The 55,880-nt window shown below is 65.9% G+C and carries 52 protein-coding genes, 1 tRNA gene and 1 pseudogene (1 of these 54 running past the window's edge); 15 read left to right on the forward strand and 39 right to left on the reverse strand.

Features of this window, described 5'->3' with window-relative positions:
- The first annotated feature begins 118 nt into the window (after positions 1 to 118).
- From J2X38_RS00005 to J2X38_RS00025, 5 genes are all read left to right on the forward strand, one after another.
- Positions 119 to 1,447, forward strand: a complete 1,329-nt coding sequence (locus J2X38_RS00005) for a recombinase family protein (RefSeq protein WP_310249786.1) — start codon at positions 119 to 121, stop codon at positions 1,445 to 1,447.
- Positions 1,448 to 1,639: 192 nt separating this feature from the next.
- On the forward strand, positions 1,640 to 3,004 hold the full coding sequence (locus J2X38_RS00010; RefSeq protein WP_017502059.1) for a site-specific integrase: 1,365 nt from the start codon (positions 1,640 to 1,642) through the stop codon (positions 3,002 to 3,004).
- Positions 3,005 to 3,184: 180 nt separating this feature from the next.
- Positions 3,185 to 4,210, forward strand: coding sequence for a cation diffusion facilitator family transporter (locus J2X38_RS00015; protein WP_017502060.1), 1,026 nt, complete (start codon positions 3,185 to 3,187; stop codon positions 4,208 to 4,210).
- Between the two features lie 62 nt (positions 4,211 to 4,272).
- A complete protein-coding gene (locus J2X38_RS00020) occupies positions 4,273 to 4,635 on the forward strand; it encodes a hypothetical protein (protein WP_228220262.1) in 363 nt (120 codons plus the stop codon).
- A 74-nt stretch (positions 4,636 to 4,709) separates the two neighbouring features.
- The gene (locus J2X38_RS00025; protein ID WP_017502062.1) at positions 4,710 to 5,060 is read left to right on the forward strand and encodes a metalloregulator ArsR/SmtB family transcription factor; all 351 of its coding nucleotides are present in this window, start codon (positions 4,710 to 4,712) and stop codon (positions 5,058 to 5,060) included.
- A gap of 83 nt (positions 5,061 to 5,143) precedes the next feature.
- On the opposite strand, the gene J2X38_RS00030 is transcribed toward J2X38_RS00025, so the two are convergent.
- The 3 genes from J2X38_RS00030 to J2X38_RS00040 form a co-directional block, all read right to left on the reverse strand.
- Positions 5,144 to 6,046, reverse strand: coding sequence for a copper resistance protein B (locus tag J2X38_RS00030; protein WP_017502063.1), 903 nt, complete (start codon positions 6,044 to 6,046; stop codon positions 5,144 to 5,146).
- 119 nt (positions 6,047 to 6,165) lie between these two features.
- Positions 6,166 to 7,995 carry a copper resistance system multicopper oxidase gene (locus J2X38_RS00035; RefSeq protein WP_026109362.1) on the reverse strand — a complete coding sequence of 610 codons (1,830 nt, stop codon included), beginning with the start codon at positions 7,993 to 7,995 and terminating at the stop codon, positions 6,166 to 6,168.
- Positions 7,996 to 8,109: 114 nt separating this feature from the next.
- Positions 8,110 to 8,313: a heavy-metal-associated domain-containing protein gene (locus tag J2X38_RS00040; protein WP_017502065.1), complete on the reverse strand. Its 204-nt coding sequence runs from the start codon at positions 8,311 to 8,313 to the stop codon at positions 8,110 to 8,112.
- Between the two features lie 238 nt (positions 8,314 to 8,551).
- Here J2X38_RS00040 and J2X38_RS00045 point away from each other — a divergent pair, with 238 nt between their 5' ends.
- The gene (locus tag J2X38_RS00045; protein WP_017502066.1) at positions 8,552 to 11,071 is read left to right on the forward strand and encodes a heavy metal translocating P-type ATPase; all 2,520 of its coding nucleotides are present in this window, start codon (positions 8,552 to 8,554) and stop codon (positions 11,069 to 11,071) included.
- Positions 11,068 to 11,511, forward strand: coding sequence for a Cu(I)-responsive transcriptional regulator (gene cueR / locus J2X38_RS00050; protein ID WP_017502067.1), 444 nt, complete (start codon positions 11,068 to 11,070; stop codon positions 11,509 to 11,511). Before J2X38_RS00045 ends, cueR begins: the two co-directional genes overlap by 4 nt.
- Before the next feature lie 194 nt (positions 11,512 to 11,705).
- On the opposite strand, the gene J2X38_RS00055 is transcribed toward cueR, so the two are convergent.
- The 3 genes from J2X38_RS00055 to J2X38_RS00065 are packed head-to-tail and all read right to left on the reverse strand — an operon-like array spanning position 11,706 to position 17,434.
- Positions 11,706 to 13,109 carry an efflux transporter outer membrane subunit gene (locus J2X38_RS00055; protein WP_017502068.1) on the reverse strand — a complete coding sequence of 468 codons (1,404 nt, stop codon included), beginning with the start codon at positions 13,107 to 13,109 and terminating at the stop codon, positions 11,706 to 11,708.
- The gene (locus tag J2X38_RS00060) at positions 13,096 to 14,259 is read right to left on the reverse strand and encodes an efflux RND transporter periplasmic adaptor subunit (protein WP_017502069.1); all 1,164 of its coding nucleotides are present in this window, start codon (positions 14,257 to 14,259) and stop codon (positions 13,096 to 13,098) included. Before J2X38_RS00060 ends, J2X38_RS00055 begins: the two co-directional genes overlap by 14 nt.
- Positions 14,252 to 17,434, reverse strand: a complete 3,183-nt coding sequence (locus J2X38_RS00065) for an efflux RND transporter permease subunit (protein ID WP_017502070.1) — start codon at positions 17,432 to 17,434, stop codon at positions 14,252 to 14,254. Before J2X38_RS00065 ends, J2X38_RS00060 begins: the two co-directional genes overlap by 8 nt.
- Positions 17,435 to 17,836: 402 nt before the next feature.
- On the opposite strand from J2X38_RS00065, the pseudogene J2X38_RS00070 reads away from it, so the two are divergent.
- The 4 genes and pseudogenes from J2X38_RS00070 to J2X38_RS00085 all read left to right on the forward strand — a co-directional run.
- Positions 17,837 to 18,031: pseudogene (locus J2X38_RS00070) on the forward strand (P-type conjugative transfer ATPase TrbB); the annotation flags it as partial.
- Positions 18,032 to 18,216: 185 nt separating this feature from the next.
- A complete protein-coding gene (locus J2X38_RS00075; RefSeq protein WP_079390201.1) occupies positions 18,217 to 19,383 on the forward strand; it encodes an efflux RND transporter periplasmic adaptor subunit in 1,167 nt (388 codons plus the stop codon).
- Positions 19,380 to 20,321 (forward strand): LysR family transcriptional regulator, encoded by a 942-nt coding sequence (locus J2X38_RS00080; RefSeq protein ID WP_017502073.1) that lies wholly within the window; start codon positions 19,380 to 19,382, stop codon positions 20,319 to 20,321. The genes J2X38_RS00075 and J2X38_RS00080 overlap by 4 nt, the downstream gene beginning before the upstream one ends.
- Positions 20,322 to 20,323: 2 nt before the next feature.
- The gene (locus J2X38_RS00085; protein WP_017502074.1) at positions 20,324 to 20,632 is read left to right on the forward strand and encodes a hypothetical protein; all 309 of its coding nucleotides are present in this window, start codon (positions 20,324 to 20,326) and stop codon (positions 20,630 to 20,632) included.
- A gap of 17 nt (positions 20,633 to 20,649) precedes the next feature.
- Here J2X38_RS00085 and J2X38_RS00090 read toward each other — a convergent pair whose 3' ends face one another.
- The 29 genes from J2X38_RS00090 to J2X38_RS00230 all read right to left on the reverse strand — a co-directional run bounded on the left by J2X38_RS00090 (position 20,650) and on the right by J2X38_RS00230 (position 46,610).
- Positions 20,650 to 20,871, reverse strand: coding sequence for a DUF2274 domain-containing protein (locus J2X38_RS00090; protein WP_017502075.1), 222 nt, complete (start codon positions 20,869 to 20,871; stop codon positions 20,650 to 20,652).
- Positions 20,868 to 22,088: a TrbI/VirB10 family protein gene (locus tag J2X38_RS00095; protein ID WP_017502076.1), complete on the reverse strand. Its 1,221-nt coding sequence runs from the start codon at positions 22,086 to 22,088 to the stop codon at positions 20,868 to 20,870. The genes J2X38_RS00090 and J2X38_RS00095 overlap by 4 nt, the downstream gene beginning before the upstream one ends.
- The gene (trbG, locus tag J2X38_RS00100) at positions 22,085 to 23,092 is read right to left on the reverse strand and encodes a P-type conjugative transfer protein TrbG (RefSeq protein WP_017502077.1); all 1,008 of its coding nucleotides are present in this window, start codon (positions 23,090 to 23,092) and stop codon (positions 22,085 to 22,087) included. The genes J2X38_RS00095 and trbG overlap by 4 nt, the downstream gene beginning before the upstream one ends.
- Positions 23,089 to 23,772, reverse strand: a complete 684-nt coding sequence (gene trbF / locus J2X38_RS00105) for a conjugal transfer protein TrbF (protein ID WP_012049883.1) — start codon at positions 23,770 to 23,772, stop codon at positions 23,089 to 23,091. The genes trbG and trbF overlap by 4 nt, the downstream gene beginning before the upstream one ends.
- A gap of 6 nt (positions 23,773 to 23,778) precedes the next feature.
- Entirely contained in the window at positions 23,779 to 25,164 is a 1,386-nt protein-coding gene (gene trbL, locus J2X38_RS00110) for a P-type conjugative transfer protein TrbL (protein WP_048938181.1), read from the reverse strand.
- Complete coding sequence (gene trbK-alt / locus J2X38_RS00115) at positions 25,161 to 25,463, reverse strand: putative entry exclusion protein TrbK-alt (protein WP_017503599.1); 303 nt, start codon at positions 25,461 to 25,463, stop codon at positions 25,161 to 25,163. The genes trbL and trbK-alt overlap by 4 nt, the downstream gene beginning before the upstream one ends.
- Before the next feature lie 8 nt (positions 25,464 to 25,471).
- On the reverse strand, positions 25,472 to 26,188 hold the full coding sequence (gene trbJ, locus J2X38_RS00120; RefSeq protein ID WP_017503598.1) for a P-type conjugative transfer protein TrbJ: 717 nt from the start codon (positions 26,186 to 26,188) through the stop codon (positions 25,472 to 25,474).
- Positions 26,185 to 28,674 carry a conjugal transfer protein TrbE gene (trbE, locus tag J2X38_RS00125; protein ID WP_026109713.1) on the reverse strand — a complete coding sequence of 830 codons (2,490 nt, stop codon included), beginning with the start codon at positions 28,672 to 28,674 and terminating at the stop codon, positions 26,185 to 26,187. The genes trbJ and trbE overlap by 4 nt, the downstream gene beginning before the upstream one ends.
- A complete protein-coding gene (locus J2X38_RS00130) occupies positions 28,671 to 28,952 on the reverse strand; it encodes a VirB3 family type IV secretion system protein (RefSeq protein ID WP_007405996.1) in 282 nt (93 codons plus the stop codon). The genes trbE and J2X38_RS00130 overlap by 4 nt, the downstream gene beginning before the upstream one ends.
- Positions 28,949 to 29,284 (reverse strand): TrbC/VirB2 family protein, encoded by a 336-nt coding sequence (locus J2X38_RS00135; protein ID WP_007406001.1) that lies wholly within the window; start codon positions 29,282 to 29,284, stop codon positions 28,949 to 28,951. Before J2X38_RS00135 ends, J2X38_RS00130 begins: the two co-directional genes overlap by 4 nt.
- On the reverse strand, positions 29,281 to 30,267 hold the full coding sequence (gene trbB / locus J2X38_RS00140; RefSeq protein ID WP_043090870.1) for a P-type conjugative transfer ATPase TrbB: 987 nt from the start codon (positions 30,265 to 30,267) through the stop codon (positions 29,281 to 29,283). Before trbB ends, J2X38_RS00135 begins: the two co-directional genes overlap by 4 nt.
- 140 nt (positions 30,268 to 30,407) lie before the next feature.
- On the reverse strand, positions 30,408 to 30,827 hold the full coding sequence (locus J2X38_RS00145; RefSeq protein WP_017502704.1) for a CopG family ribbon-helix-helix protein: 420 nt from the start codon (positions 30,825 to 30,827) through the stop codon (positions 30,408 to 30,410).
- Positions 30,824 to 32,854: a conjugal transfer protein TraG gene (locus J2X38_RS00150; RefSeq protein ID WP_310249834.1), complete on the reverse strand. Its 2,031-nt coding sequence runs from the start codon at positions 32,852 to 32,854 to the stop codon at positions 30,824 to 30,826. Before J2X38_RS00150 ends, J2X38_RS00145 begins: the two co-directional genes overlap by 4 nt.
- A 161-nt stretch (positions 32,855 to 33,015) precedes the next feature.
- Entirely contained in the window at positions 33,016 to 34,020 is a 1,005-nt protein-coding gene (locus J2X38_RS00155) for a hypothetical protein (protein WP_043090873.1), read from the reverse strand.
- A 54-nt stretch (positions 34,021 to 34,074) separates the two neighbouring features.
- Positions 34,075 to 35,805, reverse strand: coding sequence for a VirD2 family relaxase/mobilization nuclease (locus J2X38_RS00160; protein WP_043090879.1), 1,731 nt, complete (start codon positions 35,803 to 35,805; stop codon positions 34,075 to 34,077).
- 259 nt (positions 35,806 to 36,064) lie between these two features.
- Positions 36,065 to 36,967: a lytic transglycosylase domain-containing protein gene (locus J2X38_RS00165; protein WP_026109513.1), complete on the reverse strand. Its 903-nt coding sequence runs from the start codon at positions 36,965 to 36,967 to the stop codon at positions 36,065 to 36,067.
- A gap of 3 nt (positions 36,968 to 36,970) precedes the next feature.
- Positions 36,971 to 37,303, reverse strand: a complete 333-nt coding sequence (locus J2X38_RS00170; protein ID WP_017502711.1) for a DUF736 domain-containing protein — start codon at positions 37,301 to 37,303, stop codon at positions 36,971 to 36,973.
- Complete coding sequence (locus J2X38_RS00175; protein ID WP_017502712.1) at positions 37,284 to 37,862, reverse strand: S26 family signal peptidase; 579 nt, start codon at positions 37,860 to 37,862, stop codon at positions 37,284 to 37,286. The genes J2X38_RS00170 and J2X38_RS00175 overlap by 20 nt, the downstream gene beginning before the upstream one ends.
- On the reverse strand, positions 37,859 to 38,380 hold the full coding sequence (locus J2X38_RS00180) for a DUF2840 domain-containing protein (protein WP_017502713.1): 522 nt from the start codon (positions 38,378 to 38,380) through the stop codon (positions 37,859 to 37,861). The genes J2X38_RS00175 and J2X38_RS00180 overlap by 4 nt, the downstream gene beginning before the upstream one ends.
- 271 nt (positions 38,381 to 38,651) lie before the next feature.
- Positions 38,652 to 39,545 carry a replication initiator protein A gene (locus J2X38_RS00185; RefSeq protein ID WP_017502714.1) on the reverse strand — a complete coding sequence of 298 codons (894 nt, stop codon included), beginning with the start codon at positions 39,543 to 39,545 and terminating at the stop codon, positions 38,652 to 38,654.
- A gap of 6 nt (positions 39,546 to 39,551) precedes the next feature.
- Positions 39,552 to 39,818, reverse strand: a complete 267-nt coding sequence (locus tag J2X38_RS00190; RefSeq protein ID WP_017502715.1) for an AlpA family transcriptional regulator — start codon at positions 39,816 to 39,818, stop codon at positions 39,552 to 39,554.
- Positions 39,819 to 39,938: 120 nt separating this feature from the next.
- Positions 39,939 to 40,715, reverse strand: a complete 777-nt coding sequence (locus J2X38_RS00195) for a DUF2285 domain-containing protein (RefSeq protein WP_017502716.1) — start codon at positions 40,713 to 40,715, stop codon at positions 39,939 to 39,941.
- A gap of 158 nt (positions 40,716 to 40,873) precedes the next feature.
- Positions 40,874 to 41,137, reverse strand: coding sequence for a hypothetical protein (locus J2X38_RS00200; RefSeq protein ID WP_017502717.1), 264 nt, complete (start codon positions 41,135 to 41,137; stop codon positions 40,874 to 40,876).
- A 139-nt stretch (positions 41,138 to 41,276) separates the two neighbouring features.
- Positions 41,277 to 41,528: a hypothetical protein gene (locus tag J2X38_RS00205; protein ID WP_017502718.1), complete on the reverse strand. Its 252-nt coding sequence runs from the start codon at positions 41,526 to 41,528 to the stop codon at positions 41,277 to 41,279.
- Positions 41,529 to 41,773: 245 nt separating this feature from the next.
- Complete coding sequence (locus J2X38_RS00210; protein ID WP_017502719.1) at positions 41,774 to 42,619, reverse strand: DUF932 domain-containing protein; 846 nt, start codon at positions 42,617 to 42,619, stop codon at positions 41,774 to 41,776.
- A 411-nt stretch (positions 42,620 to 43,030) separates the two neighbouring features.
- On the reverse strand, positions 43,031 to 43,330 hold the full coding sequence (locus J2X38_RS00215; protein WP_017502721.1) for a DUF736 domain-containing protein: 300 nt from the start codon (positions 43,328 to 43,330) through the stop codon (positions 43,031 to 43,033).
- Positions 43,331 to 43,651: 321 nt separating this feature from the next.
- Entirely contained in the window at positions 43,652 to 43,795 is a 144-nt protein-coding gene (locus tag J2X38_RS00220; protein ID WP_156440760.1) for a magnesium transporter, read from the reverse strand.
- Between the two features lie 26 nt (positions 43,796 to 43,821).
- A complete protein-coding gene (locus tag J2X38_RS00225) occupies positions 43,822 to 44,301 on the reverse strand; it encodes an SRPBCC family protein (RefSeq protein ID WP_017502723.1) in 480 nt (159 codons plus the stop codon).
- A gap of 179 nt (positions 44,302 to 44,480) precedes the next feature.
- A complete protein-coding gene (locus J2X38_RS00230) occupies positions 44,481 to 46,610 on the reverse strand; it encodes a ParB/RepB/Spo0J family partition protein (protein ID WP_043090875.1) in 2,130 nt (709 codons plus the stop codon).
- A gap of 751 nt (positions 46,611 to 47,361) precedes the next feature.
- Between J2X38_RS00230 and J2X38_RS00235 the strand changes: the two genes are divergently transcribed.
- Both J2X38_RS00235 and J2X38_RS00240 read left to right on the forward strand, forming a co-directional pair.
- A complete protein-coding gene (locus J2X38_RS00235; protein ID WP_026109030.1) occupies positions 47,362 to 48,117 on the forward strand; it encodes a nucleotidyltransferase domain-containing protein in 756 nt (251 codons plus the stop codon).
- Positions 48,114 to 48,833: a DUF6602 domain-containing protein gene (locus J2X38_RS00240; RefSeq protein WP_017500488.1), complete on the forward strand. Its 720-nt coding sequence runs from the start codon at positions 48,114 to 48,116 to the stop codon at positions 48,831 to 48,833. The genes J2X38_RS00235 and J2X38_RS00240 overlap by 4 nt, the downstream gene beginning before the upstream one ends.
- A gap of 3 nt (positions 48,834 to 48,836) precedes the next feature.
- On the opposite strand, the gene J2X38_RS00245 is transcribed toward J2X38_RS00240, so the two are convergent.
- From J2X38_RS00245 to J2X38_RS00255, 3 genes are all read right to left on the reverse strand, one after another.
- Positions 48,837 to 51,299, reverse strand: coding sequence for a S8 family peptidase (locus J2X38_RS00245; protein ID WP_026109029.1), 2,463 nt, complete (start codon positions 51,297 to 51,299; stop codon positions 48,837 to 48,839).
- Between the two features lie 13 nt (positions 51,300 to 51,312).
- Positions 51,313 to 52,296 carry an AAA family ATPase gene (locus J2X38_RS00250; RefSeq protein ID WP_017500486.1) on the reverse strand — a complete coding sequence of 328 codons (984 nt, stop codon included), beginning with the start codon at positions 52,294 to 52,296 and terminating at the stop codon, positions 51,313 to 51,315.
- 398 nt (positions 52,297 to 52,694) lie between these two features.
- Positions 52,695 to 52,771, reverse strand: a tRNA-Arg gene (locus J2X38_RS00255).
- A gap of 629 nt (positions 52,772 to 53,400) precedes the next feature.
- Between J2X38_RS00255 and J2X38_RS00260 the strand changes: the two genes are divergently transcribed.
- On the forward strand, positions 53,401 to 54,435 hold the full coding sequence (locus J2X38_RS00260; protein WP_405053438.1) for a YeiH family protein: 1,035 nt from the start codon (positions 53,401 to 53,403) through the stop codon (positions 54,433 to 54,435).
- Between the two features lie 30 nt (positions 54,436 to 54,465).
- On the opposite strand, the gene J2X38_RS00265 is transcribed toward J2X38_RS00260, so the two are convergent.
- Positions 54,466 to 55,233 (reverse strand): zinc-ribbon domain-containing protein, encoded by a 768-nt coding sequence (locus J2X38_RS00265; RefSeq protein ID WP_310249865.1) that lies wholly within the window; start codon positions 55,231 to 55,233, stop codon positions 54,466 to 54,468.
- A 159-nt stretch (positions 55,234 to 55,392) separates the two neighbouring features.
- On the opposite strand from J2X38_RS00265, the gene ftsE reads away from it, so the two are divergent.
- On the forward strand, positions 55,393 to 55,880 hold the 5' portion of the coding sequence (gene ftsE / locus J2X38_RS00270; protein WP_058539318.1) for a cell division ATP-binding protein FtsE. It continues 244 nt past the right edge of the window; only the first 488 of its 732 coding nucleotides appear in the window; it begins with the start codon at positions 55,393 to 55,395; its stop codon lies beyond the right edge, outside the window.

Here is a 55,880-nt window from a genome sequence, read left to right on the forward strand (position 1 = left end):
CGCAAGGCCATCTTCAACAAACCAGCATCATATTATCCGAAAAGGGGGTCCCTCTTCGACGCCGATCGGGGGTCCCTTTTGAACGCCGTTTGACATCCGCAAGCTGGCGAAGAACGGGGTGAAGCTCGTCTCGATCACGCAAGACTTGGGCGACGATCCGATGAGCGTGATGATGCGCCAGATCATGACGCTGTTCGACGAGTATCAGTCGAAAGAGAACGGCAAGCACACGCTTCGCGCGATGAAGGAGAATGCGCGGCAAGGCTTCTGGAACGGCGCTCGTGCGCCGATCGGCTATCGCGTGGTCGCGGCGGGCGAGCGCGGCGCAAAGATCAAGAAGAAGCTGGAGATCGACCCGAACCAGGCGGAGACGGTGCGGCGCATCTACCGCATGGCGCTGAATGGCGTCGATAACAGAGGACCGATGGGCCTCAAGTCGATCGCCACTTGGCTGAACGAGAACAACATCCGCACCCGCGACGGCGGGCGCTGGGGCTTGGGCGCGGTGCATCAGGTGTTGACCCGCACGACCTATATCGGCCAGCACCGTTTCAACACGCGCGATCACAAGACCAGGACGCCGAAGCCGGAGAGCGAGCACGCCATCATGGAAGTGCCCGCCATCGTCTCGGAAACGGAGTTCGAGGCGGTCCAGCGGTCGCTCAAGGCGCGGAGTCCGAAGATGATGCCGCCAATGGCGGTGGGCGGCCCGACGCTGCTCACCGGCATCTGCTTTTGCGCCTGCTGCGGCGGCGCGATGACGCTGCGCACGGGCACCAGCAGCGTCGGGCGGGAATATCGCTATTACACTTGCTCGACGAAGGCGCGACAGGGCGCGACCGGCTGTCCCGGCATCACCGTGCGGATGGATCGGCTTAATGAGGCCGTGGTCGATCATCTCGAAGCGCGGCTACTCGACCCGGCGCGGCTCGAAGCTCTGATGAATCAGATCCTCGAACGCCGCGACGAGTGGGTGAATCAGCGCCGCGAGCATGTCGCCGATCTTGAGCGACGCGCGACCGAGGCGGAAGCCAAGCTCAAGCGGCTTTACGACGCGATCGAGAATGGCGTCATCGACGTAAGCGATCCGTCGCTCAAGGATCGCATCGCCGAGCTGACCGCGACGCGCGACCAGGCCAAGGGAGATTCTGAGCGCGCACTTGCCCATATCGTGAAGATCGGCCCGGCGATCACGCCGGAGAGCCTGCGCGCCTTTGCAGCCGCCCTGAAAAAGAAGCTGCGGAACGGCGACGGCACTTTCGCCCGCGATCAGGTGCGGGCGGTCGCCCAGCGGGTCGAGGTGGTCAGCCGGAAAGAGGTCCGTATTCGCGGCCTGCGCAGCGAGCTGCTCCGAACGCTAACCGCCGCCTCTGGCGTAGAGGCGGCGGTGCTAGGCGTTCGTGCCTTTGAACCGAAATGGCGCACCCGACAGGATTCGAACCTGTGACCTTCGCCTTCGGAGCTAGAACCACAACGCTACGACAGGCTTACCAATCCAACGCTAGAGTACGATAACACGCTGTTTATACAGCATTTTATTGATCGTAAGGGTTCTCTGTGCTACGCCAACGACACCCACAGTTTTCGATACGGTGGTGAGATTTTGGTGAGTTTTTGAGCCCGCACTAGCGAGGTACTTATGTCGAAACTTACGAAAACCGTCGTGGACAAGTCCGAACCACGCGACCGTCAATACACCGTTTGGTGCGGCGAGCTGAAGGGCTTTGGCGTCTTCGTCCTGCCCTCCGGCACCCGGACCTACTTCGTCGATTATCGAAACGCCAACAATGTGCGGCGGCGGATGAAGCTGGGCCGGCACGGACAGATCACCGCCGAGCAAGCGCGCACGCTGGCCATTCAAGCCCTGGCCGAAGTCTCCAAGGGGAACGATCCCCTCGAAAACCGGAACAGCGCGCGCAAGGCGATCTCGGTAAAGGAGCTTTGCGAGCTGTATATCGCGGAACTCGAAGCCGGCCGCATCCTCGGCAAGGGCGGGCGGCCGAAGAAGGCCAGCACCAAGATCACCGACCTCGGCCGGATCAACCGCCACATCATCCCACTCCTGGGCAAGAAGCGCGTCACCCACGTCACCAAGGCCGACGTGACGACCATGATGAAGGACATCATGGCGGGCAAGACGCGCGGGATCGAGAAGACGGAGAAACTGCGCGGTAAGTCGATCGTACGGGGCGGCATCGGCGTCGCTAGCCGCACCGTCGGTCTCCTGGGTGGCATCTTCACCTATGCACGGGATGACCTGGGCATCATCGAGGTCAATCCGGCGCATGGCATCCGCAAGCCCAAGGACGCCGTGCGCCAGCGCCGTCTGAACGAGGACGAGTATCGCGCCCTCGGGCGCATCCTTGCCAATGCCGCCGAGGATGAACGCTACACGCGCACCGTGGAGATGATCCGTCAGATCGCCATGTCGGGTTGCCGGCGCAGTGAGGTCATCAAGCTGCGCAAAACGGAACTCGACACCGTGGGGAGTTGCTTCCGGTTCGAGGATACGAAGGAAGGTCAGTCCGTGCGGCCGATGGGCTTGCCGGTGCTGGAGTATTTCGACGAGCGGGACATGAGCGGCGACAGCCCCTATGTGTTTCCCGGCGAGCGGAACCTGGCCAAGCCGTTCGGCAGCTTCCCTCGGCATTGGGAAAAGATCTTCGCCGGGACGGAGCTGGCGGACATCACCGCTCATGTACTGCGCCACAGCTTCGCCAGCCTGGCGAACGACCTTGGTTTCACCGAGATCACCATCGCGGCGCTTCTCGGCCATGCCACCGGCTCTATCACCAGCCGTTATGTGCATACGCTCGATGCAGCCCTCGTCATGGCGGCCGATACGGTGTCCGGCTACATCCATGCGCTGCTCAATGGTGCTGAGCTGACACATACACATTATGCGCTTGATCGGGGCTCGCGTAAGGCTGCGTTGGTTCGGTTTCTGACGCCCCATCAAGACTCAACAGCACAAGCTGAAACGTCACAACGGCTGGCCGCCTGACAATTGCACACGATGGTATGGGATGCAGGCCGCTCCTAGACCGATGCGGCTTTCATCCCCAAAACTGTCTAAAGAACAAGAGGTCGGCCGGGTCATTATCCATCGGCACATAGGCATATTGACATACATTATATGAACACATATTGATGTGTTTAATGTATATGTCATGAAAGCTCGATAATGGCCCACTCGCACGCCGACCATGGTCATGGCCACGATCACGACCACGATCATTCGCACACGCCGACCATCACCAGCGACAATGAGCGCAAGGTGCTGCTGTCGTTCGGCCTGATCTTCACCTTCATGGCGGTCGAGGTCGTGGGCGGTCTGCTTTCAGGGTCGCTGGCGCTGCTGGCGGACGCCGGCCATATGATGACCGACGCGGCGGCGCTGGCGCTCGCCTATGCCGCCTTCCGTTTCGGCCAGCGCGCGGCTGATTCCAAACGCACCTTCGGCTATCTGCGTTTCGAGGTGATCGCCGGCTTCGTCAACGCCGTCACCCTGTTCGCGATCGTCGGCTGGATCGTCTATGAAGCCTGGCAGCGCTTTCAGGAGCCGCAGCCGATCCTTGCCGGCCCGATGTTCGGGGTCGCGATCGCGGGGCTGCTGGTCAATATCCTCGTCTTCTGGATTCTGACGCGCGGCGACAGCGAGCATGTCAACATCAAGGGCGCGGCGCTCCACGTCATGGGCGACCTGCTCGGCTCGGTCGGCGCCGTGGGCGCGGCGATCGTGATCTACCTGACGGGCTGGACGCCGATCGACCCCATCCTGTCGGTGGTCGTCTCCCTGCTGGTACTGCGTAGCGCATGGAAACTGGCGGGCAAGTCGCTGCACATCCTGCTCGAAGGCGCGCCCGACGGCGCGGCGCCGGAGAAGATCGAGCGCCATATTCTGGAGCATGTGCCGGGCGTGGCTGCGGTCGGCCATATCCATGTCTGGTCGATCACGTCGGGCCGCACGCTGGCGACGATGCACGTCCGACCGGCGAACGACACCGAGGCCCGCGTAGTGGTGCGTGCAGTGGAACGCGAGTTGGAGAGCCATTTCGAGATCGAGCACGCCACTGTAGCGGTGGATTGGAACGAGGAAGGCGAGACGTGCAGCCTCGCTCCCGGCAGCAAGCGGGATGAGGGACGCGGACCTGGGCACGACCATCCCAGCCACAGCCACGGCGGCGTGAAACACGCTTGCTCCCACTGATAGGCGGACGTTGGTGCAGCCTATCTGAAATGCTCTGTCAGACTGCCTCCCGGTGCCTGAAGGTGGCTCTTGGCAATGAACGGGAACCAAACGCCCGCAGGAACATCGCTGTTCTCACTGCCGCGCAAGCCTTGGGCGGCGCCAGCCCGCCGATCGTGATGTCGCTCGGCGGGCTGGTCGGTCAGCAACTCTCGCCCGATCCCGCCTGGGTTACCTTCCCCGTCAGCCTGTTCGGACTCGGCCTTCGCGACCACAGCGGCTGTTTCCTTTCTTGCCGGCACGATCTTGCACAGCTCGGGTTGGATGGCGATCAATTGGCTGATTTTCCCGGTAATCGCGACGAGCCTCATTCCGCTGCTGCTCCGGCAAGCCGGTTCCACAAGTGCAAGGGGATGATCGAGGAAAACCGGCAATTGGTTGGCTAGCGGGTGGTCAAGGCTGGCCCTAGAAGGATCATAAATCTACACATCGTCATATATTCACGTATAAGAGGCTCCTGATGTCCGACACCACCAACTCTGACGATCATGGCAATCCTAAGCATTCTCAGGGACTGTCGAGCCACGACGTAACGATCCTGGCCGAAACTTTCCGCTTGCTGGGCGATCCCTCCCGCCTGCGTATTCTGCTCTATTGCCTGCAAACGCCGCGATCGGTGGGCGACATCGCCGAAAGCCTCGATCTGTCGCAAACGCTGGTCAGCCACCATCTGCGCCTCCTGCGCGGCGCGCGCCTCGTCCGTAGCGAGCGACACGGCAAGCAGATATTCTATGAAGTGGCGGATGCCCATGTGAGCACCATGCTCATCGACATGGCCAGCCATATGGATGAGGATCACGACGACGAATGATCGCGCCCAGTAATATTTGTTCACAGAAAGACAGGAGGACCGGCGCACCTCGATCAGGCCCGCCGGTCCGATAACCATATCCCTCAGAACCAGGACCGGATTCCGATCAGGAAATTCCACCCACCTCTGCTTTCAGCGCGGGCGCGGCGAAAATCCGCCGTGTCGCCAAAGGCGCGTTCATATTTCACGCCGATATAGGGCGCGAACTCCGGCACGAACTGGTAGCGCAGACGCAACCCCAACTCGGCGGTGGACAGCCCGGAACCGATGCCCAGCTCGGGAACGTCCTGCGCGGAGAAGTTCAGTTCGGCGGTTGGCTGGAGGATCAGCTTCTGGGTCAGGCGCTGGTCATATTCCGCTTCGATTCGCGCGGTGACGTCACCCTTGTCGGACAGGAACAGCGCACTGTCGATCTCGAACCAGTAAGGGGCAAGGCCCTGAACGCCGATGACAGCGTAGGTGCGGTCCGGTCCGGACCGAAAATCGTGGCGTATGCCGGCCTGGAGGTTCCACCACGGATCGAGCGCGTGGCTCCAGAGCGCCTGCGCCTCGACACTTTCCGGGCTGTCGTCGAAGTGGCTTTCGCCTTCGGTCTTGAGCCAGAGCTTGTCGATATCGCCGCCATACCAGCCCTGCACGTCCCAGGCATAGCCGTCCTTGCCCTTGCCGATCACGGCTTCGAGCTGATCGATCAGGATATTGTGGCTTTTGATATCGCCATGTTCGCGGCGCACGATTTCGCGCGCCGGAGCCATGGCCGCCGCGCCGAATATGGCATCGGCGGCGTGATCGGGGCCGCCCATGGCCGCCGCCGATGGCCCGCGCACCGGCGGGTCGGGAATGCCCGGTTCATGGCCTGCATGGGCCTGGTGCGCTTCCATCGGCGCGGCTGAAGGCATGGCGTGGCCGGCATGAGGATCGGGCGCTGCGGAGGGTTCCGGCGGCATGTCGTGCCCCGCATGGGGATTGCCTTCGGCACCGTCCATACGATGCCCCGCATGGGAATCGGCCGGGTCCTGCTGTGAGGCGCCAGCATGACTCCGGTGATCGTGTTGCGCTCAAGCGGGAGTCGCGACGGCGAGGAGAGCGATGCCCACGAGCCGCATCATGCCGCGTCTCCGTCGAGCGGACGGACGGTGACGACGCGAAACATCCCGGCGTGCATGTGGAGCAGCAGATGGCAGTGAAACGCCCAGTCGCCGGGCGCATCGGCGGTCAGGTCGAAGCTGACCTTGCCGCCCGGCAGCACATTGACGGTGTGCTTGCGCGGATAGCTGCCGGTATGACCGTTCACCAGTTCGAAGAAATGGCCGTGCAGGTGGATGGGATGGGTCATCATCGTGTCGTTGATGAGGGTAACGCGGGCGCGTTCATTGCGCTCGAAGCGGATCGGTTCCACGCCCTCGCTGAACTTCTCGCCATCGAACGACCACATGAACCGTTCCATGTTGCCGGTGAGGTGGACCTCGACCGTGCGCTGCGGCGGGCGCGTGTCGGGATTGGGCGTCAAGGACATCAGATCGCGATAGGTCAGCACCTTATGGCCGACATCTTCGAGGCCCAGCCCCGGATCGCCGGTGCGATCGACCGGCGCCATGGCGATGGCGTCCACGCCCACACCGACCTTGACGCTGTCGGGAACCAAAGACTTGTCACGCATGTTCATGCCGCCCATCGAATGGGAACCGCCATGATCCATGCCGCTGTGATCCATCCCGCCATGGTCTGCTGTCACCGCGTCTGCCCCGGCCGCCATCGCGCCATGGCCCATGGCACTATGGTCCATTCCCGCCATTGATCCGTGGTCCATGCCGCCCATGCCCATGTCCTTCATGGTGAGCGTGGGACGCGGGCGCAGCGGCGGAATCGGCGCCGTCATCCCCATACGGGATGCGAGCGTGGCGCTCGCCATGCCGGAACGATCGATCGATTCCGCCACCAGCGTGAACGCCTTGTCCTCGGCGGGTTCGATGATGGCGTCATAAGTTTCGGCATTGCCGATCTGGAACTCGTCGACCGTTACGGGTCGGACATTCTGGCCATCGGCGCTGACCACCGTCATCGGCAGGCCGGGGATACGGATATTGAAGATCGTCATGGTGGCGGCATTGATGAAGCGCAGCCGCACCCGCTCGCCGGGACGGAACAGGCCGGTCCAGTTCTCCTGCGGGCCATGACCGTTGATGAGATAGGTGTAGGTGACGGCCGTCACGTCGGAAATGTCGGTGGGGTCCATCCGCATCTGCGCCCACATGGCGCGGTCCGATGCCGACATTTCCTCCTCGGGGCCGCCCTTCATCATGCCGAACAATGTCTGTTTCTGGCGATTGAAGTAGCCGCCTTCCGCCTTGAGCTTGGTGATGAGAGCGTGCGGATGCAGGAACGTCCAGTCGCTCAGCACGATCACATGCTCGCGATCATAAGCGATCGGATCGGGCTCGGCGGGATCGATCACGATCGGACCATAATGGCCCTGTTGTTCCTGAAGGCCGCTATGGCTGTGATACCAATAGGTGCCGCTTTGCAGCAACGGAAAGTCATAGACGAAGGTCGAACGCGGCTTGATCCCCGGAAAGCTGAGGCCGGGCACGCCGTCCATCTGGAATGGCACGAGCAGCCCGTGCCAGTGGATCGAGCTGTCCTCGTCGAGCGTGTTCTCGACGTGCAACCGCACATTCTGCCCCTCGCGCAGCCGGATCAGCGGCGCGGGCAATACACCATTCATAGTCACGGCGTGACCGGTCCGCCCGCCTACGGTGAAAGGCGTATTGGCAATCCTGAGGTGAATATCCTCGCCCGAGAGTGTGGGCAGGGTCGGTACAAGCCCGGTCGAGCCGGTTCTGGCCCAGGCGGGAACAAGCCCCGTGATGCCGAGTCCGGCTATGCCGATGGCTCCCGCTCGTAAAAACGACCTGCGCTCAATGAATGGTGTCATGTCTCTATGTCCTGCAGGTGCCCGATTTTCGGAAACGGGAACAAGGGCCGGAAATGCCGGACGGACGACAGCCGTCATCCGCCCGGTCGGACCTGGTGGTATGGCTACGCCTCCCTATGCCACTTCAATAGCGCGCGCGGGATAGCCGTCCTCGGCGAGCGCGACTTCGATAGCTTGCGCGCTAGCCACGGTATCGACCGTGACCTTCTTGTCCGCGATACTCACCTCGACCTTCGCATTGGCGTCGATCGCGGTGATCGCTTGCGCGATGTGCTTGATGCATGAACCGCAGCTCATGTTTTCGACGTGGAATTGCATGGGAAATCTCCATTGTTCCTGACAACGGATCACAAGCTAATCTTTCCCATCGTTGGAGGGTCAAGGCCGTTTTTCGCGGTCGCTATCGGAAAGGAGATCACGGCCCTACCGTTGAGCCATGTGCTTGCGAGGGCGGCTTGCTCTCATCAGGTCAGGATATATTTTGCCCTTGACCTTCCCATCATTGGAACCTGCATCTTGCGACAAATTCCAATCGTGAAGTGTGGAGTATCGAGCCATGATAGCCGCAGAAACCCTGAGAGATTCGGACGAATCCATCGATTCGGCGATCAGCTTGCCGATTGAGGGCATGACCTGCGCGTCCTGTGTGGCCCGCATCGAACGGTCGCTGAGCAAGGTCGAGGGCGTACAGTCCGTCAGCGTCAATCTGGCGACCGAACGCGCCGACATTCGAGCAAACGCCGACATTCGAGCAAACGCCGCCGTCGACCGAAAGGCGCTGGTGCGGGCCGTCGAGGCCGCCGGCTACAGCGTGCCATCTGTCGCCGGCATCGAACTGGCGGTGGAGGGAATGACCTGCGCATCCTGCGTCGGTCGCGTGGAGCGGGCGCTCAAAGCTGTCCCCGGCGTCACCGAGGCGATAGTCAACCTAGCGACCGAACGCGCGAGCGTGCGCGGCGCGGCCGATGTTGAGGCGCTCATCGCAGCGATCGCGGGCGCGGGCTATACAGCGCGCCCAATTGAGGCCAGCGTTTCTGGCGACGAGGAAGCGGCCGAGCGGAAGGACGCCGAGCGCCGGGCGCTGAAGCGCGATCTCACCCTTGCGACCGTACTGGCGCTGCCGGTGTTCCTGCTCGAAATGGGCAGCCACGTCATTCCCGGCGTCCATGGCTTGATCGACCGCACGATCGGCATGCAGGCAAGCTGGTATCTCCAGTTCGTCCTGACGACGCTGGTGCTCGCCTTCCCCGGCATCCGTTTCTACAAGGCGGGCCTGCCCGCGCTGGCGCGGCTGGCGCCGGACATGAACTCGCTGGTTGCCGTCGGCACGCTGGCCGCCTACGGCTATTCGCTGGTCGCGACTTTCGCGCCCGGTCTGCTGCCCGCCGGGACGGTCAACGTCTATTATGAAGCGGCGGCGGTCATCGTTGCGCTGATCCTGTTGGGCCGTTACCTCGAAGCCCGTGCAAAGGGCCGCACCTCCGAAGCGATCAAGCGGCTGGTGGGATTGCAGGCCAAGACCGCCCGCGTGCGCCGCGACAGCGCGGTGTTCGAGGTTTCCATTAGCGAGGTCATCACCGGCGACATTATCGAAGTGCGTCCCGGCGAGCGCATCCCCGTCGATGGCGAAGTGACCGAGGGCGAGAGCTATGTCGACGAGTCGATGATCACCGGCGAACCCATCCCGGTCGCCAAGGCTGAGGGCGCCACGCTGGTCGGCGGCACCGTCAATCAGCAGGGCGCGCTGGCGTTCCGCGCCACCGCCGTTGGCGGCGCGACGATGCTGGCGCAGATCATCCGCATGGTCGAGCAGGCGCAGGGATCGAAGCTGCCGATTCAGGCGCTGGTCGACAAGGTGACGATGTGGTTCGTCCCCGCCGTGTTCGGTGTGGCGGCGCTGACTTTCGCAGCCTGGCTGTGGTTCGGCCCGTCGCCCGCACTGACCTTTGCACTGGTGAATGCGGTCGCCGTGCTCATCATCGCCTGCCCCTGCGCTATGGGGCTGGCGACGCCGACCGCCATCATGGTCGGCACCGGGCGCGGAGCGGAACTGGGTATCTTGTTCCGCAAGGGCGAGGCGCTGCAACTGCTGAAGGACGCCAGGGTTGTCGCGGTCGACAAGACCGGCACGCTGACCGAAGGTCGTCCCGCGCTCACCGACCTGCAAGTGACGGACGGCTTCGACCGGGCGGCGGTGCTGGGTCTGGTCGCCGCTGTCGAGGACAAGTCGGAGCATCCGATCGCCCGCGCAATCGTCGACGCGGCCAAGGCGGAAGGTATTGCGCTGCCCGCGATTACCGACTTCGACTCTATCACCGGCTTCGGTGTCAAGGCGGTGGCGGGTGGCGAGCTGGTCCAGATCGGTGCCGATCGCTACATGCGCGAGCTTGGGCTGGACGTGGCCGCCTTTGCGGAGACAGCACAGCGGTTGGGGCAGGAAGGCAAGTCGCCGCTCTATGCCGCCATTGGCGGGCGGCTTGCCGCGATCATCGCGGTGGCCGATCCGATCAAGGCGACCACGCCGGCAGCCATCGCGGCGCTGCACGCGCTCGGCCTCAAGGTTGCGATGCTGACCGGCGACAACCGCATGACGGCCGAGGCTATCGCCCGCCAGCTCGGTATCGACGAAGTGGTCGCCGAAGTCCTGCCCGAAGGGAAGGTGGAGGCGATAGCCCGGCTCAAGGCCGAGCATGGCCGCGTCGCCTTCGTCGGGGATGGCATCAACGATGCGCCCGCGCTGGCGGCTGCCGATATCGGCCTAGCGGTCGGCACCGGCACGGATATCGCGATCGAGGCGGCCGATGTCGTGCTGATGTCGGGCCATCTGAACGGTGTGGCGACGGCCATCGCCCTGTCGCGCGCGACGATTGGCAATATCCGCCAGAACCTGTTCTGGGCGTTCGCCTACAACACGGCGCTGATCCCGGTCGCGGCAGGCGTGCTCTATCCGAGCCTGGGCATCCTGTTCTCGCCGGTGTTCGCGGCGGGTGCTATGGCGATGTCGAGCATCTTCGTCTTGGGTAATTCGTTGCGCCTGCGCGGTTTTCAGCCACGCGAGACAGGAGGAACGGCATGAACATCGGACAAGCCTCCAAGGCGTCGGGCGTCTCCGCCAAGATGATCCGCTATTACGAGCAGACCGGCCTCATTCCGAAAGCCGATCGCAAGGACTCCGGCTATCGCGATTACTCGCCATCGGATGTTCATATGCTGCGGTTCATCCGGCGGGCGCGTGATCTCGGTTTCTCGGTCGCGGAGATCAACGATCTTCTGAGCCTCTGGCGGGACAAGGCCCGCCAGAGCGCCGATGTGAAGCGGATCGCGCAGGCCCATATCGCCCAGCTTCAGGAGCGGATCGAAAATCTGAACCAGATGGCCGCGACGCTCGGAACGCTGGTGGATTGCTGCGCGGGCGATGATCGGCCTGACTGCCCGATCCTTGCCGATCTGGAGGAACCCGGCGCCGCGCCAGCATCCGTGCCGGCGGCAACGGGCCGCCTTCGGCACCGACCGTAAACGAATCAGATATTCGACACCGCTCCACGATGCGGCGCCGCTCCCGCTAAGCCGTGGTCAACAAGTCCGACAACAAGCGGACGCGTTGATCCCGAGTGGTGCGGTCGCCTTCAGAAAAACGCTGACGCCATAACCTATGGCGACCACCCCGCCGATTTGCAGTAGGTCTCGTCGTGAAGGGCGGCGCTTCTCCGTCATGTGTCGTCCGGGGTCGCGCCTCCCAGCGCCCGGATCAAGGCGATTGCCGTTCGGGCGCGATCATATTCGACCGTGATGCTGGCGCGTTGCGCGGCGAGCGCGGCGGTTTGGGCCGTCGTCACCTCCAGATAGTCGGCCGCGCCGTCGCGATAGCGATCAAGCGCCAGGCTCTCAGCCCGCGCCGCCGCTTGGGCGGCTATGCGCTGCTCGCGATCCTGACCCGTCAAGGCATCCATGCGAGACAGGGCATCCTCCACCTCCCGGAACGCATCCAGCACGGTCTGGCGGTAGCCCGCGGCGAGTTCTTCATAGTCCGTCCGGCTGATGGCCAGCCGCGCTCGCCGTCCGCCACCGTCGAACAGATTGAAGATCGTGGTGATCGGCCCGAGCGCCCAGAAACCAGTATCCGCGCTGACGATCGGCGCCTCGACCGCCTGATACCCCGCGCCGAGCCCGAGGCTGATGCGCGGATAGAAGGCGGCCCGCGCGACGCCGATCCGCGCATTGGCGGCGACCAGGCGGCGCTGCGCCTCGGCGATGTCGGGACGGCGCTGAAGAAGTTCGGAGGGCAGGGACGGCGGCAGGTCAGGCAGCGCAAGGCTTCGTTGCGCGGGATCGATGGCGAAAACAGAGGCGCTCTCGCCAACCAGCGCCGCGATCCGGTTCTCGATCCCCGCGCGCTGCGCCCGTAGCGCCTCCAGACGGGCGCGGGCATCGGCGAGCTGGGCCGTCGATCGGCTACGGTCCACGCCAGAGGCAATGCCGCCTTCGTGGCGGGTGCGGATCAAATCATCGGCGCGCGCATAGGCGGCCACGGTCCTGGTCAGCAGGACCTGCTCGGCATCGACGGCGCGAAGTTGGACATAGAGATCGGCGACCGAAGCCTGAAGGCTGAGCCGCGCCGAGCGCAAGGCGGCCTCCTGCGCTTCGGCATCCGCCGTAGCGGCGCGCACGCTGTTGCGGACCCGGCCCCAAAGGTCCAACTCATAATCGAGACCAACACCGAAGAGGATCTGGTTCGCGATTACGGGCTCGCCAGCTCCGATCGATCGTCCGGCTGAAAGCCGCTCGCGCGAAGCCCCGCCGGTCAGATCGACATTCGGCAACTGGTTGGAGCGGTCGAGCCGTGCCGCCGCCAACGCCCGGTCGTAACGGGCAAGCGCGGCCGCGAGCGTCGGGGTCCGCTCGTCCAGCCGCGCCATCAGCTCGTCGAGCACCGGGTCCGCGAATCCGCGCCACCACTCGCCACGGTCTAGATGATCGCCGGGCGCGGCCGTCGTCCATCCTTCCACATGGCGGAAGCTTGCCGGGGTCTCGATTGCCGGCGTTTGCATCGGCGGCAGGGTGGCGCAGCCGCCGAGGCCGATCGCGGCGACGAATGCTATCCTAGCGCTGCGCATTCGGAGCCGCCGGTTGCCGTGCGGGAACTACCCGGACCTTGTCGCCGGTGGCCAGCGCGTCGGGAGGGGTCTGAACGATGCGGTCGGTTGGACGTAGCCCCGAGATAATCTCGATGGTCGCGCCCTGGTCGCGACCCACCGCAACCTCCCGAAGCGCGACCTGACCCTGGCCATCGACCACGGCGACCCGCGCGCCGTCGGAACCGAGGATCAGGGCGCTCGCCGGCACCTGGACCGTTTCGGCGCCGCCAGGCACGGACACCCGCACCTCCGCGTAGCTGCCGGGTCTCAGGCGTCGAGCGCCGTTATCGACCAGAAATTCCACCAGCATTGCGCCGGATTGGCGGTCCACCGCCTCGGAGAGACGGGACAGTGTGGCCTCGAACACCTCGCCCGGTCTGTCAGGCACGGTGAACATCGCTTGCGTGCCGCGCACCAGCCTTCCCGAAAAAGCTTGCGGTACGCGCACATAGAGGCGCAGGCGGCTGACGTCGGCAACGGTGAACAAGGGTTCCACCCCCGGCGCGCCCGTCTGGACCAAGGCGCCGAGCTGGGCCGAGCGGCTGGTGACGACGCCATCGAACGGCGCCGTCAGCCGCGTAAATCCGGTCAGCGCCCTCAGCCGGCCGACGTCCGCCTGAGCGGCCCGTGCGCGCGCATCGGCAGCGGCAAACTGCCCCTGCCGCTCATCGGCTTCCTGCCGGGACACGGCGTCCTTTTCGAGCAGATTGTTCCAGCGCGCCGCCGTGGTTTCGGCCAGCCCGCGATCAGCGGCCGCGGTCTGATAGGCCGCCTGGGCCTGCGCGAGCTGCTGGTCGATCTCGGGCGCATCGAGGATGGCGAGCGTTTGCCCGCGCCGCACCCGGTCCCCGATGTCCGCGCGCCATTCGCGCACATAGCCGCTCACCCGCGCGTTGATCGCGGCGCGATTATAGGGATCGAGACTGCCCGGCAGCACGATCTCGCCTCCCTCGGACACGCGGGGCTGAACCAGGCTGACGGTGGGCAGCGCGTTCTCGGCCGCGATGGCTGCCTGTTCGCTTTCGGCCATGCCGCGCGAAACGAGGCCGCCTCCGACCAGTGCGGCAATCACGAGACCGGCCGCGCCGAGATAAAGGCCGGCGCGCTTCTTTGGGGTTGGATCAGACATGCTGGAGTTCAAGCTCCCTTGCGGGTGAGGAAGGCGCGCCCTTGCGATGGGCGATGCTGAACAGCGCCGGCACGAGCAGCAGTGTCGCCACGGTTGCGAAGATCAAGCCGCCGATCACCGCGCGGCCGAGCGGAGCGTTCTGCTCGGCGCCCTCGCCGATACCGAGCGCGATGGGGGTCATGCCGATGATGATCGCGAGCGCGGTCATCAGCACGGGGCGGAAACGGACCACCGCCGCCTCGATCGCGGCGCGGGTGGCGTCGCCGGTCTCGGCTAGGCGTTCGCGTGCGAAGCTGACCACCAGGATGGAGTTGGCGGTGGCGACGCCCATGCACATGATCGCGCCGGTGAGCGCGGGCACGGAGATGGTCGTGCCGGTCACGAACAGCATCCAGACGATGCCGGCGAAGGCGGCCGGCAGCGCGCCGATGATGACCAGCGGGTCGATCCAGCTCTGGAAGGTCACGACGATCACGAGGTAGATGAGGATAATCGCGCCGATCAGCCCGAAAGCGAGACCGGAGAAGGCGTGGTTCATCGTCTCATATTGTCCCGCCAGCGTGACGGTTACGCCGGCCGGGCGCTCGGCATCCATCTCGGCAATGATGCGATGAATGTCGCCGGCCACGGCGCCCAGGTCGCGAGCCTGCGGCGTGGCATAGATGTTGATGACCGGCTGGATGTCTGCTCGGCTCGCTACGTTGATGGTCGTATTGCGAGTCACGGCGCCAAGACCGCCCAGCGTCTGGGCCTCCCCGGCGCCCGTCGCCGAAACCGGCAGCGCTTCCAGCGCAGCGATCGTGTCGACCTCCAGTTCGGGGACTTGCGCCACGACAGGATAGGACACCCCGTTTTCGGGATTGAGCCAGTAAACCGGCGCAGACTGCTGCGTGCCGGCTAGGGCGGTCGCGACGCTGGTGGTTACGTCACGCTGGTTGAGCCCGTATTGCGCGATCCGCGAGCGATCGATGTCGATGTTGAGCTGCGGCGCGCGCGAGGATTGCTGGAGTCGGGCGTCGGCGAGGCCGGGCACGGTCCGAACGCGTTTGAGGATCGCTTGCGCATAAGCTTCGTTCGCCGCGAGATTCCGGCCGCGCACCTGGATATCGATCGGCGCTGGCGAGCCGAAGTTCAGGATTTGGCTGGTGATGTCGGCAGGCAGGAAGGAGAAATCAACGCCCGGAAAGCTCACGGGCAGCTCGCGCCGCAAAGTGGCGACATGCGTGTCCGTCGCGGTTCGGTTCCGCCCGAGCGAGATGAGGATATCGCCCTCGTTCAGTCCCACCGTCCCCGTATTGTTGTAGATGACGTTGAGCAGCGCGGAGGACATTCCGACATTGGCGACGACCGATTCAACCTGCTCGGCGGGGATCAATTCGCGCACCCGCGTCTGCACCCGCGAGATCAGCGCCGTGCTGTCCTCGATGCGCGTGCCTGCCGGCGCGCGCACATGCAGGGTGATTTGCCCAGCATCCACAGTGGGAAAGAAGTCGCGGCCAAGTGTGGGAATGAGCAGCAGCGACGCCACCATCGCGCCGAGGAACGCCGGGATGAAGATGCGCCGTGCGGACATCACGCGGGAAAGCACCCGCCCGAAGCGGTCCTTCTGCCTGTCGAACCCGGTCGAAAAGCGATGCTGGAACCGGACGAGTGGATTGCGCGAGCGGGCGCGCTCGGCCTCTTCGCCCTCCCGATGCGGGCGTAGCAGATACATCGCCATCGTCGGGATGAGCGTGCGCGACAGGATGAACGAGGCGATCATCGAGAAGATCACCGCCAGTGCCAGCGGCACGAACAGATAGCCTGCGACGCCCGGCAGGAAGAACATCGGCACGAAGACGATGCAGATGCACGTCACGATCACGAAGGCGGGCGTCACGATCTGCGCCGCGCCGTCCATGATCGAGCGTAGAACCGGCTTCCCTTTCTCAAGGTGCCAGTTGATGTTCTCGATCGTGACCATCGCGTCGTCGACCAATATGCCGATGGCCAGAGCCAAGCCGCTCAGCGTCATGATGTTGATCGTCTGGCCGGTCGCGCTCAGCGCCAACAACGCGGCGAGGATCGCCAAGGGTATCGTGGTCACGATGATGATCGTCGATCGCCACGATCCCAGAAACAGCAGGATCATCAGCGAGGTCAGCACGGCGGCCAACACACCCTCATAGGCCACGGTGGAGACGGCCGCCTTCACCAGCACCGACTGGTCGCCGATAAGCTGGACGCGCAGCGTTTCCGGGAGGCCCTCGGTGATCTGTGGGATACGCTCGCGAACCGTATTGACGATATCGATGGTTGAGGCCGCACCGCTCTTGAGCACGGTCATCAGGACTGACCGCTGGCCTTCGACTTGGACGATGTTCATTTGCGGCGGCGCGCCGTCGCGGACTTGGGCGATGTCGCGCATGGTGATCGTCGCGCCGTCGACCACGCGAACTGGCAGATTGTTCAACTGCTCGACCGAGCCCGGCGCATTGTTGAGCCTGACGGTGTATTGCAGGCCGCCGACCTTGGCGAAGCCCGCCGGGATGATTTGGGTTTGCGCGGCAATCGCCGCCGCGACGTCGCCGGCGGACAGGCCGCGAGCGCGCAGCGCCTCAGGGTCGATGTCGATCTGTATCTGACGCTGCTTGCCGCCGAATGGGAAGGGCATGGCGACGCCCGGCACGGTGATGAGCTGCGGGCGGATTTGATTGACGCCGAGATCGTAGAGCTGCTGTTCGCTCAGCCCTTCGCCGGAGAGGGCGAGCTGGACGATCGGCACGGTCGAGGCGTCATAGTTGACGATGAACGGCGGAGAGATGCCCGGCGGAAGCTGACGCAAAATGGCCTGCGAGATCGACGTGACCTGCGCGGTCGCGGTGCGAATGTCCGCGCCTGGCTGGAAGTAAATCCGCACGACGCCAACGCCGTTCATCGACTGGCTCTCGATCCGGTCGATGTCGTTGACGGTCGTGGTCAGCACGCGTTCGAACGGATTGATGATCCGTCCGGCCATGTCCTCGGGCGACAGCCCATTATAGGTCCAGGCGGTCGCGATCACCGGCACGCCGATGCGCGGGAAGATGTCGACCGGCATCCTCAGAACGGACAGGATGCCGAGGCCAAAGATCAGCACGGCCATCACGATGAAGGTCAGCGGTCGCGTTAGCGCGACCCGCACGAGCGCCATCATCGTGGCTGGTTCCGAAACATAGGTGACTTGCTAGGCATCGCACGTCCTCCCGCGAGATCGCGAAAATGGGCATGCTCCCGTCTTGCGTGATCGTGATCGTGGTGGCTGTGGGAATGGGGCATGTCGATCTCAAACGGAGCCATAAGATGTGCACATGAATATGTGTTCATTTGTTTGATGTCAACTCGATGCAGTCAAGCACCACCATGAGCTGGCCGTGGCGATGACGAGCAAATGGCAGCGTCATTTTTGCGCTCGGAGAAGCCGATGACGGCGTCGGCGGTTGAGGGACGGCTTCAGGAATCCGGGAATTCCTGACTTTCCGCATTGATTCGTTTGTTGCCGCAGACCGATGCTTCTTCCAACGTTTGGAAGGTCAAGGGATGAATCACTTCGGGCTCACGTCGGACCTACGCCGCCGGTACGTTGCTCGATGACTATGTGCAGTCGGGCACCATGGCCGCCGACCAAGCGGCGCTTCTAGCCGAAGTCGCCAAGGGTCCCGACCGCGTCGTCATCATTGAGGACACGCGCGAGCTTCAATGCGCCGCGCCTAATCTCGTCGCGATGCGCACCAAGGATGGCATTGCGACGCTCGACGCGCCATGCCGGCGTGCCCCTTCGACCTATCGCCTATCCTTTCATATTTATCTATATTCATATGAATGATTGTTGAAAATAATCCTTGACCTTGCCAACGCTGGAAGCCGCAAAGCGAACAGGAATCGATCAGACGCCGCGGAACGGATGAACAAGGCGCGGCACAGTTGAAAGGCAATATCATGCCGACAAAAAGCGCACTTCTCCTGGCTTCCATAGCCTTGGCTATTGGCGGCCTTACGTCAGCTTGTAGCAAATCGGGCGGCGATCAGGGCGCACAAGCGGCGGCAGCGCCGCAAGTGCCAGTAGCGCAAGTTGTCGTGCGCGAGCTTGCCCCCTCGGCCGAGTTCAACGGTTCGCTATCGGCGCCCCAGAGCGTCGAGTTGCGGCCCCGCGTCAGCGGCGCAATCGTCTCCGTCCATGTCCCCGAAGGCGTGCTCGTCAGGAAGGGGCAGCTTCTGTTCCGCATTGATCCGCGACCATTCCAGGTCGCGCTCGATCAGGCGCAGGCGCAGCTTCGTCAGGCGCAAGCCTCCGCAACGCTCGCCGAAAGCAATTTCACCCGCTCGGAACAACTCGTCGCGACCGGCGCAATCTCGCGCAAGACTTATGACGACGCGCTGGCGCAGCGGAACGCCGCACGCGCACAGGTGCAGGCCGGTAGCGCGGCCGTAGCCGCCGCACGGCTCGACCTTTCCTTTACGCAGGTCACGGCGCCGGTCGGCGGCCGGGTCGATCGCGTGCCCTCGGACCTTCTGGCGCGCCGACCCGACATCCGCGCGGTCGAACATACGCTGCGCGCCGCCAACGCGAATATCGGCGCTGCCCGCTCAGCGTTCTTCCCGACGATCAGTCTGACCGGCTCGGCGGGAACGGCGAGCGCGAGCCTCGACGATCTGTTCTCATCGGGGTCGGGCGCATGGAGCTTCATGCCGCGCATCACCCTGCCGCTTCCAATCTTCGGCGGCAGCGCGCTGAGAGCCAACCTCGATCGCGCGGACGTGCAGAAACGGATCGAAATCGCCAACTATGAGAAGGCGATCCAATCCGCCTTCCGCGACGTGGCTGACGGGCTCGCCGGCAAAGGAACCTTGGACGCCCAAATCCGATCGGAAACGCAGCGGGTCGATGCCAGCCGCAATGCCTACAGGCTCGCGGAACAGCGGCTCAACTCAGGCGAGGATGACAACCTCGCCCTGCTCGACGCGCAGCGCACGCTTTACGGGTCACAGCAAGCCTTGGTCCGCTCCAAGCTGGTGCGGCTCAGTAATCTCATCAATCTCTACAAGGCGCTGGGTGGCGGCTGGACGGAGTTCACGACACCGCCTGATGATCCGTTAGCCCGGTGATTGAGCTGCGCCAGCTCCGCTACCTGATTGCGGCGGCCGAGGCCGGTAGCTTCAGTCGCGCGGCGCGCAGCATAAATATCAAGCAAGCAACGCTCAGCCGACACGTCCTCGAAATCGAGAAGCGGCTAGGCATGGCGCTGTTCGACCGCAAGACCCGCGGTGCCACTCTGACTCCGAATGGCAGAACCTATCTGCGAACGGCACAGCGCATCGTGAAGGAGTTCGAGGAACTGAACAACTGGGTCCGCGCCACGAACAACGGCCACGTCGGCAAGCTGGCCGTAGGCTTCTATACGTCCTTCTCCGCCGGCAACTTGCGGGCAACGCTCAGCGAGTTCGGCGAACGCCACCCCGAGGTCAAAGTATCCGGCTTTGAACGCGATCGGGATATGCTGTTGGCCGGGATCGAGAATGGCCTGCTCGATATCGCGATCATGATTGGGGAGGCCTCCTATCGGGGTCTGATGAGCCGTTCTTTCTGGAGTGAGCGCATATTTGTAGCAATGCCGGCAGGCCATCCACTCACCCAATGCGAACGCATCCATTGGCCCGACCTGACCGGCGAACACTTTTTGCTGACCGAACGAGATCCCGGCCCAGAGACCCGAAACATCCTCATGGGCAAACTTGGGGTCCCCGGTTGCATGCCAGAGATCGACATGCAGGATATCGGACGCGAGACAATGTTGAGCGCCATTGCGCTCGGTGGGCGTCTCTCGATTGTCGCCGAATCCGCCTTGGGTATCCAAGTGCCAGGCGTAACGTTCAGCGAAATCCACGACAGTCATGGACATATGCGGATCGGCTTCTCGGGCTATTGGCGTGAAGACAATGACAACCCCGTCTTGCTGCGCTTCCTTGATCTCGTGGCCGGTCGCTATTCGCTGCCGCCCATTCTGATGCCGCAGCCATCACATCACCAACCGGAAAAGAAATAGCCATGACACGAAGCAAGACACTCTTCATCGTGCTGGTCGCGCTGGTCATCGGATTCGGCGTGGGCTTCGTGCTGCGCCCGGTGATCATGCCCGTCGAGCGTGCGCCGGCCCTCGCGAGTCCGGCCCCCGCCGCACCGGAGCCGGCCGAACCGCGCGGGACGCAGTATTTCGCGGCGCATCTCGATGAAGCACGGGAGATCGTGGGGCAATGCGCGGAAGGCTCGGTGCGGGGCAGCGAGTGCGCCAATGCCGAGCAGGCCGTGATCGAGGCGGAAGGCCGCGACCGCTTCAAGAAGTTCATGGGCAACTGACGGCAGGCGGCGCGCTCTCACTTCCCCTGCGCGCGGTGCCGGCGAAAGGCGCGGTCGGTTTCCATGAACCGGGCGAGCATCGGCGCGACCAGCTTGTCGGGCGGGACCGGCGCTCCCCCGGTCTCGGCTGCGAGCGCGGCGGCATAGGCGACGAGATCGCGATGCACGGCGGCGGGCAGCTCCACGGAGAGCTTGACCGGCCGATCGTCGGCCAGCGGCCCCAACTTCAATTTCGTCATCGTGTCGCTCCGATCGGTTCAAGCACCAGGTCGCGCGTGATGACCACGCGCAACGGATGCCCCGGCCGGATGGTGAGCGTCGGCTGCACATTGAGCTGCCGACGCACGATCTGCTGGCCGGTCTGGTTGATGGTGTCCTGCGAGCCGCGACGCAGTGCGCGAGTAAGTTCGTCCTCGCTATCCGCGCCCAATTCGGCGCCGACGCCGAGCAGTGTCGAAACGGCGGCGGCTTTCAGCAGATTGCCCCAATGCTGGTTTACGCGATCCTGTAGGCCAGCATATCCGGCCGCATCAGCGCCGGGCTGGCGCTCGAGAACGATCGAGCGGCCGTCCGGCAATATCAGCCGATCCCATGCCAGCAGCACGCGCGCCTGCCCGGCGGCGATCTCGCTGTCATATTCGCCGATCAGCCGCGTGCCCTGCGGGATGAGCAGGATGCGGCCCGTAGGGCTGTCATAGACGTTTGCCGTTACCTGGGCGGTGATCTGGCCGGGAAGGTCCGAACGGATGCCGGTGATGAGCGCGGCAGGGATGATGCTGCCGGCCTGCACGATGTTGGGCGAGGCCGGCGCCACGAGGCGTTCGACGCTGACCGTCCGCTGATTAGACGCCTGCGCCAAGAAGGCTCGCTTGGCGGCCTGGTCGCCCTGCGCCGTCTCGGCAGGTTGCGGTGAGGCAGGAGCACCAGGCGCTGCCGTCGCGAGGTTCGGCAAAGACGGCATCGCAGCGGCCCCGGCGCTGCTGCCACCCAAGAACACGCCGCTCATGCGGGCGGCGTCGCGCTCCTGCTGCGCGCGCTGGCGGGCGGCTTCCTCAGCCTGCGCGCGCGGATCGGGCTGGGCGCCGACCGGCGGGACCTGGACATTCTCCCCGCGCTGCTGGGCCGAGACGATCGGGCCGCCGAGGTCGCCGGGAAGCGGCGGGCCGAGTTTCGGCGCTTGGCTATAGTCGCGCGGTCCCGACGTGATGGTCTCGGACGTGGCGCGGCTGTCGGTGTTGTAAAGCTCCTTGGCCTCCTTCTCGCCGGCCGGCTTGAGCGCATAGATCAGTGAGCCGCCGATCCCGAGGCCGGCGACGACGCCGAGGGCGGCCAGCGCCTTGCGCGACAGGCGCATGACGCGCGGCGGGTTGCCGCGAAGCTGGAAGGCTTGCGGATCGGGGCGCGGCGCTTGCGGTGCGGCCGCCTCGGGCGGGGAATTGTCGGCGGGATCGGTCACGGCCGCCCCCTGCGCCCATTGTCGCGCACGATGCGGACGCGCTGCTCGCCGCGCCGGTCGCCCAGGCGCAGCTCGGCGGCGGCGAACAGCCGGTCCACCACCATGTAGCGGCCCTGCACGCGGTAATTAACTAACTCGGCATCGCCGGCCGCGCCGGTCACGAACAGCGGCGGCATCTCGCCCTGCGAGATCCCGGCCGGAAACTCGATGAACACTTGGGCTGCATCATCGAAGGCGCGAACCGGCTTCCACGGCACGCGGTCGCCCTCGATCCGGTAGCGGAAGTTGAGCGCCGCGAGGTCGAGGCCGGTCGCGACGGGGGCAGCGGCGGCATTGGCGCCGCGCAGCGCGATGAGCTGGTCCTGCGGATAGGTCCATGAGACCGAGGCCATGTATGTCGATGCGGTCGCGCGCAATTCGATGTGATAGGTGCGCCGGTCGGTATTGATGACGAGGTTCGTGGAAATGTCGGGGCGTGTTGGCTTCGCCAGGATATGCACGCGCGCCGTCGCGCCGCTGCCGCTCACCGTGTCGCCGATGATCCAGCGCACGGTGTCGCCGGCCGCGACCGGCCCGGGCCCCACGAGCTGCTCGCCTTCCTGAAGCGCGATGTCCGTCACCTGGCCGGGCGCGGCATAGACCTGATAGAGCGCGCCGTCCGTCCAGGGATATTGCTGGATGGCGTTGAGGAAACCGTCGCGCACCGGCTGCACGCGGGCGGCCGCGTTGGCGGCCCCGACACGGCGGCGCGGATCGGCGGGCTCGGAAGTCGCTGCCCCGGCCGCGACCGGCTTCAATTGGCCGGGGAGCGGCAGGGGTTCGGGGATCGTCACCACCTCGACGGCGCGGAGCGGTTCCGCGGCCGGCGTCGCCGCGATCTCGCGCGGCGGATCATCATAGCGAATCGCGGGCGGCTTCGCCGATGTGGTGGCGCAGCCGGCGAGCGCGGTGGCGGAGACAAGCAGGACCGCCGAGGCGGAACGGCGAAATGGCGTGTGCGTCATTGCGACAGCTCCCTTGACCAATTCAAAGCGTTGACGAAGACGCCGAGCGGATTCTTGCGCAGGGCGTCGGGGGTGCGCGGCGGCTGCACGACGATGGTGAGGATCGCCGACCAGCGTTCGGTGGCGGCAAGGCTGCCGTCCTGATAGCGGCGCTCGGTCCAGGCGACGCGGAAGCTGTCGGGCGATGCCCGGATCACGCTCGACACGTCCACCGCGACCTGCACCCGGCCGACATTGGCGAAGGGGTCGTTGGCGCGGGCGTAGTCGTTGAGCGCCACCGCGCCCCGATCGGTCGTGAAGTCGTAGGCGCGCAGCCAGTTCTGGCGGACGATCACCGGATCGGCCGGGATCGCCCTGACCTGCTCGATGAAGCGGGCGAGATGGAACGCAATTTGCGGATCGGTCGGGCGATAGCCCGCCTCGGCGGGGGCGACGGCCTGGGCCTCGCCGAGCCGATCGACCTGCACCACCCAGGGCACGATATGCCCACGCGCCGATTGCCAGACGAGACCGGCGGAAAGGCCGCCCGAGAGCGCCAGCGCGCCGAAGAAGGCGAGGCGCCAGTTCTTCGCCTGCACGCGCGCGGAGCCGATGCGGTCGTCCCATTGCTGGGCTGCGCGCTGATAGGGTGTCGTGGGTTCGGGCGTCTGGCCGTAGCGGATGGTGGGGCGTCGGAACATGGGAGGTCAGTCCTTCTCTTTGATGTCGGGACCGGCGCCGCCGCCGTGGCTGTCGCCAGCCTTCATGGTGTGGGCGAGGACGGTCGCGCCGTGGCTGACGGCCTGGCGGCGTTTCATCGCGGCGGCCCATTCAGGCTGGGCGGATGCGCCGGCCGACGCGGAACCGCCAGCGGTTGCAGCCGCCGGGGCGGCGGATGCCGGCCCGCCGGTGATCGTGCCGCCGGTTGCGGTGAATCCGGCACGGGCGCCGGAGCGGAAATTGGACTTGATCGCCTCGCCGCCCTTGGCGGCCGCCTTGCGCAAGGGCGAAAGGACGGCGTTCGCCGCGCTTCCCGCCGCCGCTTGGCCGACAGCGGCCATGCCGCCCGCAACAGCGCCTGCACCGCTCTTGCCGAACGAGCCGAGGCTGTAGGCGCTGGTGGCACCGCCTGCCATCTGAGCGCCACCACGCGCGGCGGCGCCGGTCATCCGGCCGGCCGCACCGACTGCGGACCCGGCCGCGCCCACGCCAAGGCGTGCGGCGGCGGCGCCTCCGATCAGCGCGCCGCCTGCCGCCAGCGCGGTCCCGGCCGCCGTACCCGCGCCGAGCTGCGGGCCGCCCGAGACGATGCCGTTCGCAATGCTGGGGCCGAAGATCGACAGGCCCAGCAGCGACAGCGCGGCAAGCGCGATGGCCATGACCTGATTGATGTCGGGCGCGGGGCCGAGGGCAGCGCCGGTGAACTGGCTGAACAAGGTGGTGCCGATGCCGGTGATGACGGCGAGCACCAGCACCTTGATGCCGGTCGAGACGACATGGCCCAGCACCTTCTCGGCCATGAAGGCGGTCTTGTTGAAGAAGGCGAAGGGCAGCAGGACGAAGCCGGCCAGCGTCACCAGCTTGAACTCGATCAGCGTGATGAAGACCTGCACGGCGATGATGAAGAAGGCGAGCACCACGATCACCCAGGCGAGCAGCAGCACGAGGATCAGCGCGAGGTTGGAGAACACGGCCCAAAGGCTGGAGAACTGGCCCGCCGCATCGAGCAGCGGCTTGGCGGCTTCGAGCCCCTTCGCCGCGATCGTGCCGGGCTTCATGAACTCGTCGATCGTCATCGCCCCGCCGCTGGCCTGGAGGCCGAGCCCGGCGAAGCTCTCGAACACGATGGTCGCGAGCAGCGAGAAATTGCCGATGATGAAAGCGAAGGTGCCGATGTAGAGCGTCTTCTTGACGAGGCGCTGAAGCACGTCCTCGTCCGCGCCCCAGGCCCAGAACAGGCCGGCGAGCGTTACGTCGATGGCGATCAGCGTGGTCGAGAGGAACGCGACCTCGCCGCCGAGCAGGCCGAAGCCTGAGTCGATGTAGCCGGTGAAGATGTTGAGGAAATTGTCGATAACGCCGGTGTCGTTCATGGCCGGGTGCCTTCATCCGGCGCCGTGTCGCTGCCGCGCTCGATCTCGGGCGGGGGCTCGTCCTGGCGGAAGAAGCGGCGGCGGTTGACGGCCCAGGCCGCCTCGCAGCCACTATCCGGCTTGGTGAGCGAGGCGCAGCGATCCAGCTCGCGGGCGAGCCTGGCCTGGCCTTCGTCCGCCGGCAGGAAGAGCGGGGGCGCGGGCGCAGGCTCATCGGGCTGGACGGCGGCGACGATCGCCACCGTCATCATCAGCCCGGCCAGCGCCGCCACCCCTGCGATCTTCGCCGTGCGCGACATCGGGCGTCTCAGTTGCCCATGAAGCGGCGGAACCGCTCGCGCCCTTCGGCCTCCTCGGCCGCCTGGCGGGCGGATTGCAGCGCCTGCGCCCGGCCCTGCGCCGCGACCGCGGCGGTGAGGTCGGCGAGCTGCTGCGATTGCAGCGCGAGGAGCTCGTTGCCCGCCTGCGTCGCCTGGAGCGCGCCGGTCGCCGACTGGCTGGCCGAGACCAGGCTGTACATCGTCGTGCGGGCGCCTTCGATGTTGCCGACGACGCCGGCCTGCACCTGCAAGGCATCCTGAAAGGCGCCGACGCTATCCTCCCAGCGGGCATTGGCGTTGGCGACCATCTGCGCGTGGGTGCCGGTGAGCGCCGCGCCCTTGTAGCGGCCGTTGAACACCTGCTGGACGTTCTGCACGTCATAAGCGATGCGCTGCGCCTCGCCGAGAAGCTGCTGGGTGCGCTGCACCTGCTGCTGCAACTGCTGGAGCGAGCTGAACGGCAGCGAAGCCAGGTTGCGCGCCTCGTTGACGAGACTGGTCGCCTGCTGCTGGATTTGCTGAATCTGGTTGTTGACCTGCTGGAGCGACCGCGCGGCCGTCAGCACGTTCTGCGCATAATTGGTCGGGTCATAGACGATCCCGCCGAACTGAGCGTGCGCCGGCGTGGCGGCGGTGATGCCGATCATGCTCGATGTGGCGATGGCGCCGGCCAGCATGGCGCGGCGCAGGATATTGGGTTTCATGGGGTCGTGTCCTTCAAGGCAAGGGGGAGCTGGCCGGCATCTTCCCGGCGACCGGCCAGCGGATCGAGTTGGGGTTCGGGAAGAAGATCGACCGCCCAGGCCAGGCCGCGATGGCGCAGCCATTCGGCGGCGAAGCGCTCGCGGCCGTGGGTCTCGACCAGTTCGGCGATGCGGAGCTGATCGGTCTTGGAAGACGCGGCGGCGAAGGCCAACGCGACCTCGCCTAGCCCCAGCTCGAACAGCCGGTTGCCGCGCCGCGACTGGCAGTAATAGTCGCGCTTGGGCGTGGCCCGGCTGAGGATTTCGATCTGGCGAGCGTTGAGGCCGAACCGTTCGTAGATGGCGGCGATCTGCGGCTCGGCGGCGCGCTCGTTCGGCAGGAAGATGCGCGTCGGGCAGCTCTCGATGATGGCCGGCGCGATGTTAGAGGTTTCGATGTCGGCCAGGCTCTGCGTGGCGAAAACGACGCTGGCGTTCTTCTTCCGCAAGGTCTTAAGCCATTCGCGGAGCTGGGCTGCGAAGTCGGGGGTGTCGAGAACCAGCCAGCCCTCGTCGATGATGATGAGCGTCGGCGAGCCGTCCAGCCGGCCTTCGATCCGGTGGAACAGGTAGGACAGGACGGAGGCGGCTGATCCGCCGCCAACCAGGCCCTCCGTCTCGAACGCCTGCACCGACGCTTCGCCGAGCCGTTCGACCTCGGCATCGAGCAGCCGGCCCCACGGTCCACCAAGGCAATAGGGGGCGAGCGCCTGCTTGAGCTGCTGGCTCTGGAGCAGAACCGCGAGCCCGGTCAGCGTGCGTTCCGGCACGGGCGCACTGGCAAGGGAGCCGAGCGCCGACCACAGATGCTCCTTGGCCTGCGGATCGACGGGGACGCCTTCGCTGGCGAGGATCGCCGCCAGCCATTCGGCCGCCCATGCGCGCTCGGCCGGATCGTCGATACGGGCGAGCGGCTGTAGCTGGACGCTGCCGTCGCCGTCGTCGGACAGCCCGAGATCCTGCCAGTCTCCGCCCGCCGCCAGCGTGGCGGCGCGGATCGAGCCACCGAAGTCGAACGCGAAGACCTGGGCGTTCTCGTAGCGGCGGAACTGCATCGCCATTAGCGCGAGCAGCACCGACTTGCCCGCGCCGGTCGGGCCGACGATCAGCGTGTGGCCGACATCGCTGCCATCGGGGTGAAGGGAAAACCGGAACGGGGTCGAGCCTTCGGTCCTGCCATAGAGCAAGGGGGGTTGTCCGAAGTGCTCGTCCCGTTCCGGCCCCGCCCATACTGCTGACAGGGGGATCAGATGGGCGAGATTGATGGTGGAGATCGGCGGTTGCCGGACGTTGGCGTAGGTGTGGCCGGGCAGGCTCCCCAGCCATGCCTCGATCGCGTTCATCCCCTCGGGGATCACGGTGAAGTCGCGGCCCTGGATGACCTTCTCGACCAGCCGCAGCTTCTCGGCCGCAATGGCGGGATCGCCGTCCCACACCGTCACCGTCGCGGTGACATAGGCCATGCCGGCATAGTCGGAGCCCAGCTCTTGCAAGGCGGTGTCGGCGTCGGCGGCCTTGTTCGAGGCGTCGCTGTCGAGCAGCGTGGACGCCTCGTTGGTCATGACTTCCTTGAGGATGGCCGCGACCGATTTGCGCTTGGCGAACCATTGCCGCCTGATCCTGGTCAGCAGCTTGGTCGCGTCGGTCTTGTCGAGCATCAGCGCGCGGGTGGACCAGCGATACTCGAAGGCGAGCCGGTTCAGCTCGTCGAGCAGGCCGGGGAAGGTCACGCTCGGGAAGCCGACGATGGTGAGCGTGCGCAGATGGTGCTCGCCGAGCTTCGGTTCGAGCCCGCCGGTCAGCGGCTCGTCGGCGAGTAGCGCGTCGAGGTGCATCGGAGTTTCCGGCACGCGCACGCGCTGGCGGCGGGTTGAGGTGGTGCTGTGCAGGTAGGTCAGCGTCTCGCCGTCATCGAGCCAGCGGACCTCGGGCACGAAGCCCTCGACCAGATTGAGAACGCGGTCGCTGCGGTCGGCGAAGCCCTTGAGCAGTTCCCACGGATCGACGCCGCTGGTGGACCGGCCCTCGTAGAGCCACCCTTCCGCGCGCGCCGCTTCCTCGGCCGGCGGCATCCACAGCAGGGTGAGATAATAGGCGCTCTCGAAATGCGCGCCTTCCTCGCGGAACTGTTCGCGGCGCTCCATGTCCACGAGCGCCGAGACCGAATCGGGAAAATCGGAATCGGGGTAGTCGAGCGCGGGACTGCGCTGCGCCTCGACAAAGATCGCCCAGCCCGAGCCGAGACGCCGGAGCGCGTTGTTGAGCCGCGCGGTGGTGGCGACCAGCTCGGCGGGTGTGGCGCTGTCGAGATCGGGGCCACGGAAACGCGCCGTGCGCTGAAAGCTGCCGTCCTTGTTGAGAACGACGCCCTCGCCGACCAGCGCGGCCCAGGGCAGGAAGTCGGCCAGGTGGGCGGCGCGATTCCTGTATTCGCGCAGGCCCATCATGGCCGCATCCACGCCGGATAGCGGAGGTGCCGCCGGGCCACGTCCACGAACTGCGGGTCGCGGCGCGCGGCCCAGACGGAAAGCGCGTGGCCGATCGCCCAGATGACCAGCCCGGCGATCCAGAGACGCAGGCCGAGCCCGATCGCGCCCGCCAGCGTGCCGTTGACGATGGCGAGCGAGCGCGGGGCGCCGCCGAGCAGGATCGGCTCGGTCAGCGCCCGATGGACCGGCGCAAAATAGCCGGCGATCGGCTCGACAGGATCGGCCGCGCCCGTCATGCGATCAGCGCCCCGCCGCCGAACGAGAAGAACGACAAAAAGAAGCTCGACGCGGCGAAGGCGATCGACAGACCGAACACGATCTGGATCAGCCGGCGGAAGCCGCCCGAGGTGTCGCCGAACGCCAGGGTCAGGCCGGTGACGATGATGATGATGACCGCGATGATCTTCGCTACCGGCCCCTCGATACTTTCGAGGATGGATTGCAGCGGGGCTTCCCACGGCATCGACGATCCGCCGGCATGGGCGGGCGCTGAGATGGTGAGCGCGATGACGCTGGCGGTGGCGGCGAGCATGGCGCGGCGTGCGCCATGCCGAAGGGCATGGATCATGGTGCGTCTCCGAGGTTGGGGGGTGCGAGGGGAGTCAGGCGGTAGTCGCCGGTCGCAGCGTCGATCCCCTCGACGCGGGCCAGCTCGGCGAGGCGGCGGCCGTGCCCGTCGCGGACCAGCACGGCGATCAGGTCGATGGTCTCGGCCAGCAGCGCGCGCGGGACCGTGACCACGGCCTCCTGGATGAGCTGCTCCATGCGGCGCAGCGCGCCGAGCGCGGTCCCGGCGTGGATGGTGCCGATGCCGCCGGGGTGGCCGGTGCCCCAGGCTTTGAGGAGGTCGAGCGCCTCGGCGCCGCGCACCTCGCCGATGGGGATGCGGTCGGGGCGCAGCCGCAGGCTGGACCGCACGAGATCGGACAGCGTGACGACGCCATCCTTGGTCCGCATGGCGACGAGGTTCGGCGCGGCGCACTGAAGCTCGCGCGTGTCTTCGATCAGGACGATGCGGTCGGCGGTCTTGGCGACTTCGGCCAGGAGCGCGTTGACCAGCGTGGTCTTGCCGCTGCCTGTGCCGCCCGCGACGAGGATGTTGGCGCGGGCGGCGACGCCATCGCGCAGCGCCGCGGCCTCGGCCGGCGACATGATCCCCGCCGCCGCATAGTCGTCGAGCGTGAAGACGGCGACGGCCGGCTTGCGGATCGCGAAGGCGGGCGCGACGACGACGGGGGGCAGCAACCCCTCGAACCGCTCCCCTCCTTCGGGCAGCTCGGCCGAGACGCGCGGGGAGCGGGCGTGAACCTCGACGCCGACATGGTGCGCGACCAGGCGAACGATGCGCTCGCCGTCCGCGGCGGCCAGCGTCATGCCGGTGTCGCTGATGCCTTCGCCGAGCCGATCGACCCACAGCCGGCCGTCCGGGTTCAGCATCACCTCGATGACGGCGGCATCGTCGAGCCAGGCCGCGATCGACGGGCCGAGCGCCGTGCGCAGCATCCGCGCGCCGCGTGTCTTCGCCTCGGAACGGATCGGATGGACGGTCAAGAAAAAGCCCCTGATGAGGGCCGGGCGAACCGCCGCCCGGCGTCAGGGGCGCATCAAGAGAGATAGAAAATGGCGTACTTCAACAAGTAAATGCGATTGTCGTAGTCTGGCGTAGAAAGACAATAACTGGCGTATCCAGCTCATTCTTCTTGGAGCGGAAAGTCCTCGCCAATTTCTTGCCTGACCTTCGAACCCTTCGCGAGTCGGCGGCCGAGCGCATCCATGAAGGCGTCGTAGCGGTCGCCGCCCTGGCGACGCATCGCGGCCCGCTCGCTCTCGGGCGGCGGCGGAGTGTTCGACAGCCAGAAGCGCACGAACAGCGCGATCATCTCGACACCGATCCCCGTGTCGCGCTCCAGCCGGGTGATGCGGCGGTCCAGCTTGTCGAGACGCTTGGCGATGGCGGCCTCGCGCTGCTCGTCGGCGTCGGGCGACAGGAAGGATGCGATGGCCGCCTCGGCGATCAGCGACCGGGACTTGTCCCTGCGGTCGGCATAGGCGGCGAGCGCGCGCATCAGCTCGGGGTCAAGATAGACCGACAGCGGCGTCTTGGTGCTCATAGCTCGATGCCGTCCTCGGGATCGAGCGACGCCTGCCGGGCCACGCGCTGCATCTGGCGGCGCACCGTCGCCTGCCGCGCCGCATCGCTATCGGGGTCCGGCTCGTCCAGCTCGAACTCGTTGGCGGGCGCGGGCCGGGGCGTCGGCGCGATGTCGATGTGGGGCTCCAGCGCCGGCTCGCGGCGCAGGTCCCCGTTCGCGGCATCGTCCTCAGCACCCGCCTTCTTGGCGGCCTTTTTCTTCATCGGCTTCTTGGGCGATTCATGCTCGATCGGCTCGGGCATCGGCGGCGCCTCGATCGGCGCCAGGCCGCTCCAGTCGTCGGGGCGCGGCGGGCCGCCTCCGACATTCATGTCAGGCGGCGACATCACCCGCTGCGTGAACCGCCGGTCCTTGAAGTAGCGGGCCTTCTTTGCCCGGATCGGCGGGATGCCCGCGACCATGACGATCTCGTCGTCGGGCGGTAGCTGCATGATCTCGCCGGGGGTGAGGAGTTGGCGGGCGGTCTCAGAGCGCGACACCATCAAATGCCCGAGCCAGGGCGAAAGCCGGTGGCCGGCGTAGTTCTTCATCGCCCGCATCTCGGTCGCGGTGCCGAGCGCGTCCGAGATGCGCTTGGCGGTGCGCTCGTCGTTGGTGGCGAAGCTCACGCGCACATGGCAATTGTCGAGGATCGCGTTGTTCGGCCCGTAAGCCTTCTCGATCTGGTTGAGGCTCTGGGCGATGAGGAAGCTCTGGATGCCGTAGCCGGCCATGAACGCCAGCGCGCTCTCGAAGAAGTCGAGTCGGCCGAGCGCCGGAAACTCGTCGAGCATCAACAGCAGCCGGTGGCGCGATTGCCGCGCCTTCAGGTCCTCAGTGAGCCGGCGCCCGATCTGGTTGAGGATGAGGCGAATGAGCGGCTTGGTGCGTGAGATGTCGCTGGGCGGCACGACGAGGTAGAGCGTGACCGGCAGCTCGCCCTCGACCAGATCCTTGATGCGCCATTCGCAGGTGCGCGTGACCTGCGCGACGACGGGATCGCGATAGAGGCCGAGGAACGACATGGCGGTCGAGAGCACGCCCGATCGCTCGTTGGCCGATTTGTTGAGCAGCTCGCGCGCGGCCGAGGCGACGACGGGATGGACGCCGGCCTCCCCCAAATGCGGCGTCGTCATCATCGCCCATAGCGTGCTCTCGATCGGGCGGCGGGGATCGGACAGGAAGGCGGCGACGCCCGCCAGCGTCTTGTCGGCCTCGGCGTAGAGGACATGGAGGATCGTGCCGACCAGTAGGGCATGGGAGGTCTTCTCCCAGTGGTTGCGCTTCTCCAGCGAACCTTCCGGGTCCACCAGCACGTCGGCGACGTTCTGCACGTCGCGCACTTCCCAGGCGCCCTTGCGGATTTCGAGCAGGGGGTTGTAGGCGGCCGACGCGCCGTTGGTCGGATCGAACAGCAGCACCCGCGCGTGCCGGGCGCGAAAGCCGGCGGTGAGCTGCCAATTCTCCCCTTTGATGTCATGGACAATGGCTGAGCCCGGCCAGGTGAGCAGCGTCGGCACCACCAGCCCCACGCCTTTGCCGGATCGGGTCGGCGCGAAGCACAGCACATGCTCGGGACCGTCATGCCGCAGATAGTCGCGCCCGAGCCGCCCGAGCATGACGCCGTTCGGCCCGAGCAGCCCGGCGGCGGCGATCTCCCTGCGCGACGCCCAGCGGGCCGAGCCATAGGTCTCGGCGTTCTTCAGCTCGCGCGCACGCCAGACCGACATGCCGATGGCGACGACGATCGCGGCGAACCCGCCCGACACGGCGATGAACGCGCCGGTCTGGAATACCTCCGGCGCATAGGCGTCGAAGGAGAACCACCACCAGAAGAAGGCCGGCGGCGGATAGATCGGCCAGTCGCCGAGCATGAACCAGGGCGCCCCAAGCTCGGGCTGATAGGCGAGCGCCGCGGCCGTCCATTGCGTCGCGGTCCACAGGGCGGCGAGCACGATCAGGAAGACCGCGAAGACCTGACCCCAAAGGATTTTGGTTGCCGACATGGCACCGAAGTCGATGCGTACCGGACATCAAATCAAGTCGCTGCTATTATGGAGGAAAGCCTAGCGTAGAAATACAGGGAATGGCGTATTTTCGCCTTGTCGTTCAACTATGCCAGCCTATTCCTAGACCTGACTGGCCGCTTTCGAGTTACGCGCTACGATCATTGATCCGGGCTTGCGCGCGCAATGATCGACACGACTGCGGTTGTGGATGCGGTCGCTTCGACGCAAAGGGCTGCGAGTTGCCGGGTTGCGGTTCGGCGATGTTGAAGGTTCAGCGCCAACGCCAACGATGCGCGATGATGCGCCCGGACTTCCTTGTTACTCGCACCGGGAAAGACGTGCGCTATATATGCTTCAAGCATCCGGTTTGCATCGGTTTCGCTTGGCCGAACGCCGTCTAACGATTCGTGTATTGTGGGATCATAGACTGCCTGCGCCAGCGATATGATGACTTCGCGGCATAGCAGGCCGATCGCTTGCCAATCTTCTTCGGCGGATGCGGTTTCAAGTTGCGTTCGCGCCTTGGACAATGCGCGATCAACCCGCTCCCATCCTGTCGCCTCGCGCGGTTCCGATGGCAGCGACGATCGCTTTGCGATGGCTTCGATTGCGGCACCGAATAGCTGGCGGACATAGAAACGCCGATCCTTGTATTGCGGCAGCTCCGCGCTCCAATGACGATACCATGCCCACAGATCGACGTGCGGGTTGTCGTATGTGACGCCTTCTGGGATCGCTTGTCGGATGCGGACTTCTCGCGCCCGGTAATAGTCGTCAACGTCCTGAATACGCGCGCCGCCGGTTGCAACGTCGATCATCATTGCACGATGGATCAGCAATTCCGATAGCAACGCTGCCGCGCCGGTTGCGTTAGGGGCGTCTAGCGTTTCGACACGAATATCTTCGTGTTGCCTGCTGGCTTGCTGCGCGCTCAAAATAGCTTCGGCGATCCGCTTCCGATCCTGTTGCGACAACGATCGCAACGCTTCGGCGATCGGGTTCGGCGCGCGCACGATGATTGCTTCGTCTTCCAAGTCGGAAAACCAATCTAGCGCGGTTTCGAGTTGTTCGACGGACGCCAGGCAATGCCGCAGCAGCATCGACAGATCGAAGCGTTGAAGGCTTTCGAGAAATTTGCACGCATTGTCCGTCGTGTTCGCCATTTGATCCGTATGCCGGTTACTGCGATTACGATCAATCTTCCAGCGACGCTTCCACTAAAGGCCCAGCCCCCGGCCGCGTCCGAACGACCAATCCACCCCGCCATTGCCCCGCATGACGCCGGAGATGTGCTTGCCGATCTGCCGGTCGAGCGACGGGGACCAGGGCACGAGCTGGAAGCTGAGGCCGCTGTCGATCATGGCGAAGCGGCCCGAGGCGAGCGTGACGCGCTGGCGCACCGTGCCGGCGACATATTCGCCGGCCTTGGACGGCGCGTGCGGCAGGCCGATCTCGGCCGACAAGTCCTTGGCGGCCGCGTCCAGTTCGCGGCGGCGGAGCGTGTCGAGCAGATTGCGTGCAAAGATAATCCGCTGTCCCTGCCGCCGCGCCAACCCTTCGTCGGCGAGATGCTCGGCGCGCGCTTCCATTGCGGCACGCACCTCGGTCCCGAAACCGCCGCCAAGGTCACGGCCGTCGCTCGAAAGGTTACGGCGGTCGAGCCATGTGGCCCCCGGCGCGTGGACCTGCGCGGACAAATCCGCGTCCGAGCGCACGGCGAGCGCCACCCGCTGCCGCCCCTTGCGGTCCTCGAAATGGCGCAGCTCGACGATCGCGCCGGGCTTGCAATCGCCGGTCGCCTCGATGTCGGAAAAGCGGACGTGGTGGGTGCGTCCGTCGATCCCGTCCACGATCGCATAGGCGCCGCCGGTCAACTCGTCGTGCAGCCCGCGATCGACCAGCCTGCCGATAACGGGCTGGGCGGGATCGGCGTCGAGAACATAGCTGGCGGCGCCCCGGTCGATGCCACGATCGGTCATCGCTTTGTGCATCCGCTTGATGATGTCGTCGCGCTCGCCCAGCTCGCGCAGCGCCGCCTGGGCATCTCCCGCTAGCGTCCACTGGCCGGGCGCGATCTCGCTGGCGAGGCCCAGCCGCTCCAGCTTGCGCAGCCGGCCCATCCTCAGCGCATGGTCGCCGTCCGGCCGCACGCCGGGCTCGGGCGCCATGTCGATCAACCCGTCGCGCTGCATGGTCCGCGACAGATCGCGGTCGATCTCGGTCCAGCGTTCGGCCTCGACCTGCCGCTCCAGCGATTGCCGGATGTCGAGGTCGCTGCGCAGGCCGAGTTCCTGGGTGACGATCTCGCGCGCCTGCGCCCGCATCCCCTCGCGGATATAGTCGCGCGAGATGACAAGGTTCTGCCCATCCTCGCCGACGCCGCGCACGATGATATGGACGTGCGGATTACCGGTGTTCCAATGCTCGACCGCGCGCCAGTCGAGGCGCGTGCCGAGGTCCGCCTCCATCCGCGTCATCAGCTCGCGGGTGAATCCCTTGAGGTCGCGCATCTGGTCCGCATCCTCCGGCGACACGATGAAGCGAAAATGATGCCGGTCGTCCTCGCAGCGCGCGGCGAACTCATTGCGATCGAGTCCGTCCGCTTCGGCGCCGAACAGCACGCCCCGCTCGCCGTCGCGGGTGACGCCATCGCGTTGCAGATAATTGAGATGGGCGGCGAGCGAGGCCCGACCGCCATGCCGGACCACGCGCGCCTTGACGATAACCTGGCGCGATCGGTGGCCGAGCCGGTGGGTCGCGCGGACGCTCGCCACGCGGCCCCGGCCGAAGGTCGAGCGGCCCGGCGCGACGATCCGGCCGCGGCGCGAGACATGGCCGCCGGCCCGCTGCGCGGCGGCGAGCGCCTGGACGATGATCGGCAGCGCCCGCTGGCTACCGCGCGAGCGGATACGGCCTGGCCGGAGGCGGAAATCGTCGTCGCGGCTCATGCCGGGACAGGCCGCAATGTGCGGCAAACCCTGCGCGCTGCTGGTTTCCAGCCAGCGCCGCACAGTGCGGGATTTCCGCACACATTGCGCAGCAATGCCCGAAAGCCTTGAGAATCAAGGCCACAACCGAGGCGCAAGGGCTCCGCACATTGCCGCCCTTTATCTTGCCCTCGACCTTCCCCCTTCAGAAAGACAGCCCTGCTCCCTTCCGGCGCTGCGAAAGCCTGCGCCGAAACCCGCCAGAGCGCGCGAAAGCCGCTCACGGCGGAGGCCGCCCGGAAAGCGGGACGAACAGGCCGTTGGAGGGAGACGCGGCATCGGCCATGACAAGCCCGGCGCGGTCGTCGGCCGGCCCTTCCGGCGGCACCTGGGATACCGTGCGATCGGCGGATCGCGGCGCAGGCGAAACCGCGCCCGGCCGCACCGCGAACAGCGCAGCGCGGCGCCAAGCGAAGGGATCGGGCAGCGGCGCGGCGGCAAGCCGAGTGTCGTCCGAACCACCGGTGATCGACGCCAGCTTTGCGAGATAGGCGCGGGTCTCGACGGGCAGCGGACGACCGCGCGACAGATATTCGTCGTAGCGGCCCGGCCCCGCGTTATAGGCTGCCAGCATCGCCGTCGCGTTGCCGTAGCGGTCGTGCATCGCGCGCAGATAGGCCGCGCCCGCCATGATGTTGTCGCGCACGTCGTAGGGGTCAGCCCCAAGCCCATAGCGTGCGCGCAGGCTGGCCCATGTCGCGGGCATGATCTGCATCAGGCCCATCGCTCCGGCCGACGAAACGGCGCGGACATCGCCGTTGCTCTCGACGCGCATGACCGCCCATATCCAGCGTTCGGGGATTCCGAAGCGCCCTGCTGCGTCGGCGACATGGGCGGCATAGGGATGGCGCGCGGCCGCTCTCTCGGCGGGCGCGTCCTGCGCCCGCGCGGCGACGGGCGCAGCGCTCGGTGCGAGCAGCAGCAGGACCGCGAGCAAGGCGGCCGACACGCCCCGGCTCCGCCGCCAGCCTGCCAGCGTGCTCGCTCCGGTAAAGGGTGCGCGCGAAGCGCCGGCCGAGGGCCGCCCTTGACCTTCGCTGCGCGCGCCGGCCGGCCTGCGACCGAGCGGGACGGAGGGATGAGGCGGTCTTTCCGCGAACAGAGGGATGATCGGGGAAGGCACTGATCAGCTCCGATCGTCGCGGGGCCGGGGGCGTTTCCACGACAGCCTGAACGTCCGTCCATCATCATCGGCACGGAACAGCACCGGCCGGAACGCCGCCGGGAACAGCGGGCTGTCGATCTCCAACGCGATATAGTCGCCGGCACGTTCGCCGACCCGTTTCCACGCGCCGCCGACCTCGGGGCCATCCTCGTCGTCGAGGTGGACGCGGTAGTCGGGCGCATTTTCGGCGTCGCTCGGATCGAGCGCGACAAGCACGATCGCCTCGTTGATACCGAATAGTCGGACGCGGCCGGCATAGCCGTCGGCGGTGGATTCAAAGATATTGGTTTGCATGGCCGATCTCCTTGGCTTCGGGGGTGGAAGGCGATGGGGACGGCGCGCGCAGATAGAGCGGCGTCGCGCGTCCGATGACGGCGGAAGCCGGCAGCGGGCCGAAGTAGCGGCCGTCCAGACTGTCGGGATGGGCGGGATTGAGCAGCAGCAGCTCGCCCGATCGCAGCGTGCGGCACCCCTGCCAGACCGGAAGCGGACGGCCCTGGCCATCACGCGCGCGGGCGATGGCGACGCGCCGGCCATCGACGCTCACCGCATCGCCGATCCGGCATGTCCGCTGCCCGGCTTTAGCCGCGACATGCTTCAAGAGCGGCACACCCTCGGGCAGATAGCCGCGCGTCGAAAGCCAATGCGCCAGCCGTTCGGGCGGCGCGACGGCGACCAGCGCGCCGATGGCGGGATCGCGGTCGGGATGGATGCGGTAGAGGCCGATGGGCGCGCTGGCGCTGGCGTTCCAGATGGCGCGCGGGAGCGGATTGGCGACGGCGATAGCGACGAACGCCGCGGCGAAGGCGGATGCGGCGATGGCCGTCGCCATGACGTAGCGGCGGCGTGTCATCCCTCGATCTCCCGGCGCTTGAGCCAGGCGTGATGGCGCTCGATCGTGTAGAGGCGCGACGGCTGGCCGACGGCGATGCGGTTGTGGACGTGGCGCCAATGGTCGGCCGCCGCGTCGCAGGGATCGACGCCGGCCGCCTCCACCGCGTCGATCGCCGCGAGCACTTGTTGGACCTTGGGCCAGCCTTCGATCTTGAGCAGGATGTCCCCGCCCGGCCGCACGAACGGCAACGTCGTGTAGGCTTCGTTGGCCGCGACCGCGCGCACCACGTCGATGCGCGAGACGATCGTGCCGAAGTCGTTCGACGCCCAGCGGACGAAGGCGAAGACGGCGCCCGGTCGGAAGCCGACCACGCGGGTTCGGCGGGTCAGGATGCGGTCCTGGGCGACGCGGCCGAAGCGTATCCAGTGCTCCAGCTTCTTCTCGATCCAGGTCAGCTCGACATGGGTGAGGCCGTCGCGGGCGAGCGCGCTGAACGCGCCGCCGCCGCGCACGGCGGGGGGCTGATCGTCGATCATGGGAGGTCTCCGGGGATGAGGCTCGCGACGGGGGCGGTGCGAGGGCGGCGACCTGGCCGCTGCGCGAGCGTCGAGCCGGCGAGCAAGGCCGCGCTGTCCACAGCCGCGCGCGCCGTTAGCAAGAATCCGAAGGATTCTTTTCTATTAGCACCGTTAGAAGTGGTGCGATTCCGCGAGGATTTCTGCGGGTTTGCGAGGCCCGCGCGTTCTCGAAAGTCCGTGTCCGGCGTTCTTGATCGTCCGAATCCGGCTGTTCCCGATAGTCCGAACCTCATGGCCAGTTCTCCACAGGCTTGAGGCCGACGCGGCGCATGGCGGCGTCGAACGGATCGACGGGGACGGGAGCGAAGTTCAGCCGGTCGCGGCCGAGCGCATGTTCGAGCGTGAGGACGTAGCCGGGGAGCGGCTGGCGCGCGACGATGGCGCGCAGCTCGAACGCGAACCGGCGCAGCGGCGAGAGCACGCCGGATTTGAGGTAAAGGTGCGGAACGTCGAAGCTCCAGCCGCCGCTCTGCCGTCCGCCATGCTTGCGCACGATGCGGTAGAGCCAGCGTTCGAGGCCGCCCGTCAGGTCGAAATAGGCGCGGTCGATGGTCAGCACGAGCGCGCGGTCGAGCACGCCGGCATAGAACCAATCGGGCAGGATCAGCTCGATCCCGAGCGCACGGCCGTTGCCGTCCGCCAGCTCGCGCCATTCGTTGATCCACGAGAAACGATGGCGGCGGCGCTGGTGCTGCTGCCGGATCGAGGTGGCGACGGTGGTGGATTGCAGGCGGTCGAGCGCGGCCTTCAGCCGCTCGTAGCTCGCCTTGCCGGTGCCGCGCCGGGTGAACGCCAGTATCTCGTGCGGCGTCGTCACCATAAGGCGCGAGGTCGGCCGTCCGGCGTCGCGCGCCTCGATGAGCTGGCTCGCCGCCCATATCAGCACGTCGGCGTCCCAAATAGTCGCCATGCCATGCTCGGGCACGGCCTCGACCGAGATCCACGTCGCGCCCATGCGGAAGTCGATGGGCGCGGTGCGGCGGGATTTGGCGAGGCTGAAGAACGGCCAGGCCATCAAGTCCTGCGCGTCGCGGGCCGCAAGGTCGCCGGGGACCGAGCGGAACAGCTCAAGCTGCGTGCGCTCGGCGCTGGACCGGCCGGAGAGGGAGCGTGCAGTGGGCATCGGCGCTCAGCGGCGCACGCAATCGGTGGGGAGGCGCTTGGCGGGATAGACGACGCCGTTGCCCGGATCGGAGGTCGAGCGGCGGGTGCCGAGCGCGGCCCAGGAGTCGAGGTCGTCGATCGCATAGACGATCCGGCCGCCGAGCCTGCGGAACACCGGGCCGGTGCCGTAGCAGCGGTGCTTCTCCAGCGTGCGGGCCGAGAGACCGAGATGGATCGCCGCGTCGGGCGTCTTGAGATAGCGTGGCGTTGTGGCGGCGACAGGCTCGGCCATGATGATCCTCCTGATGATGGCCGGCCCCGAAAAAGGGGTCCGGCGGACAGGAGGTGATCCTGGCGAAATGACCCCGGCGCGGAGAAGGGACAGCGCCGAGGGGAGCGGCAATGTCCCCTGTCAGCCGCCGCGCAGCAGGCGGAGATAGCCGCCGTCCCGCAGCTCGACGGCTTCGGCCAGCCAGCGGCGGACGCGCTTGCGCTCCTTGCTTTCAACCCATTCGGCGGCGCTGTAGCGGCGGACCCTGCGATGGATCAGCGAGGCGGCCAGCTCGCGTTGAGTGGCGCCTGCCTGGTGGCCGTCGAGCACTTGCAGCAAGGTGACGAGGTGCAGGCGCCGGAAGGGCGGCGGGCGCCACGCTGGCGGGCCGGCCGCCATGCCGTTGAGGCGGCGGCACAGGCGCTCGACCGACGCGAGGCGTGCGAAGGGGTTAGGTCCGATCGGCAGCATCACGGCCATCGGTCCGTGACACGGACCGCACATGCAAAGATGCTCGTCGCCATCGGGATCGGCGAGGATGATATGAAGGAAGTCGCCCATCCTGATCCGCGCGCGAACGTCGCCGAGCGCTCGCATGTCGAGAGGTTGCGCGCCGATTCCGGCAAGCGCGGGCGCGAGGACGATGCTGGCCGGCGACAGGTCTGGGCGCGCGACCGCCAGCTTGCGGTCGAAGGCCGAGCCGGGGGCGGCGTGGTAGCTGATGCCCCAGCGCTGCACGAGGTTGGCGGTCGCATTGTCGGCGGAGATCGTGCCGCGTTTCACGCGGCCGAGCGCACGGCGGTAGTCGGAGCGATAGCGCACGTTGCGGCTGAGATAGCCGATGGCGATATCCGAATATTGCAGCGCGTCGTCCCCGGCCTCGTCCGGGGGCGCGCGCCAGTCCTTCTCAGGCGGCATCGAGACCCTCCCAAGCATGGCCCTCTGCGGAGCGCGTTGGAAGATTTTCTCAGTCGCGGGGGCATGGAGAAGCCCTGCCGAATGGGTGGGCGCATAGCCGATTCAAGTCAGCGATTTGGCCTGATTTCTGCGCTTTTGCGATGCTGACAGAATGGTCGTTATGAGCCAGATGGACGTAGATAATGGCGATATCCGGTCTCAGACATCCATCTCGCGCGCGCAAGATGGGAGTCGTAGACCAACTGGGCGCGTTCGGGTTCCCTCTCCGGGTCAATCCCGAAAATGATCCGCACGGCCTCGCGCCAATCGGCTTTTTCCGCTGCCGCGTCTAACAGTCGCCAGTAGGTGCGGTGATGGCGTTCGTCATACTCGGTGACGTGCGGCGCATCAGGCGCGCTGTCCTCGAAAGCAGTTATGGCCATTGCCTCGCTTCGCTTTCAGCAATTGCTCCCTGCGCCCGCAGATTGGCAGGCTATACACCATAATGGACCGAAGCAATTACACTGTCTTCGCTATGGCGGCACGATGCTGAGAGCATAATAAAGCGAACATCGACGCCCATTACTTCCTCGATTTCTCTGCCGCGCCGCGCACCAGCATGACGCCTTCGCCGCGTTCCGAATCAAGGAAGACGATGCCTGCGTCCTCCAGCGCCTTGACCACCTGATGGCGGGTATCTTCGCGCACGGGCAGGTTATTCTCGGATTCGAGACGTTTGAGCGCAGTCAACGCAACAAGGGCCTCGTCGGCAAGCATCTCCTGGGTCCAATTGAGAAGCGCGCGAGCGGCCCGCACCTGGCGGGAAGTGATCATACGCGATCACGTTCACGAGGCCGGGCCTATGCGCCATGAAAACGACTATTATAGTCGCCTTGGTATAAGGGGAACCGACAAACGCGAGCCGAGCGAACGTCCGGCGAGCGCGCCTTTTCCAGCGGCCGCGCGGACCATCGGGCCGCGCGGCCGCTGCCGATACGGGCATCCGAGTCGGCGGCGTTATGCCGGCGACAGGAAGCGAAGCCGCAGGGCCGGACGGTCCAGCCCTGCGGCAATGGGCGTCAACCTGTCTTGAGGCGTTGCATCCCTTCGGCCAGCGTCCAGAGCGCGCGGTTGAGCGTCACATTCTGGTCGATGCCGTTGATCGGTCGCGAACGGCTGCGACGGATATGGCCTTCGGCATTGCGCTTGCTGCCATGCAGCCCGCCCCGAATGATGTTCTCCTGTATCACGTTGAAGGTGGTCCACAGGCTGCTGTCCCGATCCTCGTGACGGCGCGGCTCGATGATCTGCTCGGGGGTAAGCGGGCTTTCATCATCGCCATAGCGGGCGACAAGGCTGACCTCGCCAAGCAAGCGCTGCTCATCTTCGGAAAGCCGAACCTCCTTCATCGTCTCGCTGGCGTCGATCAGCCGGGGGAAGTCCTCCGCCACGGTGTAAACGCCTTCGATGATGTCGTGCTGGATATTGCCCTTATGCGGCACGCGGACTTCCTCGAACCGCTCGCCCGCGATCATGCTGTTGGTGCAGACAAACCGCAGCATCCCGGCGAACATCTGATAGGCGCTAGTCCCGTCATGGCTGTTGACGATGATGACCTCGGCGGCCTCGGGCTTGCCGATGCCTCCGTCCCGGCGCAGCCGCAGCATATGCTTGGCGTGGCCGTGGCGGCTGCCGTCACGCGGGACCGACTGGACGGCGAAGAACGGGAACCATCCCTCTCGGCGCAGCCCCTCCACGATGTCGATGGTCGGGACATAGACATAGCGCTCCGAACGGCTGTCGTGCGCCTCGTTGGCGAAGATGGATGGGACGTGGCGATAGAGCGCCTCGTTGTCGAGCGGCTCGCGCCCGCTGATCTGATGGGCGTTGCGGCCGAACCGGGTGGCGAGGTGGTGGATGCTCATGGTCTTTCCTTCCGTGGGCTTGGGTTTCCGCGCAGCGGAGCGCCGCGCTGAAACCCTGCCCGTCGGCGAGACCGGGGGTGCAACCGGAGTGGGCGGCTTCGCGGGGAACCGGCTGCACGGAACGCGAAGCGTGGAGGAAGCTGGGCGGAAGCCGCTCCGAAGGGCGCTGGGGGCAGAGCCCCAAGCAACCGCGCCGCCCCGGCGACGCATGACGGGCCTGCGGCTCGCGGCGTTCGGGGGCGCGAGCGCGCAACGTCGCGCCGAGGAATGAACGGCGGCAGCCGTCGACTGCGAGGTTCTCAGCGCCATCCGCCGGAAGCCGGCCGGGCTATACGATCACGCATGGCCCCCGGTCGCTTTTTCGGAGGCTGGAGAAGGTGCGCCCCGCCGTGTGGCGGGGCGCCGGTGGGATCAGTCGGACACCAGCTCGTAGTCGCCAGTGGTCTCGTTCTCGAACAGCCGGAGATAGACCGGCGTGCCGCCGGGAAGGGTCAGCTTGAACGAGACGTAATCGCGCTGCTCCTTGCTGGTCTTCTTCCAGGCGGCGCCGAACTCGATGCGCTCGTCGTCGGCCGCCACGATGCGGAAGTCGGGAGCCTTGTCATTGTCCTTGCCGTCGATCGGGCGAAGCTCGACCTGCTCGCGCGTGCCGAAGAAGCGGATTTCGCCGGTGTAGCCGCGATTGGTGGTGGTGAAGATGCCGCGGATCATATCGTCAGTCCTTTCTTGCCTCGGGACCACGCCATTGCGGCCTCGATGGCTGTCGACCGGACGGGGGACGACTGACCTGCACCCGAAGGGCGGAACGAAGTGGCTGGCGGTGGCGGACGGCTTTTTTGCTTCGCGATGCAAAGCCGGCAGGGCCGGCGGCGGAAAAAAGCCGTGCGACGCCGTTGCGGGGAGGCAGGCGGACCTCGGCCAGACAAGCCTTTTCAGAGGCCGTGTGGCGGCGTGCCGAGAGCAGATGCGGGGAAGACGACGTTGCGGCATCCCTGACGCCACCTCATGTCGCGCCAAGGCGAACCGATCACATCAGAGAAGCGTGCTTTGGAGAATGAGCAGGACGACGCAGTAATAAATGACGATCCCGGTGACATCGACCAGCGTGGCGACGAACGGCGCGGTCGCGCTCGCCGGATCGAAGCCCAAGCGCGTCTGGAGCATCCGATCAGCCACCGTCGGACTGGCCCATTCGGCCAGCGCTATTCGATGAAGGCGGCGAGGTTGCGCAGCGTCGATGCCATTCCGGCCTGGTGGTCGTCGGCGCTGATACCCGGCGGCACGTTCGCGCAGAGGATGGTGACGCGGGTGCCATCGGCAACGGGCGTCAGCGTCGTCGTCACCCGCATCGTTCCGGCGAAGGCAGGATCGTCGGAAGCGAACACCACATCTTCCACGATGCGCTCGTAGGGGAGCAGCTCGACGAACTGGCCGGCGAAGCGGTCCTCCCGTTCGGAGGACTTTCCGACCACGCCGGGCGCGGGATCGTCATAGATGAAGGCCATGCGATAGCCGCCGCCAGCGCGTGCGTCGAACGACTCGATGCGCGCGTGCATCCCCTTTGGCGGCCGCCAGGACGCCACCGATTCGGCGTCGGTCATGGCCCGGAAGATGTCGCGCGGCGGAGCCAGGATCGTGCGTGAGGCCGTGTCGATTCGCGCGCTGTCCGATGCTATCGCCATGCCGGATGATTAGCGGGAAGCGGGGCCAGCCGCCAACGCATCGCGAGCCGGGCCACGCCCGGCGAGCGCATTTTTCCTGAACGCCAGAGCGGCCGCGCCCGGACAAGAGCGCGGCCGCGAATTATCCGGCCTTCACGAAGGGAAAGGCCGGAACCGCTCGCGCGGTCCCGGCCCGTCACCTATTCGGCCGCAACCGCATAATGCGGCTGACCCTCGTCCTCCGGTTCCGGCGCGATGGCGTCCGCCTCGATCCCGGTCGGCTGCGCCACGGCGTCCGCGCCGTCCTGCGCTTCGGTGTCGGGGGCCTCCGCTTCGGACGGCTGCGCGTCCGCTGCGAAATCCTCCGCCTCCACCGCCTCGGGTTCACCCTCCGGCGCGCGCAACAGGACGGGAAGCCAGCCCGTCCCGGCGACAAGCTGCTCCGCCGCGTCGGCCATGTCCGCCTTCTTCATCGGCAGGATGCGCTCGGCTGCCTCGACCGAAACGGCCTCGCTGACGGCCTGCCCGATATGGGCCTTGGTGACGCGCCCGAAATAGCTGCGGGCGGTCGCGGTCCACGTCGCGGTCATGTCGAGGTCAACGGCCTTGGCCAGTCCGTCCGCCGCCTCGATGCGGGCGGTGGAACGCTCCCAAGGCACCTTCACCGCATTGACGGTGAGCGACACGCAATGCGCCAGAAGCTCGGTGCGGCTGTCGCCGTCCAGCGCCGCGAGAAACGGCCACAGGTCCGCCGTATCGTCGGGAAGCTGCGCGCCCCATTGATCGTGCCGCGCCGCGAGCGCTTCGCCCGCGCCGCTGTCCGCGATGCCCTCGGCATGGCTGGCGATGTCTTCGCTCTTGGCGGTGATGGCGAGGCAGGACTTGCCGAACCCATGATAGAACAGGTCCAGCACCAGCGCGTGGGTGAGGGCCACCATCGCCATGTCGGGCTGCGCGCCCAACGCGAGACGGAGGCCGAGCGTCCGGTGGGCCGTGAGGTCACGAACGAGGCTGTCCGAAATGGGCTTGCCCGCGTCGGCCTCGTCCACCTCTTCTTCCTCGTCGGCGTCCTCGTCGTCCTCCACGGCTTCGCCGTCCTCCGCGATGTCATCGCCCTCGTCCTCGGTGGCAACCTCGGGCTGCGGCTCGTCCTCGGCGCGGACATAGCCGCGCTCGATCTTCACCTCGCCATTGGAGCCGAGGGAGACGAACACGCCGCCACGCTCGATGATGGCGGGATCGTAGGCCGAGCGCTTGGCGCTGATCGCGTCGATCTCGTTGCTCAACGCCTGCGCCTTCACCGCCACGTCCTCGGGCATGTCCTCGTAGGAGTCATAGCCTTCGATCAGGGCGTCGTGTGCCGCCGCCGCCTCGGACAGCCGCGCCTCGTCCTCGTCGGACAGGCCAACAGGTTGCGGATAGTAGCGCCGCATCCCATGACCGTGCGGATAGTCGATACTCGCCTCGGCCCATTTCCAGCCCTCGGCCAATATCTCCCCGGCGATCTCGCGCAACCGCTCCACGGCAAGCGTGTCGAGCAAGCCCGCATCCTCGAAGAAACCGCCGTCATCCTCGGTGAACAGGTCGCGAATGACATTGCCCCCGGCCTCGGCGTAGGCATCGGCGCCGATGAACACGGCCCGCCGGTCGCTCGCGGGCACGTTGCTCGCGGTGAGGTCGCGCCGGATGATCCACGGCTCCTTGTTCCACGACAGGTTATCGAAAACCTGCTCCTGACGGGCATGGTCGTCGGTGATGACGAACGCCGCCAACTGGTCGAGCGTCAACCCGTCCTGCCGATAGACGTCCATCAGCTTCGGGCTGACCGCGCCGAGCCGCAGCCGCCGCTTGACGATCTCGGGCGACACGCCGAACCGCGCGCCGATTTCCTCCGCGCCCCATCCCTTGTCGCGGGAAAGCTCGTGGAAGCGCTCGAACTGATCGGCCGGATGAAGCTGCTCCCGATTGTAGTTCTCATCCAAGCTCACCTCGGCCGGATCGTTCTCGGTGTCGAGCCAGCAGCGGACAAGGTGGTTCTTCCTGATCTCCTTGCGCTTGGCGCGCAGCAGATAGGCGAGCCTGCGCCCTTCGCCAGCGGTGACGAGATAGCAGCCGGTCGGCTTGCCGTTCTTCACCTCCGGCTCGACGACGAGGTTCTGATAAAGCCCCTTGGCCGCGACGGACGCGGCGAGCGCTGCAATGAACTCGTCGGTATGCGGCACCTTGCGGACGTTCTTCGGGGACTTCTTGAGCTTGTTCAGGGGGACGAACACGGTCTGACCGTCTTGCGCGCTCTGCTCGGTCGCCACGGTTTCGATGGTATTGGTCATTTCCTTACTCCTTGGGCTTAGGTTTCCGCGCAGCGGAAGCGCCGCGCTGAAACCCTGCCCGTCGGCGAGACCGGGGGTGCAAACGGAGGGACGGCTTCGCGGGGAACCGGCTGCACGGAGCGAAGCGGAGGAAGCTGGGCGGAAGACGTTCCGAAGTGCGCCAGGGGCGGAGTCCCAAGCTCCGCGCCGCTCGCGGCGCCACAAACGACGCACCCTTGCGGCGGACGGCCGGCGCGGCGGCGTGCGCGCGGGCCTGGGGGCCAGCCGTCGCCGCGCCCTCCGGCCAGAGCAAGTGTGCAAACGCGGGCAGATAAAAACGCGCGACCCCTGCGCGGCTTCAGCCGCCAGTGTGCGCTCCCTAGATCCCCGCGTGCTATCTGGGGCGTTGCGGGGTGTCCCCGCTCGAAGGGGTCCGGCGAGACCTGTCAGGGACTCGACGGTAGGGGAAGGCTTTCCCCCTCAAACCGTTTGGGATGAAGACGGAAACAGCACGATCCGCACGCTGGAAGCGCGTTGCGAAGGCTTCAGGCTGTGGCTAGAAATAAAGTGCCCCGGCGGTATGCAAAGCAGGGACCACCGGGGGATACGGGCTCCATGTAGTCGATCCTGGCGGAAAAATCGAGGAGCACGCGGCCCGCGTCATGGGATTGCAGCCGATTGGCCGCGACGGACCCCGTCAAGCGACGCCATACCTATTCTTGCCGTTGCATCGGTGCTTCCGGGAGAAAGATTGCAGCGCTAGGCATATGTGATGAGCAGCGCCTACTTAAACGCGATTCTGGCTAGGGAGGCCGTTGATACCAGCGCGTTCTCACCTGTTCGGCAGGTCCAGACAATAATCGCGCCTGTGCTTCAGCAATGGGCAAACCGTTTCTTACTGTCGATTTCTCCGAGCGGCTCGTTTGCCAAAGGCACGGCCAACCGAAGCGGCACTGACATCGACCTTTTCATTTCGCTGCACGAAGACACGCCCGAGACTTTGAAGGATATTTACGGCTCGCTCTTCAACGCCATTGCAGGCGCCGGCTATGTGCCAAAGCGGCAGAATGCGTCGATCAACGCGACGATCGGCGGCTTCGATGTCGATCTCGTCCCCGGCAAGCGGCAGTCCGCCTGGACGACGGATCACAGCCTCTACCGGCGCACGGCCGATACCTGGACGAAGACAAATGTGACGACACATATCAACACCGTCGTCATGGCGGGCCATCAGCGCGAGTCGCGGCTCCTGAAACTGTGGCGCAACCAGAAGCGGCTCGAATTCCCATCTTTCTATCTTGAGCTGACCGTGATCGCAGCCTTGAGCGGGAGGACATCGCCTGACTTGGCGGAGAATGTCGTGACGGTGCTGGAGTATCTCAGGGACAAGTTCACTGCAGCACGGGTGATCGATCCCGCCAATGGAAACAATGTCATATCGGATGATCTCACCGGCACGGAGAAGCAAGCGGTGCGGCGGTTGGCGGAAGCTGCGCTGGGCGGCAATTGGAGCGGCTTCGTGCAATGACCGAATGGTCCCTCAAAACTTTGCTGCAAAGCCTGCACGACGAGATCGAAGCGAAGCTGGGCATCGCGCGCGGCAGCTTCGGTCACGGCGGAACGAAGGGTGACGCCAGCGAAGCTGTGTGGCTGGAGCTATTGCAGGGCTATTTGCCCGAACGGTATCGCGCTGCCGGCGCACATGTGGTCGACAGCAAGGGCGCCTTCAGCCACCAGATCGATATCGTCATCTTCGATCGCCAATATTCGCCCTTTATCTTCAATTTCAAAGATCAGTTCATCGTACCGGCAGAGAGCGTCTATGCTGTGTTCGAGACCAAGCAGGCGATCAATGCGCAGCATGTCGCCTATGCGGCGGACAAGGTGGCCAGCGTTCGCGCACTCCATCGGACGAGCCTGCCGATACCGCACGCGGGCGGCATCTACGATCCGCGACCATTGCCGGCCATTATCGGCGGACTGCTCACGTTCGAGAGCGAATGGAATCCACCGCTCGGCCAGCCGCTGACCGATGCGCTCGCAGCGCTCGATGGGCAGCACCGCCTCGATATCGGATGCGTCGCAGCGCACGGAGTGTTCGGCTGCGACACGGACGGTTGCTCGCAGGCGCAGGTCGGCGTGCGAGCGGCGACGCGGTTCCTGCTCGACCTCATCTCCCGCCTTCAGGCGAGCGCGACCGTCCCGATGATCGACGTGGGCGCTTATGCCGCTTGGCTCGACTGACCGCTAAGCCGCCGGGATCGGGACCGCGATCTGATTGGCGATGGCGGTATAGAGGTCGATGTCGGCCTCGGGCGCGCGGATCGACACACACAATGCGTAGCGGGCGGAACGATCCCAGCGCTGGAGCGAAGGCTTCTCCTTCCACCATCCGCTGACGGGGAAGACTCCGATCGCGTCGCGCTCGGCGAGGGCGGCCGCGCTGCCACGCCAAATGTCGCTATGGATCGAACCGCGGTCACGGATCGTACCCAGAACCCAGGAGTCACCGCCCGCGGCAGCGCCGACAGCGCCAGCCTCTTCGTCCTGAGCCGCCTTGTTGATCCGCTGCCGGAACGCTTCCAAGCCTTCGAGCGACCGCTTCACCGCAAAGCGGAGATTGTGCGAAGCGTAGCGGTGGCGCCGCGTCCAGCCCCGTTCACCGGGATTGGGCTCAACGAAATAGGACAGGGTGATCCGCAGCTCCACATCGAGATCGCCAAGCGCAGCCAGTTCGGCGCGCGGCCAGGGCAGTCGATGCAGATTCATATCGCGTGTTTTGATCGTCGAGCCGTCCTTGCGGAATGGCAACAGGGCGTCCTCGACCATCAAAGTCGCGTCGTTGGACGCGCTCATCAGCGCCCGGCCAAGGTCAGGCACGCCCCAGCCGTAGCGGCGTAGCATGGCCAGCTTCTGAGCTTGCGAGCCGGCCGCGTCGAAGCGCTGGCGCATCGCCGGCGTCCATTCGGCGGAATGGACAATGAGCGCGCGCACCGTTTCCGGCCAGAGTGTCGGACGGGCTGCGATAACGCCGGCGGCGAGGTTCGCGCCGAGCGCGGCAGCGCCGCTAGTGTCGCCGAACGCTTCGAACAGGCGCATGTTGGGACGATAGTGGGTCGTGAGGAGTTGGAGGTCGTCGATCGCCGAGGCCGGGTTGGCACCGTCATGCGCGAAGTTGCCGCCTTCGAACACGACATCCGGACGGATCGGCCATTGCCGATCCCAGATGGCCGACGTTCGGCTTGCCGGCGAGAGGTCGCCGGCCGGGGCGACGGGCGTCCATCCGTCATAGTCGGGATGGGTGATCGTGATCTTGTCGGTGCTGGCCCCGACGACGAGCGGATTCCAAGCCTGCGCCGGGCTTTCGACCTCTTCGAGGTCGTTGCGGTCAGGATAGTCGGCCGGATTGATGTCGCCGCGAAGATTGCCCGCCGCTAGGACCATCAGGCGTCGCCTGTCACCGCCGCCATAGCAGAGCTGATCCATTGACGAGGACCAGGAGGACGGCCGGCCCCGGCGCAAGCCGACGTCGCTGGTCACGGCCATGCAGAACACGCGCCGGCGACGGGGAGCATGGTCTTCGGCACGAGCGATACCGGTGGCCGTGATCGCTCCGTAAAGTCGCGGCTCGTTCTGCCCGGTTGGCGGCAGGATCTTCACCGTTTCGAGGCGATGACCAAGTGCGACCGGCTCGCCGTGGGAAAGCGCCGCTTCGAGATCGCCATAAAGCGCGACGCCAGCCATCGACGTGCCGTGACCATTCCAGAAGGCGCTGTCGCCGACGCCCCAGTCACCGTCGTAGCTATGCTGATCGGCAGGATCGAGGCCCGGCGCGAGCAGGGGGTGGGCCTGGGTCGCTCCGCTGTCCAGTATGCAGACTGCCGGTGCCAAGGGGGGCGGCGGTGCGATCCGATCAGCCAAGTCGTTCGCCCAAGCGGCCTGATCGACCGTGCGCATTTCGAGAAAGAGGGATGGAGTGTCCTTGGCGAGACGCAGTTCAGCCACGGCGTCGGAATTGCGTATCAGCCGATCCATCGTCGCTTCATCGGCGAGCGCCAACGCGACATCGCGCTCGGGAAAGCTGATGACGTGCTCCTTGATCGCGACATCGAGCTTGGCGGCGACAGACTGGAAGATCGCGAGACCGCCATCCCGAAGCCAGACTTCCCACCACACCTGACGGCCGTCGGCGGGAAAGTGCTGCGCTTCATCGGTAAATAGCGAGCGTGCGACCGCGACCCTGATGTCGTCGATCCGAGCGATCAGGGCCTCGTTCTTGGGCTTGCCGGTGCGCGTCTCCTCATCGCGATAGGCTTCGATCTTCTTGACGAAGAAATCGGCAGCAGCTTCCGGAACGAATACAGTGGCCGAGACCATCTCGTCGCCCTCCGCCGTAGGTCGAACCGCTACCAGCTCGATAGCCTTGGGCTTATTCTCCAAGGCTTCGACTGCGGCGCGCTCGGCTACGGGGATATCGAACTCCAGATAGAAGCCTGGCTTGCCCTCGGCGACGCCGTCTTCCCGCTCTGCGAGCCGTTGGCGGCCGGCGGCGAGCGCCGTTCCGATTGCCTGTTCCAACCGTGCAGCGTGCGCGGCACGCGCCCGCGCCGGAGGGAGGCCGCTGATGACCAGGCGGGGTGACGTGTACGCCTCGCTTTGGCCGCCGCCTTCGACGTGGAAATGGGGGCGGTCGCGGGGAGGTACAGCCATCGGGCCTCGTTGCTTAGAGGATGGCCGCGCGCCGCTCCGTCAGAGCGGTCAGCAGCGTCGCGGTCGTCACGCCATCGTGGCCATCCAGCACCGCGACTTTTGCCGCCTCGTCGGCAGCTCTGGCGACTTCGGCTTGGGAGAGATGGGCGGCGGATTCGAGAACAGGCGCCCATTCGATCGGCTTGAGATCGAAGGTCGCGAGCCGGGCTTCGAGGATGCCCTGCACAACCGAGGGATCAGGAAGATCGTAGCTGATGACATCGTCGAACCGTCGATAGAGCGCCTTGTCGAGCAATTCGGGGTGATTGGTCGCGGCAACGATGAGGCTCGGGCCATCGTCATTTTCGAGAAACTGGAGGAAGGAATTGAGCACCCGGCGAATTTCCCCAACGTCGTTCGGCCCGGCCCGTTGCGCGCCGATCGCGTCGAACTCGTCGAAGAAGTATACACCGCGCTGCATGGCAACGGCGTCGAAGACAAGCCGAAGCCGTGTGGCGGTCTCGCCCATGAGCTTGCCGATCAATCCATCGTAAAGAACCGTGAAAAGGGGCAGCTTCAACTCACCGGCCAAGGCGGCGGCGGTCATTGTCTTGCCTGCGCCAGGAGGGCCGACAAGCAAGAGCTTGCGGCGCGGGGCGAGCCCCCGCGCGCGGAGCCGCTCCTGCTGGCGCTGTTCCCGAAGGACGCGCGCAAGCCGCTCATCAAGTTCGGGCTTGAGCACCATGCTGGACAGCCGGACATCGGAATAGCGGGCTTCCAGAAGCCCTGCGAGTTCGCCCTTCGGCTGCGCCAACGGCACGGGGCCGGCTCCGCGCCGCGCCACCGTCGCGCTTTTGCCCTTGGCGGCATCGACCAACTCGCGCAGTTCCTGCGCGAGCTTCCCATGACCCTGCCTCGCCTCGTGCGCGGCTAGTTGCGTCGCCACGGAGAGGAAGCGGTCCTCATCCCCGTCTATATGGCTTTGCAGCAGTGCAACGATGTGGCGCGCGGTTGTCATAGGTCAGTTCAATGTTCCGGCCTCGGGTTGGAGAACTTTTCGGGAATCTAGCGTCGGTGATTCGCTGTGTAACGCGAATTCGTACAAGGGGTCGTTACTGCCCTCTCTGCCCTTCGCCAACACAGCATTTAGCCGGCGTCGATGGTCCGCTTGGCCGGCCGCAATCCGCGGGGTCTCGATTGCCGATGACCATGCGTTTCATCCAGCCCGGAATTAGGACGCCCCCATCGGATCATCACAGCCGCGAAAGGGCGTGGTGAGTTCGGTTCGACAAGTTTTCCGCGGAAATGCAGGGGCTTCGCGTCGCGCCGCCGCCAGCGTGGTGAGTTTTGGACTTCGAGAGGCGGCGCACCAAGGCTGCTGCGACAGTCTTAACTCACTGATTTCATTGGGAGTTTTGGCGCACCCAAGAGGATTCGAACCTCTGGCCTTCGCCTTCGGAGGGCGACGCTCTATCCAGCTGAGCTATGGGTGCGTATGGCTTGGAGCCGTAAGATTTGCGCCGGGGTAGGTCAATCCGCGATCGAATCCGACAGTCCGAGCGCGGTGAGAATTTGGTGAGTTTTTTCGTCCGTCCTTTCTTCCGTCCTCCTAAACCCTCGTAAATACTGTATAAAATCGCTGCTCTCGCGTTGGACGCGAGCCTTCGGAGGGCGACACTCTATCCAGCTGAGCTACGGGTGCTTCGCGGCGGTGCCTAGCCGGTCGAACGGTCATTGGTCAACGGATTCGATGCAGGATGGTCCGACTGCTCGGTTCGCGACTGCGCCACTCTGCCGTAGCCCTTCGCACTCTATGATACTACGCAGTATGCTTACGTCATGCTTACGTGAAGCGATTTCACCAGACTGGTTCGCTGAAAAGACGCAAAAATCTATAAGAAACTCAATGGTTTACGAAGAGATTGAGCGCAATTTTGGGGCTTGACCTCTGCCTTCGGAGGGCAGCGCTCTATCCAGCTGAGCTACGGGTGCTGATAGAGCGCGGCCTCTAGCAAGCCCGCGCCTTGCCAGCAATGGCCTATCGACCGCGGCGCAGCGATGTGCAAAGCGGCGCCATGGACATCGGGGACATCGCGTGACGCCATCCGAACAAAGCTGGCCGATGGCCGCCGATCTTTATGGCGAGATGCAGCTCGAGGCGCATCCGCCCGCGCGGCGCCGCTGGCGCGACTATCTGCCCGGTATCCTCGTCACCGCCATCGCCGCGCTCGCCGCGGCGTGGCTCGCCGACCATTATGCCGCGCCGATCGTGCTGATGGGGCTGCTGATCGGCCTCGCCCTCTCCTTCCTGTCGCAGGACAAGCGCACTCACGCCGGGCTCGATCTGATGTCGCAGACCGCGCTGCGCGTCGGCATCGTGCTCGTCGGTGCGCGGATCACCGCCGAACAGCTCGCCGAGCTTGGGCCGTTGCCCTTCGCGCTGCTTGTCCTGATCATGCTCGCGGTCATCGTCGTCACCGTGGCGAGCGCGCGACTGTTCGCGCAGGACCGGCACGCCGCGCTGCTCGCGGGCGGCGCGACCGCGATCTGCGGCGCGTCGGCGGCGCTCGCGCTCTATTCGCTGATCGGCGACAAGCGCGTCGATCAGGCGCGTTTCACCCTGACCCTCGTCGGGATCACCGTTGCCAGCGCGCTCGCGATGACGCTTTATCCGGTGCTCGCGGCCGAGCTCGGCCTGACCGACGCGCAGGCGGGATTCCTGATCGGCGCGTCGATCCATGACGTCGCGCAGGCGATCGGCGGCGGCTTTTCCTTCTCGCAGCCGGCAGGCGAGGTCGCGACGATCGTCAAGCTGACGCGCGTCGCGCTGCTCGCGCCGATGCTGATGCTCGTCGCGCTCTGGCTCGGCCGCAGCGGCGAAGCGGGCGACAAGAAGCGCATTCCGCTACGCCTGCCGTGGTTCATTCTCGGTTTCCTTGGCGTAGCGGCGCTCAATTCACTGATCGCGATCCCGAAGCAAGCGCAGGATGCGGCCGCGACGGGCGCACAGGCGTTGCTGCTGCTCGCGATCGTCGCCACCGCGATGAAGGCGCGGCTGCACCTGTTGCTCGATCAGGGATGGCGCAGCTTCGCGCCGATCATCGTCGCCACGCTGACCAGCTTCCTGCTCTCGCTCGCCGCCGCGCTCAGCCTGTGACGCTGTGACGTCACGTTAAATATTGGGATTTCAGCTCTTTGGCAGTGCCCAGCTGACAGTCAGCTGCGTCGCGCGGCGCGGAATATCGAGCTTCGCCTCGCTGAAATTGACCTTTTCATTGGGCGGCAGCATCCGCACCGGCGGCTTGATCGTCCAGCTATAGACGATCGTCCCCTGCGCATCGCGCAGTTCGGCGAGGATCGGCGGCACGCGCTGTTCGCGGTCGGTCGGGTTGATGATCACCCCCGATGCGGCGAAATAGATCGTCCCGTCGGCGAGCTCGCGATGATCCTGGTTCGGCGGCAGTTCGATGACGAGGTCGGGCTCGTCGACCCCGCCCGGCAGGCCGAGGCCCTGCGCCCAGCCCGGCAAACCGAAATACATGAGTCCCGCGGTTGCAGCGAGCATCAGCGCCGCCGCGCTCGCGGCGATGATCGTCCAGCGCTTCGCGGGGTTCCGCCGCGGACGGCGGAACGGCAGGGGCGCATCATCGATCACGGGTGCGGGACGCGGGGCCGGCTCGGCCGTAAAGCTCGGCGGAGCCCGCGCGGGTGCGGGATCGGGTTCGGGAAAATCGGAATAGGTCGCGGCCGGTCGCGGCGCCGTTTCGGGAGCCGCTGCCGGCGCGGGTTCGGGCGCGATCGGAGCGGGCGCCGCGATAGCCCCTACCGGCGTCGCGGCAGGTTCCTGGAACCAGCTATGGCGGCAATTGGCGCAGCGCACGGTACGACCCGTGGGTCCGATCGCCGTATCGGGAACGACATAGCGCGTATGACAGGACGGGCAGGCAAGGATCATCGCCTCCCTCTAAACACGCTGATTCGCGGCGTTGCAAGTGTCGCGTTCCACTCCCGTCTTGTCCTCTGTGGATAGCCGTGCGAGATGCTGGCTGATGAGCGGACCAGCGCCCCTGTTCCTTGACCCGACGCTGGCGCGCCGTCGCGCGCGGGCGATGCTATGACCGACGTCTCTCCGGCGCGGCCCGGCGGCGCGATGGTCGAATTCGACGGCGTCGGCCTGCGCTATGGCCCCGATGCCGAAGTTTTGAGCGACATCAGCTTTAACCTCCAGCCCGGCAGCTTCTATTTTCTCACCGGCGCATCGGGCGCGGGCAAGACCTCGCTGCTCAAGATGCTCTATCTTGCGCAGCGGCCGAGCCGCGGGATCGTTCGCCTGTTCGGCGAGGATCTGGTCGCGATGCCGCGCCACCGCCTGCCGGGCTTTCGCCGCCGGATCGGCGTCGTGTTCCAGGACTTCCGGCTGATCCCGCACCTTTCGGCGCGCGACAATATCGCGCTGCCGCTGCGTATCGCGGGGGTCAGCGAGGAGGATCTGTCGGGTCCGGTCGGCGAAATGCTGAGCTGGATCGGGCTCGGCGACCGCGCCGATGCCCGCCCCGCAACGCTGTCCGGCGGCGAGCAACAGCGCGTCGCGATCGCCCGCGC

The organism is Sphingopyxis sp. BE235 (assembly GCF_031457175.1).
Classification (GTDB): Bacteria; Pseudomonadota; Alphaproteobacteria; order Sphingomonadales; family Sphingomonadaceae; genus Sphingopyxis.

What these genes read in the sequence shown, in the direction of transcription:
- J2X38_RS00065 (WP_017502070.1), bottom strand. Translation starts at nt 17,434, where the DNA reads ATGATGGCGCTCGTGCGGGTCGCGCTAACGCGACCGCTGACCTTCATC.
- J2X38_RS00035 (WP_026109362.1), bottom strand. Translation starts at nt 7,995, where the DNA reads ATGACACCATTCATTGAGCGCAGGTCGTTTTTACGAGCGGGAGCCATC.
- J2X38_RS00185 (WP_017502714.1), bottom strand. Translation starts at nt 39,545, where the DNA reads ATGCCCACTGCACGCTCCCTCTCCGGCCGGTCCAGCGCCGAGCGCACG.
- J2X38_RS00045 (WP_017502066.1), top strand. Translation starts at nt 8,552, where the DNA reads ATGATAGCCGCAGAAACCCTGAGAGATTCGGACGAATCCATCGATTCG.
- J2X38_RS00225 (WP_017502723.1), bottom strand. Translation starts at nt 44,301, where the DNA reads ATGGCGATAGCATCGGACAGCGCGCGAATCGACACGGCCTCACGCACG.
- J2X38_RS00190 (WP_017502715.1), bottom strand. Translation starts at nt 39,818, where the DNA reads ATGGCCGAGCCTGTCGCCGCCACAACGCCACGCTATCTCAAGACGCCC.
- J2X38_RS00060 (WP_017502069.1), bottom strand. Translation starts at nt 14,259, where the DNA reads ATGTCTGATCCAACCCCAAAGAAGCGCGCCGGCCTTTATCTCGGCGCG.
- J2X38_RS00040 (WP_017502065.1), bottom strand. Translation starts at nt 8,313, where the DNA reads ATGCAATTCCACGTCGAAAACATGAGCTGCGGTTCATGCATCAAGCAC.
- cueR (WP_017502067.1), top strand. Translation starts at nt 11,068, where the DNA reads ATGAACATCGGACAAGCCTCCAAGGCGTCGGGCGTCTCCGCCAAGATG.
- J2X38_RS00215 (WP_017502721.1), bottom strand. Translation starts at nt 43,330, where the DNA reads ATGATCCGCGGCATCTTCACCACCACCAATCGCGGCTACACCGGCGAA.
- trbE (WP_026109713.1), bottom strand. Translation starts at nt 28,674, where the DNA reads ATGATGGGCCTGCGCGAATACAGGAATCGCGCCGCCCACCTGGCCGAC.
- J2X38_RS00195 (WP_017502716.1), bottom strand. Translation starts at nt 40,715, where the DNA reads ATGCCGCCTGAGAAGGACTGGCGCGCGCCCCCGGACGAGGCCGGGGAC.
- J2X38_RS00250 (WP_017500486.1), bottom strand. Translation starts at nt 52,296, where the DNA reads ATGACAACCGCGCGCCACATCGTTGCACTGCTGCAAAGCCATATAGAC.
- trbK-alt (WP_017503599.1), bottom strand. Translation starts at nt 25,463, where the DNA reads ATGTCGCGCACGGCGAAGATCGCAGGGGTGGCGGCGCTGGCCGGGCTG.
- trbL (WP_048938181.1), bottom strand. Translation starts at nt 25,164, where the DNA reads ATGAACGACACCGGCGTTATCGACAATTTCCTCAACATCTTCACCGGC.
- J2X38_RS00265 (WP_310249865.1), bottom strand. Translation starts at nt 55,233, where the DNA reads ATGATCCTTGCCTGCCCGTCCTGTCATACGCGCTATGTCGTTCCCGAT.
- J2X38_RS00235 (WP_026109030.1), top strand. Translation starts at nt 47,362, where the DNA reads ATGAGCAGCGCCTACTTAAACGCGATTCTGGCTAGGGAGGCCGTTGAT.
- J2X38_RS00135 (WP_007406001.1), bottom strand. Translation starts at nt 29,284, where the DNA reads ATGATCCATGCCCTTCGGCATGGCGCACGCCGCGCCATGCTCGCCGCC.
- J2X38_RS00145 (WP_017502704.1), bottom strand. Translation starts at nt 30,827, where the DNA reads ATGAGCACCAAGACGCCGCTGTCGGTCTATCTTGACCCCGAGCTGATG.
- trbF (WP_012049883.1), bottom strand. Translation starts at nt 23,772, where the DNA reads ATGTTCCGACGCCCCACCATCCGCTACGGCCAGACGCCCGAACCCACG.
- J2X38_RS00010 (WP_017502059.1), top strand. Translation starts at nt 1,640, where the DNA reads ATGTCGAAACTTACGAAAACCGTCGTGGACAAGTCCGAACCACGCGAC.
- J2X38_RS00155 (WP_043090873.1), bottom strand. Translation starts at nt 34,020, where the DNA reads ATGGCGAACACGACGGACAATGCGTGCAAATTTCTCGAAAGCCTTCAA.
- J2X38_RS00015 (WP_017502060.1), top strand. Translation starts at nt 3,185, where the DNA reads ATGGCCCACTCGCACGCCGACCATGGTCATGGCCACGATCACGACCAC.
- J2X38_RS00090 (WP_017502075.1), bottom strand. Translation starts at nt 20,871, where the DNA reads ATGACGAAATTGAAGTTGGGGCCGCTGGCCGACGATCGGCCGGTCAAG.
- J2X38_RS00200 (WP_017502717.1), bottom strand. Translation starts at nt 41,137, where the DNA reads ATGGCCATAACTGCTTTCGAGGACAGCGCGCCTGATGCGCCGCACGTC.
- J2X38_RS00175 (WP_017502712.1), bottom strand. Translation starts at nt 37,862, where the DNA reads ATGACACGCCGCCGCTACGTCATGGCGACGGCCATCGCCGCATCCGCC.
- J2X38_RS00160 (WP_043090879.1), bottom strand. Translation starts at nt 35,805, where the DNA reads ATGAGCCGCGACGACGATTTCCGCCTCCGGCCAGGCCGTATCCGCTCG.
- J2X38_RS00085 (WP_017502074.1), top strand. Translation starts at nt 20,324, where the DNA reads ATGACACGAAGCAAGACACTCTTCATCGTGCTGGTCGCGCTGGTCATC.
- J2X38_RS00055 (WP_017502068.1), bottom strand. Translation starts at nt 13,109, where the DNA reads ATGCGCAGCGCTAGGATAGCATTCGTCGCCGCGATCGGCCTCGGCGGC.
- J2X38_RS00245 (WP_026109029.1), bottom strand. Translation starts at nt 51,299, where the DNA reads ATGGCTGTACCTCCCCGCGACCGCCCCCATTTCCACGTCGAAGGCGGC.
- J2X38_RS00025 (WP_017502062.1), top strand. Translation starts at nt 4,710, where the DNA reads ATGTCCGACACCACCAACTCTGACGATCATGGCAATCCTAAGCATTCT.
- J2X38_RS00130 (WP_007405996.1), bottom strand. Translation starts at nt 28,952, where the DNA reads ATGACGGGCGCGGCCGATCCTGTCGAGCCGATCGCCGGCTATTTTGCG.
- J2X38_RS00150 (WP_310249834.1), bottom strand. Translation starts at nt 32,854, where the DNA reads ATGTCGGCAACCAAAATCCTTTGGGGTCAGGTCTTCGCGGTCTTCCTG.
- J2X38_RS00230 (WP_043090875.1), bottom strand. Translation starts at nt 46,610, where the DNA reads ATGACCAATACCATCGAAACCGTGGCGACCGAGCAGAGCGCGCAAGAC.
- trbG (WP_017502077.1), bottom strand. Translation starts at nt 23,092, where the DNA reads ATGACGCACACGCCATTTCGCCGTTCCGCCTCGGCGGTCCTGCTTGTC.
- J2X38_RS00240 (WP_017500488.1), top strand. Translation starts at nt 48,114, where the DNA reads ATGACCGAATGGTCCCTCAAAACTTTGCTGCAAAGCCTGCACGACGAG.
- trbJ (WP_017503598.1), bottom strand. Translation starts at nt 26,188, where the DNA reads ATGAAACCCAATATCCTGCGCCGCGCCATGCTGGCCGGCGCCATCGCC.
- J2X38_RS00260 (WP_405053438.1), top strand. Translation starts at nt 53,401, where the DNA reads ATGGCCGCCGATCTTTATGGCGAGATGCAGCTCGAGGCGCATCCGCCC.
- J2X38_RS00170 (WP_017502711.1), bottom strand. Translation starts at nt 37,303, where the DNA reads ATGCAAACCAATATCTTTGAATCCACCGCCGACGGCTATGCCGGCCGC.
- J2X38_RS00075 (WP_079390201.1), top strand. Translation starts at nt 18,217, where the DNA reads ATGCCGACAAAAAGCGCACTTCTCCTGGCTTCCATAGCCTTGGCTATT.
- J2X38_RS00210 (WP_017502719.1), bottom strand. Translation starts at nt 42,619, where the DNA reads ATGAGCATCCACCACCTCGCCACCCGGTTCGGCCGCAACGCCCATCAG.
- J2X38_RS00030 (WP_017502063.1), bottom strand. Translation starts at nt 6,046, where the DNA reads ATGGACGGTGCCGAAGGCAATCCCCATGCGGGGCACGACATGCCGCCG.
- J2X38_RS00180 (WP_017502713.1), bottom strand. Translation starts at nt 38,380, where the DNA reads ATGATCGACGATCAGCCCCCCGCCGTGCGCGGCGGCGGCGCGTTCAGC.
- J2X38_RS00205 (WP_017502718.1), bottom strand. Translation starts at nt 41,528, where the DNA reads ATGATCACTTCCCGCCAGGTGCGGGCCGCTCGCGCGCTTCTCAATTGG.